This is a genomic window from Lysinibacillus sp. UBA5994 (assembly GCF_002429725.1).
Lineage (GTDB): Bacteria > Bacillota > Bacilli > Bacillales_A > Planococcaceae > Lysinibacillus > Lysinibacillus capsici.
The window spans coordinates 152,003-201,365 of sequence record NZ_DJAU01000022.1 but is presented as its reverse complement, the minus strand read 5'-3'; the positions used below and the strand labels follow the sequence as shown (position 1 = coordinate 201,365).

Sequence of the window (49,363 nt, the reverse complement as noted above, 5' to 3'; positions counted from 1 at the left end):
TCAAGATAATTTCTTGTCACCACTTTAAAACCCACCTATAATTATATACTATGAGAAGTGTATTTACTCCTAACAGTTTAAAATAAAGACACAAATTATAAGGGGGAGAAGCATGCAAGCAGTTGGAATTGTTGTTGAATATAATCCTTTTCACAACGGACATGCTTATCATTTAGAACAGGCTAAAAAAGCAGCACAGGCAGATCTCGTAATCGCTGTTATGAGCGGCACATTTTTACAACGTGGAGAACCTGCCATGGTAGATAAATGGACACGTACTAAAATGGCGCTTTCTGGCGGTGTAGATATTGTTATTGAACTGCCTTATGTCTATAGTACAGCACCTGCTACAGATTTCGCAAAAGGTGCCATTTCCTTATTAAGTGCTGTTGGTTGCAACTCTTTTGCCTTTGGAAGTGAAGACGGCTCTATACAGCCCTTTCTAAACACTTTCGAGCTGATTGACAGCCACCGTGCAAAATATGACCTGTTCATTAAAGACAGCCTTAAAACAGGTGCCAGCTACCCAAAAAGCCTACATTACGCCTATGAACAGCTTTCTCAGATGTATCCTGCTCCATACATCGATCTTGCACAACCAAATAATATATTGGGCTTTCATTATCTTGAAGCAGCAAGGGCACTTAACAGCAACATTAAACCATTAACAATTCCTCGCGTTGCAGCAGGATATCATGATGCATTAAAGAAAGACGCATCGATCGCCAGTGCCACTGGCATACGTAAAGCCCTTGCCTCTACAAATTCTTTACAAAGTGTACAAAATGTTGTTCCTACAGCTACTTTTGATTATTTAACAGACTGGCATACAAAGTATAACCAATTTGCAAGCTGGGAAACATTTTGGCCGTTATTACAGTTCACCATTATAAGACATACCCCTTCAGAACTTACTCGTTATGCAGAAGTAACAGAGGGCATAGAAAACGCAATTGTAAAGGCAGCCAAAAGCAGCTCTACATTTTATAGCTTTATGGAAAAAATAAAATCTAAGCGTTATACTTGGACCCGCCTTCAACGGATGATAACACATATCTATACAGGGTTTACCAAAAAGCAGCTTCAAAGTTTTAACGCGCCCTCTTTTATTCGGCTATTGGGTATGAGTTCGACAGGACAAGCTTATTTAGGTCAGCAAAAAAAGAATATAGAATTACCCTTAATCAGTCGAGTTGCAGCTACAAATGATGCGATGTTAGCTATCGATATACATGCAGCAGAGCTTTATAATTTAAGTATCGAGCAAGGAACAAAGGATTTTACGCTGCCGAAGGATTATCAAACACCACCTATTCGTTGCTAAAGACATCAAAAGGGATGCTAAAGTCCTTTTAGCATCCCTTTATATTATTTTGGTTGAAGTTGCTTTAAATAATTGATAGCATCGTCAACGCTCTTCACTGGAACGATTTTCATTTTTGTTTTAATCTCTTTGGCCGTTTTGACAGCCGTTGCATAATTCGATTCTAGCTCTGGATACTTCGATTTCATTTCTTGAGAGATTTCATCATCTGGTGCAAAAAAGATTTCCATGCCGTCACGATCAGCGGCAATAACCTTATAGTCTATTCCACCAATTCTTCCAACAGATCCATCTATTAGCATTTCACCTGTTCCAGCAATTGCATAGCCTTTTGTTAAATCTTCATCAAGTAATTGGTCTAATATTTCAAGTGTAAACATCAGTCCAGCAGAAGGTCCCCCTATATCCTCTGTTTTCATCGTCACTTTCGGATTAGTTTCAATCGATTTGCTTTCAGTATAAGAAATACCTAAACCCGCTCTATGTTCTTGGGCGTTAGGAATTTCCTGTAGTGTAATAGTCTCCTGGTGTTGTTCTTCATTACGTATAAATTGAATGGTTACCTTATCGCCAAGCTGCTTAGGTTTTAATAGATCCACAAGCATTTGCTGGCTAGTTATTCTTTGTCCATCAACCTCGACAATTTCATCACCAGCTTTTAAAATACCGTCCGAAGCTCCTCCGTCTAAAACGTTTAATATGAATACACCATTAAAAAGAACCTTTGTCTCTAGCCCTGCTCTTTGGAAGGCTACATATTTGGCATTAAATTGTGAATCAGACATTAACTTTAACTGTCGAATATTATATTCCTCATCATCCTCTAAAGGATTTCGTACTTGTTCAATATCCATTAGCTTTTGATATTTTTGAACTTTCGCCCACAAATACGAAAATGGTGTGGCTTGCTGCATAGCAACTGTCATTAAACTTAAAGACCCCTCACTATCTGCCTCTTTACTATCCACAGTAACAAATTTACTGACATCATAGGCACTTCCAGGTTTCATAATATACGCGTCTAGTCGGTATAACATCATAAAACAAATCACGACTATCAACACTGCATAAATACTAATTTTTTTCTTCACTTGAAAACACCTCCTAGGACGCTTGTAAAACCATACGTTCATGTTTTTGCCTTTCTCACATATATTGATTTTAGCATTTGCCTATGTGAATGACAAAAAGTTGAAACGAGATGATAACATGTTTGCTACAATTCAAATAGTGCTCTGCGTAATTCTAATTCTCTTACTCTTGTTATTCCCACAAACCGCTCACAGTGGTACTGATTTAGGCTTAAATCTTTTCATGGAAGCACTTTTTCCGTACTTATTGCCGTATCTTGTGTTAACACAATGGCTTCTGCGTTTAACAGCCCCTATGCGTACCAAAACAAAAAGGGCTTCTTTATACGTACAAGCCTATATTATTAGTGCTCTTGGAGGCTATCCAACTGGCGCAACCACTATTGTTTATTTGAAAAATAGTGGTCAATTACACCCTAAAGAGGCAAATTTCTTGCTAGCTGTTTGTCATGCACCTAGTCCACTTTTTGTATTAGGTTTTGTAAGCCTTGATTTACTACACAGTAATACGTTTGGATGGTTGTTTTTATGTTTACTACATACGTTTAATATTTGTTGCCTAGTAACTGGCTACTTTTTCTTTCGCAAAACTGATTCACCTAATATCTCCGTACACAACACACCACTCTATAGTGCTCCATTTTCGGAAAGTATTAAAGAAACAGCCCCAACCATTCTACTAGTTGGTACAACCATCATCTTTTTCACAACGATTCAAACCATTGTACAACAGGGCTTAGATCAGCTGATACCAAAGCTTCCCTATACGATTGAGCTTTCCATAGCAGCTGTTCTGGAGGTAACGAACGGTCTTAAAATGACAGTTACAGCATTTCCAGATCTCCCCTATATCCATTTACTTGTTGTGATTTTGTTAACGATGCAAAGTATAAGTATTCACTTACAAATTTTTGTTATCGCCAAATCTGCAAAACTTTCTGTACGACCTTATATTAAATTCCGCCTCCTTAGCATAATCATTGTACCAACTATTTATGCTCTATTTTTTCTAAAATAACAATCGGTCTAAATATCAAAAAAGAGGATGTCATCGTTCTTTTGACATCCTCTGCATCCTTATTGTGTAAAACCATATTTTTCTTTTAAAGCCTTTACGACACATGTAGGGACTAGCTCGTTAACATCACTACCGTATTTCGCAACCTCTTTTACTATACTAGAACTTAGGAATGAATATTGATTTTTCGTCATGATGAAAAAAGTTTCGATTGTTTCATCAAGGAAACGGTTCATAGATGTAATTTGCATCTCATATTCAAAATCTGAAACTGCTCGTAAGCCACGAACAATTGCCTTCGCCTTTTTTTCCTTAGCATAATCAATCAATAAGCCTGAAGAACTCTCTATACGAACATTAGGTAAGGTTTTTGTCACTTCAGCCATCAAAGCCATACGTTCCTCTACAGAAAACAAAGGATTCTTTGCTGAATTGTTTAATACTGCTACATATACGATATCAAACACATCAGCCGCACGTTTAATTATATCTAAATGGCCAAATGTTACAGGGTCAAAACTTCCAGGAACTACAGCAATTTTTTCAGACAACTTATTCTCCCTCTTCCTCTGTACAGCGATAAACAGAAATAATTGTTCCGCCATAGGTTTCTTGTCTTGTTAAAACAAACTCCCCAAAATTTTGAGGTAATCCTATCTCTTTTGCATGTTCACATAAAATAATACCATCTTGTTGTATTTTACGGTTATCGACCAAAATCTGTACGAGGTCATAATATTCCTGCTGATGGTAAGGTGGATCTAAAAAAACGAGTTTAAATGTAATATCACGCTTTAATAGCGCTTTCACAGCGCGCTTTGCATCTATACGAAAAAGCTCTGTATATTCTTCATAACGGCATTTTTTTATATTTTCTTGTAGCACCTGGAATGCTTTAGGATCTTTCTCAATAAAAATAGCACGTTCTGCTCCTCTACTTAATGATTCAATCCCCAAGCCACCGCTTCCAGCAAACAGATCTAACGCTAAACCTCCATCAAAAAATGGCCCAATTATATTAAAAATGGACTCCTTTACTTTGTCAGTTGTAGGCCTTGTCGTATTTCCTGCTATTGCTTTAAGCGGCATTCCTTTGCGCTCTCCTGCTACAACTCTCATATCAGCATCTCACCGTACTTTCGTCTATATAAAGTATTTTGCAGCGAAAGGTTGGCCCTCCGCTGCAAAAGTTATTGTTGCTCTTGTTTTAATACTTGAATACGCTCATCCTTTTTTTGTAGTTCAACTAGGAATAATCGCTGTAACCAAGCTTCTTCTACATAATAATGATCAGCAATCTTAATGATTGGTTCAGAGATAGTCGAATACCTACGCTGGTTGAATACATAAAATCCAGGCTCTTTAGGGAAACGGAATGTACGATGCTCACTATTTACATAATAGCCATTCTTTCCTTCCGCAGCTGAGTAGCCGAGGTAAGGCAATAATGTATCTGCCGTATACAATACCTGTCCCTCATAGAGAATAACATGAACATCTTCCTTCAATGTATCATCCACATAGACATCACGTGCATCCTCAAATAAAAGTGGATAGGTTCCATTTTGCTGAGCTGCATTTAATGTAAAATAAGATGTCTTGGCATCTAATACCTGTGATAAGTACTTGTCCATTGTATCTGGTGAAATCGATTCATCTCCAAGCTTTTTCAATGTTTCCTGCCAAGCTTGTTGTTGAGCATCCGTCATGTAATCATTTAATGTCTTGATGATTTTCTTTGTTTTTTCTCCACCAATTGGATCGCTTATTAAATAGGATGCCACAACCTCAGGCAACCATTCTGGGGAATCTACAAAATTATATTGTGATTTGATTTGTGATAAAATTACTTCTTGCTCTACAGCTTGTGCAGTAAGTGTTGGTAAAAATAACAATCTTTCGTCATGAACTGCTACTGGACTTTTTTCTTGAATAATTGCAATATGCTCATCACTTAGAAGCTGTAAATTTTTTAATGACTTTAGAAAATCATTAGGGACTTCTTGCTGGGCATAAATTGATAACACCGGTGTCTGTTCTTGCGCTTTAAGCTCCCCGGCTTGCCAATATAAATCTTGAACAGTACCGTTTCCTCTAAACATTGTGTAATTGACAAGTACAAGTTGTTGTTGACCTACTAGGGGCAAACCCGTAACCCATTGTCCTTTCACCTTACTGTCTGTAGAAATTGAAACAATTGAATACGATGCTTCACCATTTATTAGTGTAGCAAAAACATTTTGAAGGAGCATCTTATTTTTTAAGCCACCCTCAATTGGAATTATGTATGACACAGATTGTGATTTTGTCTCCCCTTTTGCAAAGTAAGAAACTTCATCTGATAAACGATCACAGCTTTTTTCATTTTCAATAAAGCAACTAGCGTTTGTTGCTTTTTCTGGCCATTTAATTTTCACCTTTTGATTTGGTAGGTTTTTAAAATGTTGACGAATATCTAAGCTATTTTCGCGATAGACAATTTCTATTTCCTGAGAATAATGAAAATCCCCTATGCCTGTTTCTAAATCAGATGAATAAGCATGGTATTGGAAAAATACCGTTCCTGTAATGATTAGTGCTAAAATAGAAAAAAAGCTTAATGCAAATTTCATGTGCTTGACCTCCCGCAGCATGATACTATGAATAATGGAAAGGATGTGCAATTATTATGCCACAACAATTTATAGAATTAGGTGAAGGCTATGGTGATGTTTACGAGCTACTCGAAATTATTAAAACCAACCAGGAACGTTTTCATCAAGCCTTTTTACTAACATCTACAAAAGAAGACAAGAAGGTGATTTCTTTAGCTGTCGCCCTTAAACCAGTCGGCGAAAGTAAGTTCATGCCTATTTATATTTGTCGAGAAGGCATCCCATACAATGAAGAACAGCCAACACAGCGACAAAAAATGTTTGAAGCACAAATAGAACAACTCGGTCGAAAAGCAGTAGTTGTAGAAATAAAGCACTCATCTATATTTTCGGAATCAAAACTATTTTATCAATACTTAATAGGTATATTAAGACTAAATAACTATATACCTGCATTAACATAAGTTTATAGACCTACTTTGTAGTCATATTCCTTTGCTTTATCTGGTTTTGCATTTTCATATTCAGTTTTTACAAAAGGACGATAAGACGCCACAACGTCTTTCACAAATGGAAGGCGTTGTAGTTTTGTTGTCATCATGTCAATATCCTCACGATCGCAGTAAAGCACTACGTATTTTTGCCTTCTAGAAATATAAAGAACATGACCATATTTCCGAAGTGACTTCGCATGTTTTAATTGATGGACGTAAACGATTAGCCCTTGTCGTTCGTTCATAGTGGATTCCCTCATTTCTTACATAAAAGAATACCATAGACCAGAAAATGATAGCAACAGAGTTTAGCTGACAGAACGCTCAATTTTCCGTTATAATGGAAAAGCATACGACGTTGAACATCGTGAAGATGAATCAGTTGTTTTAATTAAATTCAATTGTAGCATCATTACAGGAACAGAAGAATGCTGAAAGATGATCATGCCTCAAATGAACCCTTTACAAGACATTTGCACCTCCATAATGATTGTTTTTCAAATAGGATGGCAAAAATCGGCATAAAAAATCATCATTCACTTATATAACTAATTTTAATAGTAGGTCCTGTACTTACTACTATTGATTAAACAATGAATTCACTACTACTTTTTATATGAGGATAATTGTTAAGGAGGACGAATATGGGTAAGAAAACAAAAATTGCGCTTGCAATTGCAGCAGCAAGTGCAGCAGCTTGGGCAGGCAGTAAAGCTATTTCAAAACCACAGCAACGCGAAGGTAAACAAGCATTACAATTCGAACGCCCCATAATTCTTGCACATCGTGGCGGAGCTCTTTTAGCACCAGAACATACAATGGTTGCATTTGAAAAAGCTGCACAGCTAGGTGTCGATGGCTTTGAAATCGACATTCGCCTAACAAAAGATGAGGAAATTATTGTTTTCCATGACGAGACAGTTGAACGTACAACGGATGGCTATGGTCTCATTGCAGATATGACGTTGGCAGAAATCAATGCCTTGAACCACGGCTACCAATTTGAAGATTTAGAGGGAAATTTCCCATATCGAGAGGATAAATTAAAAGTCGTAACTTTACGAGAGTTGCTTGAAGCCTATCCAAATATGTTAATCAACATTGATATCAAAGATGCTCCTGATACGTACGAAGGGAGTCTGATGCCTTCTAAACTTTGGCGCTTAATTGAAGAACTTCAAGCTGAACATCGTGTTGTTGTGACAAGCTTTTATGGTGAGCAAATAGATCGTTTTAATTTATATGCTCAAAATCAAGTAGCACTTGGTGCAGGTGAATCAGATGTCAGAAAAGCATTTGCTTCTTTCTCAAGTCAGTTTGGACATTTATATCACCCTAAAGTGGATGTTTTTCAAATTCCTCCAAAGTCAGGGGTTATTGCATTAGATTCTCCTAAATTTATTCAGTTTTTAAACAACCTCAATATTCCTGTCCACTATTGGACAATCAATGACCTAGATACGATGAAAAAATTACTCAATAATGGAGCAAAGGGCATTATTACAGATCGTCCGGATATTGCAGTTGAGTTATTACAAGTTCAAGAGTCTAAATAAGACTAGGAATGAAAGGGAAGCACACTGAACTGATGTGCTTCCCTTTCATGTAAATGTTAGATCCATTATTACTTCCCATTACAGTAATACTTAAGTTAAATAATCTATGATTGCATCAGTTACTTCTTGTAGTGTGGCAGCTCCACCCAAATCAGGCGTTTTTATACCCTGCGCTAATGTTTGCTCTATAGCATTCAATATCCTTGTTCCCACATCTTGATAACCAAGAAAATCGAGCATCATCTTACCTGTCCAAATTTGTCCAATAGGATTGGCAATTCCTTGACCAGCTATATCTGGTGCAGAACCATGGACAGGTTCAAACATTGATGGATATAGCCCTTCAATGTTTAAATTTGCTGCAGGTGCAATACCAATGCTTCCCATAATGGCACCGCCTAGATCTGTCAAAATATCCCCAAATAAATTCGATGCTACGATAACATCAAAATTTTCTGGCTTCATCACTAAAAATGCCGCTAGTGCATCAATATGATTAGATGCTTGACCTACCTCTTCATATTCTTTTCCTACTTGAGTAAACACTTCATCCCAAAAAGGCATGCTATATGTAATCCCATTTGATTTTGTAGCACTTGTCACATGGCCATTACGTATTTTGGCTAATTCAAATGCATAGCGCATCGCCCGTTCTGTACCCTTTCTTGTAAAAACAGCATTTTGGATTGCCACCTCTTCTTGACCACTATGTATTCTTCCTCCGCTTTCAGCATACTCCCCTTCAGAATTTTCCCTTACAACAATAAAATCGAAATCATTTGGTTGTCGTAAAGGTGATGGTAACCCTTGAAGTAGCTTTGCAGGTCGTACATTAATAGATTGCTGTAGCTCACGTCGAATTTTAATGAGAAGGCCCCATAATGATACATGATCCGGAACCAAGTTAGGCATACCAACTGCACCTAAAAATATTTGGTCATACTGTTTTAACAGCTCTATGCCATTATCAGGCATCATTTTTCCTGTCTCTAAATAGTATTCACAGCCCCATGGAAAAATTGTCCATTCAAATTGAAAGCGTCCATCTAACAAAGCTGCCTGATCAAGAACTTTTATTGCAGCTGGCACAACCTCTTTTCCTATTCCATCCCCAGGTATTACGGCAATTCGATAAGTTTTCATTAATGCTTCCTCCTTGAATTTAATTATAAAAAAGACTGTAAACTAACTCAGTTGCCTTCGAGTTGTCTACAGTCTAGAAGAGATATGTTATATACAAATCCTATTTACGCTGAGCAAGAGCATGAACCGCCCGAGCCACATCCACCTCCGCAAGATGAACCAGATGCAAAGAATGGATTACTAACAGGAACTTTTACCGCTTCAGAGACCGTTTTTCCTATTAATAGGCTAATCTCATCCAGTAAATCCTGAAAATCGTTTTCAGCAATTTTCAAGGCTGAAACTTTCTCATTTAAGTCAAGTGCCCTTTTCTGTTGGCGAATCGACTTCATAATTGTATGATAGTCCGGATGATATTTTCCGAAACGTTGTACATCTTCGTACTGCTCTTTCATGCGATTAAATGCATATATAGCCTCTACAATTTGTGCATCACTATATACAGCTTCATACGCTTGTTGTAGCGCCATCGCAGGTTCTGAGGAAAGAATCATCTCACAAAGCGCTTCCGCCTCATCCAAAATGATTACCCAGTCAGAGGTCATCATCATCTTTAATTCCCCCAATCTCTTTCCCATCATAACAGATTTTATGGTAATTTTACATTAATGATAATTTTAATGAAAGAGGTTTTCCAAATGATGACAACATCTAAGGAGCAGGTTGAACAGTTAGTGGCCGAGATTTTACAAGACAGTACCGAGGAAGATGAAGAAGTTTTATTACATCTTTTAAATGGCCTACGGGAGAAACAGCAAGGCATTCACCGTCGTTATATTAATGCTACTTTACATATGGTAGGTAAATTTGAGCCTGAGGTCAGTGAGGTCCGTATCCCTATTACACCGGTCATTCATAATACGATAAAGGTGCCACACGGAGGTATTGTTGCAACGATTGCCGATGCCGCTATGGGAGGGCTTGCTTCGCGCTCTGTGCCTGAGGGCTATAATGTAGTTACTACGAACATGAATATATCGTATATTGCTACAACTACAAATAAAGAATTGATTGCACGTGGTCGTTTTGTTCATAAGGGACGCCAAACGCTTGTCATGGAATGTGATGTTGAAGATGAGACTGGTCGAAGGCTTGCCATTGCTACAGGATCTTTCTTCGTTATTCAGCGTCGTCCGTAATTAAACTCGCAAAATAGTCTTTAATACATTGTTGATCGGAAAAAGGGAACTTTTGATTTTTAATTTGCTGTGTTTGTTCATGCCCTTTTCCGGCAACAAGGACAATGTCTCCCTTTTCTGCCTTTGCTAATGCTTGATGGATCGCAAGTTTGCGATCTAAATAAATTTCATAATATTGTTGCTCTGTAAATCCAGCAATAATACTTTCATTAATCACAATAGGATCTTCATCACGAGGATTATCTGTTGTTAAATAAATAACATCAGCATATTTACTTGCTACTGCCCCCATTGCAAAGCGTTTCGCCTTGTCTCGATTTCCTCCACAACTGAAGACAAGGTAAATTGTTTTAGAGCGATCAAAGGTTTGCAATACCGCTTGCAATGCTTCTGCTGTATGGGCATAATCTACATAAACATCAATTCCTAATGGATTTTCAATCTTCTCTAGCCTGCCCTCTGGTAGCCTTAACGACCACATATGTCCAACTATATCTTCCATAGGGACACCTAAGCGCCATACAGCCATTAAGGATGCAACAGCATTTTGGACATGGTATTTACCGACAAAAGGAATTTCTACAATATGCTCACTCGCGGAAGTCTGTAAACAAAGTACGGTTTTTCCAACTGATTCACTGACGATTTGAATATGTAAATCATTGTGATTATCAAAACCAAATGAGCAAGATTTTTTCTTATCATAAATACCAACAGAACGGCAAAAATTATCATCTCCATTTAATACTAGCTTTTTTGATAAATCCGCTAAACGTTTCTTGGCACGTTTATAAGCTTCTAAACCTCCATGATCTTCTAAATGATCTTCTGATAAATTTAAAAATACACCACAGTCAATGTCACAATGATCGAGCCTATGCTGCTGCAACCCCATTGAAGAAGCTTCTAATACAACATGGGTCACACCTTTTCGCACACATTGCTTAAGAATGGGGTGTAATTCTTTAGCTTGCAATGTTGTTAATTGCTCATAAGCCGTTTGTTGTTTCTCACCATTGATGAAAAAGCCAACCGTTCCAATAACTGCTGCATGTTTATGTAGTGCATTTAGAAGCTGACTAACAAAATGGCTCACTGTCGTCTTTCCATTTGTACCTGTAATAGCGATAACAGTTAAAGCTTCTGCTGGAAAAGCAGCAAGCTTCGCACTTGCATACGATAAAAATAATGCTGTATTTGGAACCCATACAAAAGGAATTTCTTTATCTATTATTGGCAAAGAGATACTTTCTTCTGAAACGATGGCAGCAGCTCCACGTGCCAATGCCTCTTTGACAAACCGACTTCCCGATGTTTTTTTACCTTTTCGCACAATAAATATATCACCAGGTTGTACCGCCTGTGCATAGTCCTCTACACCAGTAATTTCTGTCCGTATAGATCCTCCCGTCACGCTACATGGCCAGTCTTTTAATAACTCTGCTAATTGCAAACCTCATTCCCCCTTTCAGTTCTCTATCATATGATGGCGTTTGTAACGGTGTGACGAAAAATGTAGAAGCCTAAAAGAAGGAGAAACTCCACATAAAAAATGAAGACAAGCCCGTCTGTTGAAAGCTTGTCTTCATCTGAATATTCTTCTGTTATGGTAAGGTTTGATTTGATTTATCTGTAGATTCTTCGCTATCTTGTTTTTCATTTTTCGTCTCTTCATTATCTTGCTCTTCTCTACCCACTTCTTGTGTAGTAGGTTCAAGATATATTTGCGTATAATAATCTACAAAGGCGCCAGAACCAACGCGTGTATATCGATCATTCAAAAGAACTTTTCTATGTTCAGGAGAATTTGTCCAGCCATGCATGGCTTCAATCGCATCAAAATAAGCAGTTGCCAGGTTTTCGTTCGCTTCACTATACTCGATTTTTTGCGTCTGTAATCGTTTTTTTAGATCACCATAGGTTGGAGATTCATGCGCTAAAAAATTTTGCACCTTCATGTCCTCACTATGCATTCTTGCTGCTTCCTCCAATGATTCATCCATTTCTAAAGGAAGTAAATCATGATGGACTCTTGTTACATTTAGCAAATCGTCTAATTGTTTAGCACTAGCCACATCAATTTCTTGCTGTAAGAAAGAGGAAGGTGGAGCACGTCTAACAAGCTCCCCTTGATAGCTCATTTCATATGGCTGATGAAGGACAAGTGTTTCACTGTCTGTATATCGTATCCCTTGCAACTCACTTGTCTCCCTATCTATGTAAAGCTGTGCATAAAGACCATCAAATTTGATAAGCAGCCTTGTTTGCATATCTTCTTCACTCATTGAGAAAATGAAAATATTTTCGCCTACAGTGGCGGCTACCTCATAATCAATGATCGTCATTCTGTATATTTCATCACGTTTTTGGCCTACTTTAAAAGGAAATGCATCAATTTCTTGTCCTGCTATGTAAATTTGTGTCACAATATTATTATCAATACCAATCATAAAAAAAGTTGAAACGTCTTCATTGTAGACCCACCATTGATAACCGAATGAAGACGGCTCTTTTCTTGCAGGCTCCCCATATTGTTCTAAAACAGTTTGTGTGCCTTTTCCTATCAATGTGGATATACCCGTTTGTGGACGTGTCATTGCTCCTATTGCAGGTTCCTGCTTTAGCTGTGTTTGAGGTATGATATTCGAATTGGTATTTGGGCCTTCTAGTGGCTCATTTTCCTTAGGGGTATTAAAAAACATAAAACCAATTAATGCAACTGCACCACAAACCATTAAAATGCGGAATAAAGCTTTCATACAGGGCTCCTTTTCATCACCATTATTGTAAGTTATTATATCAATTGTAATTGGGTTGACACAATGTTGTCATTGCAACAATGTCGAATATGCTCTATTATAAAAATGAGCGTATACTTTGTACGAGAACCTAAAGGAGGACTATACATGTATTTTGAAAATACTAACCTTGAAAATTTAACAGCTGATCAAGAGCTACTTGTCAGCATTATGAAAAAACATGGTTTAGAATGTGATGGCGGCTGGGATTACGAGCGTATGACATTTGATAAACGATTCGATACTCGTGAAGGTCGTTTTTACCTACGCGTATTCGCATATGCTATTTCTGGTGACGTAGGTGCACACGATGCTATCCTTACATTAATGAAACCAGTCCTTGGTAAATACTATTATCCGCATGGTGTTGAATATGGCGATGACGAGGTTTATCCAGCACACCTTGTAAAAAAATGTGAAGAAATCTTAAAAAAGGTTAAATTAGAGTTAGATCAATTCTCAATCGAGCCTACAAATAAAAATAACTTTGAACCTGTTAACGCACGCTAATCTTTCGTACATTGAAGTGACGGCAAGTAAGCGTAAATAGCTTCATGGTTGTAAAAAGACTGGTGGTCCAGTCTTTTTTTATTTTGAGTAAAAAAAATTTTTTTTCTCATACTACCTATATCTATTACAAGATGTAGGTGAGAAAAATGTTATCATTTTTTAATCGTCCTTTTTTTCGTCATCCCATTATTGTTATTGCAATGGGTATACTGATCCTTTGGTCCATCTCCATATCATTACCAATTTTACTTGCCTACTTAACCGCGTTATTGTTAGAACCAATCATCGTTCGAATGAGCAAACGGTTTAGAAAAAAACGGAAAATCGTTGTCTTCTTCTTTTTTTTGTTTTTTCTAAGTATATCTTTATTATTATGTACACTTATCCTTTATATAAGCTGGAAACAATTTTCTTCCTTTATTATTGATATACCTGATTATCTTAATCAATTGTCTGCCCTATGGATTCAAATGCAATCTAAGCTCAGCAATTACACCTATCATTTACCGGTAGAGCTAGTTTCACAAATTCAATTTATGATTGCAAAAGCTTTAGCATCCATCGAAAAATTTTCTTTATCCTTAACGAACGTCAATGTTTGGTCAACGTTACTAACATATATTCCCACACGTCTTTTTGATATATTTGTTTATTGGATTGTGTTGTATATGTTGCTTTTAGAATTACCAACAATTAATCGTAAATTATTATCGCCCGTTCCTTTTCATTACCATCAAAAAATTATCTTTATTGGCCAACGTGTTAAGCTAGCCTTATTTGGATTTCTGAAAGCTCAATTACTTGTAGGGATAGGGATCTTTGCTATATCATTCGCTGCGTTTTATTTTTTAAAAACACCATTCCCTATATTGTTAGCACTTTTACTTGTTGTTTTAGACTTTATCCCTTTTCTTGATTCATTTATTTTATTAGTCCCATGGGCAATCTATCAGGTCTTTGCTGGCGATTATTTATATGCAGCTGTCTTAATTTTACTAACCATTGGACAATTTCTAGTCCGACGAATGATTGAGCCAAAAATTATTGGCGATAAAATTGGACTTTCTTCCTTGAATACCTTTATTGCCATGTTTATTGGTTTTAAAATCTTTGGATTTATTGGAATATTAATTGGTCCATTACTGGTTGTTGTAGTGCTTTCACTATTCCAACCAACTATAAAAAATCTCCCTCCTGCACAGAAATAAGGAGGGAGATTTTTTTAAAATCCTAAAATGGCTTTAATTACTGATGTTGTTTCACCAGGCTCAAATAAAATATACAATAATAAATAAACTAATACACCAGTTATGGCAACAAAGAACCAAATAATACTTGTAATTGGCCCAATTCGTCTGTGTAATTTAATGTTCATTTTCAAACCTGAAATAATACTAACGATACCAAACACAGCTCCAGATGTCGCTAAAATAATATGGAAAATCAAGAAGAACGTATAGTATGGTTTTAAATCTTCTCCACCGCCAAAAGCCGTATTTCCAATAAAGATTGTACGGGACGCATAGATGATAAAGAAAATAAGTGCTGCAACACCTGCAGCAAGCATCACTTTCTTATGTCCCTCTACATTTCTTTTTATAATTAAGCCCCACCCTATCGCTACTAGTACAGCACTAATAACGATAAACGATGTACTAATAGTAGGCAAAATTTGCAATTCCATTGTCAAAACCCCTTACACAAAGTAAATTTCTATTCTTCAATTAATGTTGCTGTTGACTTTCCCACTTCTTTTGGTGGGCAGCTAAAGCGTCAGCAGTGATTTTATCTGGATCTTTTTGCTCAGATCGATACCATCTTGTGAAGATCGTACCAATTAGTACACCAAAAATAAGCTCTTGTAGGATTTTCATTAACACGCCACCTAATTGCTGATCTGCAACTGGTTTCATGTCTGTAAATAGCTCTGGTCCAGATAAAGATAATCCTGACAATGTAGAGGCTGGTACACAAAGCTCCATTGCCTTTAACCATGCATCACCGTTTGTATATGTCTCATACATTGCATTTGGCGCAAAGATGATTAATCCACAAGCAGGTGTAATTAAAACAGCATTAGCAATAATATACGCCAATTTATGCAAAGGCTTCATTTGATTACTATTTGGCAAATTTTGAATTAAAGGCCAGTACATAAACACTGCAGATAGAAATAATACAAATGTATAGGTACCATGTAATGTTTCATTTAATTTAATGTAATCCAATATGGACGGTAAATGATAGAAAGAAAATAGACCGATAAATACAAAGACAGCAACAACTGGTAATGTTAGCACTTTAAACAAAGTTCTAACTACAGGTGCCTCAATAGCCACCTTCCAAACCCACCAGGGAATCCCTTTAATTAAGAAAATAGGGACCAGCAATAACAGAATAGCCATTTGCACCATGTGCATGGTAAACATAATATGAGCCATTAAATCAATCGGAGATCCTTTGATAATATAGATGGTAATCATAGCTAAAACAAAGTAAATAGCTTCACTTTTTTTCAAAGGTTCACTTACTTTAAAATCTTTACGCCACTTTGTTGTGACTAAAAAATAGATGATTGTTATAAAAACAAGAACCCCTATTAAATACGGGCTCCACAATGCTTGGAAACCAAATATACTAAGTGGCATATGGAACGCACTCCTTTAAACTTCAGTACTCCTATTATAAAACGCTTACAGCTATACTGCAATGAACGAAAGGTGAACAAATGTTAAGTTTCAACAGTGTTGCCTCTTTGGATACCTAAATAACCTCAAAACATAAGAAAAGCACGTTCGTACAAAATAACGAACGTGCTTTTTTGGTGATTACCACCAAATGATTGTTAAAAATGCTAAGAAGAATGTAAATGCGATTAAAATTCCCATCCACATGAAGAAACCAATAACACCACCAAAGTGAGTTTTTTTATCTTCTAAGTGCATGAAAGAATAAAGTTGAAGTACAACTTGAACGCCAGCCAATAATAATACGAATGGCATAATTAAGTATTTAGAAAAATCAGCTGCAACTACTGCGAATGCGATAAAAGTGAAGAAAATCATAATCGCAAAGTTGATTACTTGTTTACGCATATGAACGGCATTATGATGACGATCATACTCATACTGTGCCTGTGACTTAGCAACTATAGGTGTATCGTGTGAAGACATTATCCGATCACTCCCATCAAGTATACTACTGTAAAGATAAATACCCAAACTACGTCGATAAAGTGCCAATATAAAGCAGCAACGAAGAATTTAGGTGCATTGTACAGGTTTAATCCACGTTTAGCATTACGGATCATTAAAGTACCAATCCATACAAGACCTAAAGTTACGTGGAAACCGTGTGTACCAACTAACGAATAAAACGCTGTTGCGAATGCAGATTGATTAAATGTAAAACCAAGGTGCACATAGTGGTTGAACTCATAGATTTCAAGTGCTAAGAATCCAAGACCTAAAGCTAATGTAATCGCTAACCAAGTTTGCATACCTTTAAAGTTAAAGTTACGCATATGGTAAATTGCATAAACAGATGTTAGTGATGATGTTAATAATAACATCGTCATAGCAAATGCTAATGGTAATTCAAATAAACCTTGAGTTGTGAACTCCATGCCAGCTGGCCCTTTGTTCTTAAGCGCTAAGTAAGTAGCGAATAAACTTGCGAAAAGTACAACTTCACAGGCAAGGAAAATCCAGAAACCAACGACTTTATTTTTACCTTCCATCGTAGCTTGTTCAGGATGATCTGGCCAAGTATGAGGAGTAAATTTAGTATTGAAATCCATTATTTATTTCCTCCTTTGCCGTAAAGATGTTCTTCAATTTCAAGAATTTCTTCTTTGTGTAAATGGAAACCATGATCGTCTTTAACAGAACGAGCAATCATCGCACCAAATGTAATTGCTAAACCAATGATTAATACATAAATAGACCATGGCTTATCTGCATCTGGATTGTAAAGTGCACCAAATGCTGCAATAAACATACCTAATGAAATAACGAATGGAATCGCTGAGTTATTTGGCATATGGATATCACCTAGTGGCTCAGCAAATGTTACTTCTTTATTACCTTCTTGTTTTTCAATCCACCATGGATCTAAACCACGAACAAGTGGAGTTTGACGGAAATTATAGAATGGAATTGGTTGTGGAATTGACCATTCTAAAGTACGTCCATCGCCCCATGGGTCGCGTCCTGCTGGTTTGCCCTTAATAGACATTAAGCAGTTGATTACCATTAAGATAACCCCTACACCCATCATTAATGCACCGATTGTAGAGATATAGTTGAATTGATCCCAACCTTGACCTTCCATGTAAGTGAATACACGACGTGGCATACCCATCAAACCTAAGAAATGTTGAAGGAAGAATGTTAAATGGAATCCGATAAAGAATACCCAGAAAGTAATTTTACCAAGCGTTTCGTTTAACATACGGTTGAAGAAAATTGGCCAGTAGAAGTGCGCTGAACCGAATAATGCTGTAACGATACCACCAACGATTACGTAGTGGAAGTGAGCAACGATAAAGTAAGAATCATGTAATTGATAGTCAAGAGGTGCAGATGCTTGCATGACCCCTGTAACACCACCCGCAACGAATGACGGGATAAATCCAAGTGCATAAAGCATTGGTGTTGTAACTTTAATAGATCCACCCCAAATAGTTAGGATCCAGTTGAATACTTTCATACCTGTTGGAACCGCAATTGCCATTGTTGCAACAGCGAAGATTGCGTTTGCTGTTGGCCCAAGACCAACTGTAAACATATGGTGAGCCCAAACCATGAACCCTAAGAAACCAATTAAAATTGTAGCGAATACCATTGAAGAGTATCCGAACAGACGTTTACGAGAGAACGCTGGAATAATCTCAGAGAATAAACCGAATGCTGGTAATACTAAGATATAAACCTCTGGGTGTCCGAAGATCCAGAATAAGTGTTCCCAAATAACTGTGTTACCACCCATTGTATGGTCAAAGAAGTTACCACCGAACATACGGTCAAATAACATCATTAATAAACCAATTGTTAATGGAGGGAATGCGAATAAGATTAAGGCACTTGATACAAGAGCAGTCCAAGTGAATAATGGCATACGCATAAATGTCATACCTGGAGCACGCATTGTAATAATCGTAACGATAAAGTTAAGACCTGAAATTAATGTACCTGCCCCTGAAATTTGTAAACCAAGAACATAGAAATCAATACCATGTCCTGGAGAGTATAAAGATAATGATGCATAAGAAGTCCAGCCCGCATCAGGAGCGCCACCCATAAAGAATGACAGGTGAAGGAATACTGCACCTAGGAAGAATAACCAGAACCCTAATGAGTTAAGGAACGGGAATGCAACGTCACGCGCACCAATTTGTAATGGTACAAGCATGTTCATAAATGCGAATAGTAGTGGCGTAGCAGCTAGGAATAACATTGTTGTTCCATGCATTGTTAATAATTCATTGAAAAAACCAGCTGATACGAAATCATTATTTGGTTTCATTAATTGAATACGCATTAATAATGCTTCAAAACCAGCGATAGCGAAGAACAATGTACCGGCTAATAAATACATCACTGCTAACTTTTTATGGTCAACAGTAGTGATGTAATCCCAGACAGCTGCTCCAAAGCCCTTTTTCTGTGTGTATGAGCTCACAACTTTTACCTCCCTCAAAATTTGTTACATAGAACGAAAATTATTTTTCTACTGATAAGCCCATGATGTAAGTTGCAAGAGCTTCAATTTCTTCATCAGATAAATTACCGTAGATAGGCGCAGTGCCTTCAGCATTCATCATTAAGTTACCTGGTTTAAATTCCTCAGGGTTTTTAATCCAAGCTTTTAAGCTTTCTTCATTATGCTCTAAGAAACCAGCAACACGGTTACGGTCACCAAACGTAGTTAAGTTTGGACCTGGTGTACCGCCTGCTCCTGAACCAGAGATAGCATGACAGCCTAAGCAGCTATTAGCAAAAGTCGCTTCACCAAGATCTGTTGAAGCTTTGTCAGCAGTTTGTCCTTCAGTTGCTTTCATTGCATCAACCCATGCATCAAATGCATCAGGGCTTAATGTTTTTACTTTAAAGTCCATTAATGCATGTGAAGGTCCACATAATTCAGCACATTTTCCATAAAATACGCCATCTTTAAGATCTTTTGATTCTTTATCGAATACTAAGTAGAATTTGTTTAAGTTTTCCACGTTTGTATCCATTTTACCGCCTACAGCAGGAATCCAGAATGAGTGCTTAACATCGGCAGCTTTTAAATTAAAGTAAACTTTTTCACCTGTTGGTACCACTAGCTCTTGAGCCGTTACGATACCTTGGTTAGGATATTCGAATTCCCACCAGTATAATTTTGCCGTTACATTGATCGTTAGGGCTGTTTTGTTCCCTTCTTCATCTACCTCATCCATTGCAGCAACATCTGCAAATTTATAAGTAGTTGTAACAACTGGTACAGCGATAATTAATAATAAAATAATCGGAATAACTGTCCAAATCACTTCTAACGTATGACTACCCTCTACTTGCTTAGGGATAACATTTTCACCTACGCGTGCACGACGGTATTTTAGGAATGCAAGTAAATAGATAACAGATACTATTACTACTACTAGCGTCATAATTACAGTAGTTAACAGTAATAAATTTAATTGTTGTTTACCTACTTCTCCAGATGGTTTTAGTGTAGAAAGATAATCTTCACCACAACCTGAAAGGAAAACCATCATCACTGCTAGAAGTGAAAAAAGACGCCATTTTTTAAGCCCTTTCATCATAGCTTAATTAAACCCCTCTTTCTTTGTTGTATTTTCATGTGTACCTAGGACATCAGTTCTGTCTATATGAATTCTTATAAAAAGAAAGAATCCCTAACTTTAGCTAAACACCGCAAATATTATGATGGCTACAAATAGTATGGTCATATGATTCAACGAATAAATAAACATTTTATTTGCCCATTTCATATCATCTTTTGTTGTAAAGCCTTTCAGAGCTAGTATTAACCAACCCAAGTTCAATGCAGTAGCAAGAGTTAAAAAGCCAATTCCAAGCTCTGTTAAAAGGAAAGGTAACGGTAATAATAAAAGAATCCAGAATAACATTGAGTACTTTGTACGTTTAAATCCCTTTACAACAGGTAGCATTGGTATTTTAGCTGCACGATATTCCTCAGTCCGTTTCATTGCAAGCGCATAGAAATGTGGCGGTTGCCATGCAAACATGATAAGGAATAAGGCTAGTGCTCCTGGACCTAAGGCAGGCTCAATCGCTGCGAATCCAATAATAGGAGGAATAGCCCCCGAAATACTACCTACAACCGTGTTACTAACATGCTTCCTCTTTGACCACATTGAATACAGAACGACATAAGCAAATATTCCTACTAGTCCCCACATGCCGGCTGCAAACGATGCCGCAAATAACAAAATTTCACCTACAATTAAAAATGAGAGGGCAATGGTCAACACAAAGTTTGGCTTAAATCTGCCTGTCACTGTCGGTCTTGCCTTAGTTCTTTTCATGATGGGATCTATATCCTGATCAATGAAGTTATTCATTGCACCTGAGCCACCAATGATTAATGCCGCACCCAGCATGGTGTAAAATATGACATCAAGCTCTTGCAAGAAATGTCTACTAGTAAACTGAAAAGCCAGCCACATCCCTGTAAACGTTGTGACAAGATTCGAGTTAACGATTCCAATTTTTATTAGTGCTAAGAAATCTTTTACAACAGATGTTGTTTCTGGACCAGGATTTCTAGTAGCCGCCAGTGTACGACCGTTTGACATAATACCTCTCCTTTCATTTTTGTAAGCATATTCCGCTAACAATAACTATAGCGAAATTTGCGATTGATTTCTAGACATTAAGTGAAATTTAGATGAAGTTGTAAAAATTAGTTTTGTCTAGAAATATAATTAAAAACAACATATCTATAGTAAAACATTTTCTAAAATGAATTGTGAAGGTTAAAGCACGAAATTATGAACAATTTGTGAAATGGAATCGACATCTAGTAGTCCCTTCTCTTTACAAGTTGTTTTTTATACGTATTTTCGATATTATCTAGTAGCAGAAACATTACGTTCTTGTAATGTTGATAGATAAAGTAGGTGACTCATTTTATGCAACACAACAGGTATTTGAAGTGGTTTGCTGTTGCCGCTACAGTAGGGATGCTCCTTATATTACTAGGTGGGGCTCTCGTTACCAAAACAGATAGTGGCCTAGGCTGTGGTCGAAACTGGCCTGATTGTAATGGATCTCTTATTCCAAAGGAGATTACACCGGAAGTCCTTATTGAATTCTCACATCGTCTCGTAACAGGAGTTGTATCTATCTCAATTCTTGTGTTAACCGTTTGGACATGGCGTAAGCTCGGACATATTCGCGAAGTAAAACTATTAGGTTTCCTAGCAATGTTTTTCTTAATTGCGCAAGCTCTTATTGGAGCAGCTCAAGTATTATGGGGGCAAGGTGATTTCATCTTAGCACTTCATTTTGGGATATCTCTGATTTCCTTTGCCGCTGTTCTTCTTCTCTCTATGATTGTATTTGAAGTCGATCGGAAATTTGATGCCGATAACGTATTTATCGGTAAAAAGTTACGTTGGCATACAATTGCTGTCACAATTTATTCTTATTTAGTCGTTTATACTGGGGCGCTAGTTCGACATACAGATTCGAGCTTAATTTGTCCCGATTGGCCATTTTGCTATAATGAAACACCTTTGGCACCCCCGAATAATATGTATGAATGGGTGCAAATGGGACATCGATTAGCTGTTCTTATTATTTTCATTTGGATAGCATACATAACTTGGCACGCTGTAAAGGAATATAAACATCAACGTGTTATCTACTATGGATGGATAATTGCCTTTACTATAGTAGTTTTACAAGTTATTGCAGGTATGTTAGTAGTTCTTACTAAACTGAATTTAACGGTAGCTTTACTGCATTCATTATTTATTTCCCTTTTATTCGGTTTATTATGCTATATGATCATGCTAGTTGCTCGAAGTAATTATAATGAGAAAAAGAAATAGCCCAGAAATAGCCCATTAAAAAAGATTCGCCACCAAAGATGTGTCGAATCTTTTTTCTATGACTATTTTTGTTTCTTCATAGCTTCAGTCCCTATAATTCCAACAATTAAAATAATCATGGATACCAGTGCATAATCTTTAAAAAATGTTGTAAAAGGAATGTCGAAATATCGACAAATTAGCGTTACGAGACGGCCTCCTAATAAAATTAAACCAATGACTAACATCCAGTTAAATAGCGCTCTAAGCATTTTTTGGCCCCTCTACTTTCATTGCTGTCCATATAATATTTGTTACTTCGAGACTGTAATCCTCTGCCGCAATCGCAAGCGGTCCCCCTATAAGCATATATTCACCAATCGCTCCTTGAATTACTTTTGCCATTACATTGACAGAGCGAACACTAAAAGTCCCCTGTTTTTTACCATCTTCCAAAATATTACATAATGCCGTCAATAGTGGGTCTTCCTCTTCATCTGGCAGTTTATAGTAAGGGATGTCATGTGCAGTCCGAGCGTTGAAGACAATTTCTAATAATGCTGCATTTTCTTTTGGGTGTGTCGCTTGATAAGCAATGCTTGCCTCTATGAAGTTTGCTAATTGTGTGACAGGGTCACTGGCAGTATATGTTTTTGTCAAAATGAAAGTTGTGGATTGCTCAATTAGTGCTTGCAGACTTTGGTTGATTAAATCTTGTCGATCTACAAAGTGATAAGAAATTAATGCTGTGCTAATAGAAGCACGTTTAGCGATTTGTGCTAAACTTGCCTTTACATAGCCTATATCATCAAGTGTCGCTATCGTAGCTTCAATAATTTGCTGCTTTCTTGCTTCCTGAATAAAGGTATTTTTATTGTTATCCATAGAATTCTCCTGATTGATTGAATAAACATTTTCCTGATTAAGTAATCAAATTTTATATGATTTATCGCTTAAACACAATAAAAAAGGTTATGTAGATACTAATAAAAGCATCTAATAACCTTTTTTTCATGACTATTTATTCAATTTCAATTAATAGATCCCCTGTTGAAATGGCATCTCCTGCACTTGCATATACCTCTTTTACAATGCCGTCTTTAGGTGCTTGGACAGTTGTTTCCATTTTCATGGCTTCTGTAATTAACAGGTGATCACCACGTTTAACAGGACTACCTTTAGAAACAACAACTTTCAACACAGTACCTGGCATTGTAGCACCGATTTGGTTTGGATTGCTTGGATCTGCTTTTAATGCTAAATTGCCATCAACCTCAACAGTCATATCTTGAATCACCAATTCACGCGATTGACCATTAAGCTCAAAGTAAAGGACACGTGTTCCATTGTGTTGTGGTTCCCCGATTGAAACGAGTTTAATAATCAATGTTTTCCCTTTTTCAATTTCAACCTCAATAATTTCACCAAGCTTTAAGCCATATAAGAATGTCGGTGTGTCAAGAACTGAAATATTGCCAAAGGATTCTGCTGTTTTCGCATATTCCTCAAAGACTTTTGGATAAAGTGCATAAGCCAGTACATCTTTTTTCGTAACTGGGCGATTTAACTTTTCCTCTAGCACAGCCTCTAATTGATCAAATTGAATAGGCTCTAATAATTCTCCTGGACGAACTGTAATTGCTTCTCGATCTTTTAACACTACTTGTTGTAATGCCTCTGGGAACCCGCCATGTGGCTGCCCAAGATAACCTTGGAAGAATTCAATCACAGAATCTGGGAAGTCAATCGTTTTCCCTCTTGTTAAGACTGTATTTTCGTCTAGATCATTTTGCACCATAAATAAAGCCATATCACCTACCACCTTGGAGGATGGTGTAACTTTAACAATATCACCAAATAGTAGATTTACACGGGAATACATGCGTTTCACTTCTTCCCATCGATCACCAAGCCCTACAGCTTTTGCTTGTTGCTGTAAGTTACTATACTGACCACCAGGCATCTCATGTACGTAAATCTCAGAATGCGGGCTGATCATGCCACTTTCAAAATCTTTATAGTATTTACGAACATCTTCCCAGTAGTACGATAATTTTTCTAATGCATCGATATCCGCTCGTACCTCACGTTTGCCGCCCTTCATTGCATAGTACAAGGAGTTTGCACTTGGTTGAGATGTTAGGCCTGCCATAGATCCAAGCGCTGTATCAATAATATCAACACCTGCTTCTATCGCTTTAGCATATAAGTAAATTCCATTGCCACTAGTATCATGTGTATGCAAGTGGATTGGCAGACTTGTCGTCTCTTTTAACTCGGAAATTAAACGGTACGCCGCTTCCGGTTTCAATAAACCAGCCATATCTTTAATCGCTAAAATATGGGCACCAGCTGCTTCAAGCTCTTTCGCCATATCCTTATAGTATTGCACTGAATATTTCGCACGACTGTCATCGAGGATATCCCCCGTATAACAGATGGCTGCTTCAGCAATTTTTCCTGATTGACGCACAGCATCTATCGCTACTTCCATGCCTTTAATCCAATTTAAGCTATCGAAAATACGGAATACATCAATTCCTGATGAAGCCGATTCAGCGATAAATTCTCGGATTAGATTGTCAGGATAGTTTGTATAACCAACAGCATTAGCTCCACGCAGTAACATCTGGAATAACACATTCGGCACTTGCTCACGCAGTTTCGCTAGCCGCTCCCATGGATCTTCTTTTAAGAAGCGATATGCTACATCGAATGTTGCACCGCCCCACATTTCCAGCGAGAATAACTGATGCATCATGCGAGCTGTTGCATCTGCAATTTGATACATATCCTGTGAACGAACACGTGTTGCAAGCAGGGATTGGTGAGCATCGCGGAATGTAGTATCTGTTAGTAGTACGTCTTCCTGTGCTAAAATCCACTGCACTAAGCCATCTACTCCCTGTGTATCTAAAATCTGCTTTGTACCTGCTGGTGGTACAATTAAAGGATCAATTTTAGGTTGGTTTGGCTGGACAAAGATAGGTTTTGACTTCTTCTCTACACCAGGGAAGCCATTTAAGGTCACATTCCCAATATAGCTTAACAGCTTTGTTCCACGGTCTTTACGCACAGGGAACTCGAAAAGCTCTGGTGTTGTATCAATAAAGCTAGTATCAAAGGCCCCTGATAAAAACTTTTCATGAGTCACCACATTATTTAAAAACGGAATATTCGTTTTAACGCCACGAATACGGAATTCTTTTAAATTACGATCCATTTTCGCAGCAGCTTCTTTAAAGTTCATACCCGAAGTAGAAATTTTCACCAACAAAGAGTCATAGTATGGTGTAACGACAGCACCCTGGAAGCCATTCCCAGCATCTAATCGCACGCCAAAACCACCACTTGAACGGTAAACCATTAACTTTCCTGTATCTGGCATAAAGTCATTTGCAGGGTCTTCTGTTGTCACACGTGCTTGAATGGCATAGCCAATCATTGGCATATCTTCTTGCTTTGGCATATGAATTTCTTCACTGTGAAGTCCATAGCCTGCCGCTACCTTAATTTGGGCATGGACGATATCAACACCTGTAATCATTTCTGTAATTGTATGTTCTACTTGAATGCGAGGGTTTACCTCGATGAAATAAAAATCGTCTCCTGCGACTAAAAATTCCACTGTCCCTGCATTTATGTACGAGACATTCTTCATTAATTTCACAGCAGCATCGCAAATACGATTTCTTAACTCTTGTGAAATCGAATGAGATGGCGCAATTTCTACCACTTTTTGATGTCGACGCTGAATTGAGCAATCACGCTCATATAAATGCACAATATTGCCATGCTTATCGCCAATAATTTGTACTTCAATGTGTTTTGGTTTTATGATTGCTTTTTCTACATATACTTCATCGGAACCAAAAGCAGCCTTTGCCTCAGATTTTGCTCTTTCATAGGAGGAAGCAAGATCCTCTGGCGTATGGACTAGACGCATCCCTCGACCACCACCGCCAAGTGCTGCCTTAATCATAACTGGATAGCCATAATTGCTAGCAAACGTCTCTACCTCTGCTAGATCGGCTACTGGGCCATCTGTACCAGGAATAACAGGAATCTCAGCCGCAATGGCTTGAGAACGTGCTTTGACCTTATCTCCAAACATATCTAAATGCTGAGAAGTTGGTCCGATAAAGACAATGCCCTCTTCCTCACAGCGACGTGCAAATTCCACGTTTTCTGATAAAAAACCATACCCTGGATGAATCGCATCAACATCTGCATCTTTTGCGATGGCAATAATACCTTCAATATCTAAATAAGCATCGATTGGTTTCTTGCCAGCTCCCACTAAATAAGCTTCATCTGCTTTAAAGCGATGAAAAGCACCACTATCTTCTCTTGAATAGATGGCAACAGTTTGGATATTCAGCTCCGTACAAGCACGGAAAATACGAATTGCAATTTCTCCTCGATTGGCTACGAGAATTTTGTTGATTGATTCCATAGGTATCCCCCTTTATGATTCTGTTTTTTTCCTCTCTACCTTTTCAAACATAGAAACATTGATCAATATTCCCATCGCTAAAGATAGAATGATTATAGATGTACCGCCATAGCTTATAAAAGGTAACGTTACACCGGTTAACGGGATTAACCCGGTTACACCCCCAAGATTAATAAATGATTGCCAGCCTATCCAGCTCGCAATACCAGCCGCAATCATGCGTGCCAATGGATCTTTTGTCCGCAATGCAATAGAAAAACCTTTATATACAATAAATCCCAAGCCACATAAGACAATCAAAACGCCCCATATCCCTAACTCTTCCATTATGATTGCCATAATAAAATCTGTTTGTGGTTCAGGCAAATATCCTAATTTTTGAATGGATTGACCAAGGCCCCGCCCTTCTAAGCCGCCTCCGCCAATGGCATAATAACTATTCACCACTTGGTGACCACTACCATCCTCATACTCAAATGGATTTAAGTAAGACAATATCCGTCCTTTTCGATTTCCTGTTAGTAGCTCTCCCTTAAATATCCATAGAATACCAAGAATAGCTGTACCAAACGCACCTAATACACCGAAAAATTTCCAAAATGTTTTAAACGGAATGCCACTTGAAGCTACAACTGAAACGGCAATACCACATAGAATAATGACTGCTCCTAAGTCTGTTTCAAAGGCTACCCCAGCAACCACTAAAATCCATAGAAAAATTGGGTAAAAAATTTCAGTAGGTTGTAGCTTTTCAAATGTATATTTTTGCGCTTTTCGATAAAAAGCAGCTGCAAAATATAAAATTATAAATAGTTTCGCATACTCTGAAGGCTGAAAATTCCCTAATCCTGGAATAGCAATCCAACTTTGAGAGCCTACTTCATCTGCCCCATGACCAAACAATTTTAACCACGTGAATAACACCGCCAACACGACCGTTAGCAATAACATAATGTTCTTATTCGCATAATGTTTATATGGAAAAAAGGCCGCCACTATAAAACCGAGAAAAGCCACCATTAAATTGATCACTTGCTTTTGATAAAAATAATCAGGTGCTTGTTTTTTCTGTGCAATAGCAACCATCATACTTGAACTGTAAATCATTATTAACCCAAATAAACTTAATAATAGTACCGTGAAAAATAAGGGATAATCAAAATTTTGTGCATAGCGTTTTAAGTATTGTCTCATTGGAAAACCTCGTTCTAGTAAAAAAACTCAAAGCGCAAAGAAGCGTTTGAGTTTTTCTTTTTATTTGTCTGTATACGCGTCGTGTAGTACAGAAAGTTCCTTCTCGAGTGAATCGAGAATTTCTTTGCCTTTTTCACGTTCAATCAATCCAAGCTTCACAGCAAAGTCAATTTCACGTGATAGACCGAACATTTGTGTATCTAATACTTCCTCATATAAAGGGCATTGTGGCATTGTTAAATGATCCATTTGTACTCGAATAAGGCGAGCAATCTTATCTGCATCAGCAACTAATAGCTCCAAAGCCTTCTCTTGAAAAGAAGTTTGTGATTTCGTATCCATGAGGACGCCCCCATTATCTGATATTTCTTCGATTCTATCTTAATAAAGTTTATCTTTTAGTCGATAAAAATGCAAGTGTCTTCATTGGAAAATAGAGAATTCGAATTATATTTCTTTATTATCTCTAGGCATTAGCGTTATACTATGTCATGGATATACAAGATTTGAGGAGGATTTCTATTATGGAAACAATAATTCCTATCACAGGTGCAGTCACATACCAACTAACATTAGATCCTACTGTGTGGATTTTCGATGATCGTAAATTAGATTTAAACACTTACTTCACTACTCAAAATGTTGAGGAAGATGCTGACGTCAAATATATGCGTGAAGTAGGAGCACACTGGTCACGTGAAATTATGGAAGGAGCAACATTCCCACCTACATTAAAATCAGAAAGGAAATTTGACCGTAAAGGAATGGAGACAGGTACATTTGGTATCGAATTAAGTCACTTCTTGAAGAATGCTGAAATTAAACCAGAAGCGACAAAAATCGTCTTAACTTGCAAAGATGGCGAAGAATATCCTTTCACAATTGAAGAAGCTTATACACTTATTTTAAAATATAGCCAAGACGGTAAGCCTCTTTTAGAAGACGGTCCCATCCATGTATTACTAAGAGACGGTTCAAATATTGACAATCCTATTAAAAACGTATCAGCCATTCGCGCTGAATAGGAGGGAATGCAATGCGCGTTAAATGCGTTATTTGCGATACGATTCATAATTTAGATGATAATTTACCTTTAGCAAAAAAATTGCGTAATCGACCAATTCATACTTATATGTGCGATATTTGTCATGATCGCATTTCGGAAAATACTGTAGCACGAATGGAAACAGGCAATTTCCGTTTTTATCGTACTTCACCCCAAATGGATAAAGAATTTTAACTAAAGAACAGATTAAAAAGAGGTGCCTCTATTTTGAGACACCTCTTTTTTATACTATCCATTATTTTTAATAATCGTTTTTTCAACTAATTCTACAACTTGATACATAATGGTAGCAAAAAAGGCAATGATCAGAAGTGACATAAGGACAAGGTTAAAATTAAATACTTGGAAGCCATAGATAATTAAATAACCAAGTCCTTTTGAAGCTACTAAAAATTCCCCTACAATAACCCCTACCCATGATAAGCCAACATTCACTTTCAAGGTCGAAATGATTGTAGGAAATGAGGCTGGCAAAATGACCTCACGAAAGATTTGCCATCTTGTCGCTCCAAAGGTTTGTAAAACCTTACTATAATTCGGATCGACACCTTTAAATGCCGTATATACAACAATCGTTGTTATAATGATGGATATTAATGCACCCATAGCTATGATAGAAAAATAACCTGGGCCGAGTGCAACAATCAAAATCGGACCAAGTGCTACTTTTGGCATCGCGTTTAAAATTACTAGATAGGGATCGAGTACTTTTGATAGTAACGGGGACCACCACAAGACAACAGCTATCAATGTTCCTAATAAAGTCCCCGCTAAAAAGCCAATTACGGTCTCCATTAATGTAACACTCACATGCAATGTTAAAGAACCGTCAATGACTTTCTCAATAAATGTATGCCATACATGAGTTGGCGAGCTAAAAATTAACCGATCAATCCATTCTAATCTTGAAAGCAGCTCCCATCCACCAAAGAATAGCAGTAAAATAATAAGCTGATATATTCGAACATAGCGTTTTTCTTTTTTTAACAATTGCTGATATTGCTTAAATAATGTATTATCCAAGGCTCTCCAGCTCCTTCCAAATAGTTTGGAAAATATCTGCATAGGCTGGATGCTGTCTTACATCAAAAGGTGATAGTTCATTAAGGGCTTCAGGTATTTCAAACACTTTGTGAACTGCCCCTGGGTTTGCAGAAAATAGAACTACGCGCTCACTCATTGCGATTGCTTCACCAATATCATGTGTCACAAGAATAGCAGTCTTTTTATAAGTTTTTAATGTTTCCACCACTAAATCCTCAAGCTTTAATTTCGACTGATAATCTAACGCTGAAAATGGTTCATCTAATAATAAAATTTTAGGATTTACAGCTAAGGTACGAGCAAGGGCCACACGTTGCCGCATACCTCCTGATAATTCTCGAGGGTAATTGTTCCCCACATGCGGTAATCCTACTTCCTGTAATAACGCATTGGCCGTTACTTTATGTGTTTTATGACTTTTTTCCATTATTTTCAATCCTATTGTGACGTTTTCTTCAATGGTCTTCCAAGGAAATAAATAGTCCTGCTGAAGCATATAGCCAATGCTTGATTGATTACTTGCTGATAGCTTTTCACCATCTATATAAACATTGCCTTCAGTGGCAGGGAATAATCCTGCAATAATTGATAATAATGTGGTTTTACCGCAGCCACTCGGCCCAATAAACGAAACAAACTCTCCTTCATGAATGGCTAAACTGATATCACGTAATACTTCCTTTGCCTGTGTACTTGAAAAATAACTATGGTGAATATTCTCCAGCTGTAAAAATTCCATATTACTCAGCAGCCTTTTTGGCAAAAGTAGTGTTCACAAGTTTTTCATACTCCACTCGTTGAGGAAGTTCACCTGCTTCCTCCATAATTGTTTGCAAGTTATCCCACTCTCCTTCATCAAGGATTGGGTCAGTAGCATAAGAGCCTTGTGCTTTATATCGCTCAATTACCGTTTCAATTATCTCTATATCTACATTTTCAAAATACGGTTGAATAATCTTTGCTACTTCAGCAGCACTTTCATTTTGCACAAAATCCTGTGCTCGTTTCAATGCATTTGTAAAGGCTTGAACAGTTGAAGCTTCATCCTTTAAATAACTACTTTTAGCCATAAAGGACGTGTAAGGAAGATTACCAGACTCCGTTCCAAACGAAGCTACAATATAACCTTTTCCTTCTTTCTCAAAGACACTCGCAGTAGGTTCAAATAATTGAACATAGTCACCAGTACCTGATGCAAAAGCAGTAGCAATGTTGGCAAAATCAATATTTTGAATGAGCGTTAAATCATTTACAGGGTCGATGCCATGTTTTTTCAGCACGAATTCACCTGCCATTTGTGGCATTCCACCTTTACGTTGCCCCAAAAACGTTGAGCCCTTCAATTGATCCCACGAAAAATTATCTATCTTATCTCTTGCCACTAAAAAGGTACCATCCGTTTGTGTTAACTGTGCAAAATTCTGAATGGGATCATTTGCACCTTGTAAAGTGACATAAATAGACGTCTCCGACCCAACTAAAGCTATATCAATTCCATCTGACAGTAACGCCGTCATCGTTTTATCGCCACCTGCAATCGTTTGTAGCTCAACAGAAAGACCCTCCTCCTCGAAGAAACCTTTCTCAAGTGCTACATATTGAGGCGCATAGAAAATCGAACGAGTTACTTCTCCTACTTTGACTTTTTCTAGCTCTGCTTTATTACATGCCGTCAAAGAAAGGAGTAACAAAGCAATGACACCTAATAATAAACCTCTTGTAAGCCAACGCATTCCCTTTCCTCCTTGATGTGTTGAAAATAAGCCTATCGACATTAACTTATTCACATAAGAAGATTTCGGTGCCTATCATTTTTTAATTTGTGTAGAGTGCGGGTGTTTCTTCAGCTTGACTACAGGGGAAACATACAAAAAAACAGCCTTAGCATTAAAACCGCTAAGACTGTTTATAACAGATAAAAAGTTCTTATTATAAAGTACGTAATTGTTATTGATTGGTAGCTTGTTGCTCTTCTCTTTTTTCACGCCATAGCCTTGTTTTATAGACAATTAGAATTAAGGCCGCTACAATCAGACCTTCAATCATTGGTAAGAATAGGGCGAAGAATGTAAGCATGATACAACCTAAAAATAGGAACGCATAAATAATAATATTTTGAGATAACTTTAATTTCTTGGCAAAGCCTAGTTTATAGACAATGGCAGAAAGTACAAATACAAGAAGAAATACAACATAACCTGCTATTTCATAGCTTGGTAAATTTTCATATAAAAATCTAGTGATACCAGCCATTCTCCCATAAACTCGTGTTGTTTCATCTGTACCTGTCTGTGCAGCAACTTGAATAACATTTAGTTCACCCAATAAAGCGGACTTCAGATCCAAGACTCCTCTTCCTTTCGTGGAAGCAAAAAATTATTGTTCAGCGTTTTTTAGTTTTTTCGCTATTCTTTCACGTTCATTTTTATCTAGAATTTGTTTACGAAGGCGAATAGATTCTGGAGTGATTTCTAAATACTCATCATCATTTAAGAACTCTAATGCTTCTTCTAGTGTTAATAGACGCGGCTTTTTAATAACGTTTGTTGCATCTTTTGTCGCAGAACGAACATTCGTTTTTTGCTTCATTTTTGTTATGTTTACAGTGATATCATTATCACGTGTATTTTCACCAACAATCATACCTTCATAAATTTCAGTACCTGGCTCAACAAATAGTGTACCACGGTCCTCTACTTGCATCATACCATAAGTTGTCGATTTACCAGTTTCCATGGATACAAGAACACCTTGGTGACGTCCACCAATACGGCCTGGAATATATGGTTGGTAACAATCGAATGTATGGTTAATGATACCAAAACCTTTCGTCATAGACATGAATTCTGTTGTATATCCAATTAAACCACGGGCAGGAACAAGGAATGTTAAACGTACTTGGCCATTGCCATTGTTCACCATATCCAACATTTCACCTTTACGCGTACCAATCGATTCAATAACCGAACCTACATTTTCTTCTGGAACATCAATTTGTACACGTTCAAATGGTTCACATTTTACACCATCAATTTCACGAATGATAACTTGAGGTTTTGATACTTGTAGTTCAAAGCCTTCACGGCGCATATTTTCAATAAGAATTGATAAATGTAGCTCACCACGTCCAGAAACCGTCCATGCATCTGGTGAATCTGTATCTTCTACACGTAGAGATACGTCCGTTTGAAGTTGTGAACGTAAACGCTCTTCTACTTTACGAGCAGTTACCCATTTCCCTTCACGACCTGCAAACGGTGAATTATTCACTAAGAAAGTCATTTGTAATGTTGGCTCGTCTATACGTAATGGTGTTAAAGCTTCTTGATGTTCCACCGGACATACTGTTTCCCCAACGTTGATGTCTTCCATACCTGAAACAGCAATTAAGTCACCAGCTTTTGCTGATTGGATTTCTTCACGTTTTAAACCAAAGAAACCAAATAGTTTTGTTACACGGAATTGTTTCACAGTCCCATCTAACTTCATTAAAGCAACTTGTTGCCCTACTTCAATTGTTCCGCGGAATACGCGTCCAATCCCAATACGACCAACATAATCATTGTAGTCAAGTAATGCCACTTGGAATTGTAATGGATCTGCTGAGTTGTCTACTGGTGCAGGAATTGCTTCAATTACCTTTTCAAATAGACATTGCATATTTTCTTCTTGTTTTGCTGGATCAGCATCAAGAGAAGCTGTACCGTTTACACCTGATGCATACACAACAGGGAAATCTAATTGATCATCATCAGCGCCTAGCTCGATGAATAATTCTAATACTTCATCTACTACTTCTAAAGGACGAGCTGAATCTTTATCAACTTTGTTTACAACTACAATCGGTGTTAACTTTTGTTCCAACGCTTTTTTCAGTACAAAGCGTGTTTGCGGCATACAACCCTCATACGCATCGACAACTAGTAAAACGCCATCTACCATTTTTAAAATACGTTCTACCTCACCACCGAAGTCGGCGTGTCCAGGCGTATCAAGGATGTTAATACGAGTTCCGTTATAGTTTACTGCAGTATTTTTTGCTAAAATTGTAATACCACGTTCGCGTTCAATATCATTAGAGTCCATTGCACGTTCTTCAACATGTTCGTTTGAACGGAATGTACCTGATTGTTTTAATAATTGGTCGACTAAAGTAGTTTTACCATGGTCAACGTGGGCGATAATTGCGATATTGCGAAGATCTTGACGTAAGTTTGTCATTATTCCACTCCATATTCTTTTTTCGAATGTTTAACTGTGATATTATAGCACAAGAAGGATAGAAATGTCCTTATTAGAATTTCCATCATTCTAAAAAATATATTTGATCGACAAATTTTTTATATAGGAGGCTAGGCTATGAATCGTGCAAAAATCGTAATGGCCATCTATGCATTGGCAGCTGTATTAGCAATGTGTTCTATCGGCTACTCTGTTGCAGCTAGTAATGTATTTGGTGTAATAGCTGGTATTGTGGCTACTTGTGTCATTTTCATGACAGCCTTTAAAATGAAGCGTAAACTACGTGCGCAAGGATTACTTTAAAGAACATAAAAAGGAGCTGTCTAATAAATAGACGGCTCCTTTTTATTCATATGGCACTATATATTTTTCTAATAATTCTTTATGAATAGCGGGATTAGCAATAATAAATGTATCCTGATGAAGGAAATCAAAGCCTTCACCATGTAGATTTGTAGCAACTGCTCCAACTTCCTGAGCAATGATGGTCCCTCCTGCAATATCCCATGGTGCTAAACGCATAGAGACATAGGCATCTAATTTGCCACTTACAACAAATGCAATTTCCATTGCTGCGGAGCCATAGGACCGTGTACCGCGAACTTTACGAACCATATCTATCACCTTTTCATGGTGAATATGTCGATTAGGTGCGACCCAATGTGCATTTATGCCAATGACAGACTCCTCCATTGTAACAGACTGTAGTTTACGCAATGGTGAATCATTATACCATGCCCCTTGCCCCTTGATGGCACTAAATAAATCCTCCCGCATGACATCAAATATGTAACCTAACTTTCCTACGCCATTGACAAAAATACCGATTGAAATCATAAAATGGCGATGCTGTTTAACAAAATTCATCGTTCCATCAATTGGATCAATAATCCAAACTACACCATCTAGTGATTTAACCTGTTCGCCCATTCCTTCTTCCCCTAGAATTTTGTGGGTTGGATCAAAGGCTTTAATTTGCTCAATAAAGAATAACTCCGTCTCTCGATCAATATTGGTAACGAGGTCATTTGCACCTGATTTTGTCTCAATTACTAGATTATACGAAAAAGCCTCTCGAATACGTCGCCCAGCTTCAAAAATAATATCTTTTGCAAATTTATCAATTTGTTGTAAATCCACTCATAACCCACCCTTCGAATATAAGAAAAGGCCTTCTATATTAATCGCTCTCGTATGTTTATGATACCTTTTCCCACTACTTCACAACTTTTGCTATATAAAACCTAGTACTACCTTATGATATAATTTCTATTTTACCCTTTGTCACAATAAAAATCACCTGCTGTCGGAATATTCAGCAAGTGATTTTTTAAATGGGTATTAGATTTTGATTACGCATAGGCGTGCAAACTTTCAAGTTCCATCTGAATTTCTGCCAGACGTTTTTTACTTTTTTCAATTTCCATGTCATTTTTTTCATTCATTGCTGCAAAAAGTGAAGCTAATTCATAATCTAATTCTAATTGTAAAATGTGTTCATATTGCTTTTCAATGTCAACTTTACGTATAATTTTTACGAATGGTTTCATAAAAAACACTTCCTTTTTTTAATTTTTTTACAAAAACTTTACTCATTTGATAAAGTTCTTGTTATAAGATTTTTTCCCAAATTCAGCGTAAAATAAACCTTATAAAACGAAAGGAGTAAAATAAAATTGCCAAAAATAAAGTGGACAAACAAAGACTTTAAGGTTTTTACAATAGACGGTTTAGAACAAAGAATGGATGCTTTAAATTTACATGTACGTCCAAAATTCAATCAGCTAGGTGAAGATTTTTCTGCATTTTTCTCTAGCCAATTAGGTGAAGAATTCTTCCCGCATGTGGCTAAACATGCTCGAAGAACTGTTAACCCTCCAAAAGATAGTTGGGTTGCCTTCGCCCCTTATAAAAGAGGTTATAAATCATTGCCTCACTTTCAGATTGGTCTATGGCACACACATTTATTCATCGTCTTAGCTATTATTTATGAAGCGCCTCAAAAAAATGTTATGGCTGAGCGTTTACTAGCTCATAAATCTTTAATTGAGCAGCTTCCAGATGATTTTATCGTGTCAGGAGATCATATGTCCCCTGAGGCCGTTTCTCTCGAAGTGGCAAAAGAAGACAAGCTTGAAGAAATGCTTATTCGCCTACGAGATGTCAAAAAGGGTGAGTTTTTAATTGGCCGTCATATTCCAAAAGAACAAGCAACCAAACTAACAGCAAGCGAATTACATCAATTAACAGAAGACACATTTAACAGCTTACTTCCTCTTTACAACATTATTGTTGGAAAATAAGCTAACCTTATAAAGTTTTTTATTGATGTAGTTTATGCAATATGTCGTTTTTTAACACAAAAAAATAAAGAGTGGATGTGAGTTGATTTCACATCCACTTTTTTTAATGGCCATTTCTTGGGGTAACTTTTATAATCATCCCATCTTCGGCTTCCTTTGTTTGTTTTACAACTGGATAGCTAATGTAGCCACTCGCCTCTTCAAATTCGCGAAAAATTGATTTTTCCTCTGCTTGGGAAGGAACAATCTCTTTAAAGCGTCGATATTTAGCTAGCATAACTTCACGCTTGATGCCTTTTTCATAAGCTTTCTCAATTCCCTCAAAGAATTGAACAACATCCACAATCTCCTCTGTGGACCAATCAGTTGAAAACGGATAAGAGTATTCCATTCGACAAAACCACCTTTACGTTATTGCCCCCATTTTAACCGTATACTTTCAGCTTCTGCAACCATTCGCTTAATAAGGTCATCAACGGTTGGGATATCGTGAATCATTCCAGTCACTTGTCCAGCCCAGCCAAAACCCTGTTCCTTATCACCATCATAAATAAAGCGTTTATTTGCTGAACCACTTATATATTCTTTCAACGCCTCATATGTTGGTGTTTTTTCCTCAATTTCCAAAATCTTTGTAGTAAAGTCATTGCGTAATGCACGAGCCGGCGCACCAATTGAGCGCTTAATAATGGTTGTATCTGCCTCAGTACTTGCAACTAGTGCCTCTTTATAAGCCTCAGAAGCATCAACACACTCTCGTGTTGCTATAAAACGAGTGCCCATTTCAATGCCTTCAGCTCCCAATGCTTGAGCAGCCATCCAGCCGCGTCCATCACCAATTCCACCTGAAGCAATGACAGGAATACTAACACTATCAACCACCTGGGGAACAAGAACCATTGTACCGACATCATCACGCCCAAGATGACCGCCACCCTCTTGACCCACAACCATTACAGCATCTGCTCCAAGCTGTTCAGCCTTTTGAGCTTGTCTACGAGCAGCTACAAGGACTAATTTTTTTATAGCTGTGCCTGCCAGTAAATTAAATATAGGCGCTGGATTTCCCCCTGTCATTGTAACAACTGGAACTTCTTCTTCGATTGCAACGCGCACCATATCCTCATAGCCTTTACCATGCATGCCAATCGCAAAATTTACGCCAAATGGTTTATCTGTTAATGTTCGTACCTTATGGATTTCTGCTCGTAATAATTCAGGATCTCGTAAACTCATAGCCGTTATTTGCCCTAAACCACCAGCATTCGACACAGCTGCGGCTAAATCAGCATATGCTAAATAGGCTAATCCCCCTTGAATAATTGGATATTTAACCTGTAAAAGATCCGTCACACGTGTATTCCAATTCATAGTACCTCCCCTTTCGTTCAATACTATTTTCTCGGTATCCTGAAAAAAATCCTTTTATTTTTTAGGAAAAGCCTATTTTTTCGTGTCGTTAGGTGCTATAATTCATTTGTTTTCTTAGATATTATAAAGTGAGGTGGTACCTGCGTTGTCACAATTAGAGACTCCATTGTTCGACGTATTATTAAAACATCGGAACAGACATCCCATTCAGTTCCATATTCCAGGCCATAAGAAAGGGCAAGGAATGGATCCTGCTTTCCGAGAATTCGTCGGCGACAACGTTTTATCAATTGATTTAATTAATATTGCTCCACTAGACGATTTACATTCACCAAAGGGTGCTATAAAAGAAGCGCAAAACTTAGCAGCTGAAGCCTTTGGTGCTGATCATACATTCTTTTCCGTTCAAGGTACTAGTGGCGCCATCATGACGATGATTCTGACCGTCGTCGGTCCAGGTGATAAAATTCTAGTGCCACGGAATGTTCATAAATCTATTATGTCGGCGATTGTATTCGCTGGTGCCATTCCAATTTTTATTCATCCTGAAGTTGACAGCGAATATGGGATTTCTCATGGCATATCCCCTGAAGCTGTTGAAAAAGCATTAAATGCTTACCCAGATACAAAGGCAGTACTTGTTATTAATCCAACATATTTTGGCTTTACAGCTGATTTAAAGCGTATTGTGGAGATTGCTCATGACCGTAATATTCCGGTAGTAGTAGATGAAGCGCATGGTGTACACATAAAATTCCATGATGACCTTCCATATTCAGCTATGGAAGCAGGTGCTGACATGGCAGCAACAAGCGTTCATAAGCTTGGTGGCTCCATGACACAAACGTCTATTTTAAATGTACGTGAGGGTCTTGTTTCTGCAAAACGTGTACAAGCTGTATTTTCTATGTTAACAACTACATCGACATCCTATCCATTACTTGCTTCACTTGACACAGCTCGACGTCAGTTAGCCATTCATGGATACGATTTAATTGACGATGCATTACGTTTAGCAAAGGATGCTCGTAAACGCATCAATCAAATACCACATTTAAAGTGTGCAGGTAAGGAAAAGTTACATTCTTCTGCAACTTATGATATGGATCCATTAAAACTTCTGATTAGTGTGAAAGATTTAGGTATTTCTGGTCATCGAGCTGAGGAATGGTTGCGTTATAATGCCAATATTGAAGTCGAATTGTCTGACCTTTATAATATCTTATGTTTAGTGACTTTAGGAGATACAAAAAAGGAAATTAATCTTTTAATAAATGCGTTAACTCGTATGTCAAAAGCATTTGATTCTGAAGCAGCTATAACAGAGGCTTTGGTAAATGTGCCAGAAATCCCAGCTCTTGCCATGTCTCCACGTGATGCTTTTTATGCAGATACAGAAGTCGTTCCCCTTGCAGAAGCAGATAACTGTATTTGTGCAGAATTTATTATGGTGTATCCTCCCGGGATTCCTATTTTTATTCCCGGGGAAATAATTACTCAAGAAAATATTCATTATATTCAAATGAATATTGAAGCAGGTTTACCCGTTCAAGGACCAGAGGATACAACATTAAAAACAATTCGTGTTATCAAAGAACGTAAGCCAATTTTCTAAAAAATAAAAGCTAGCTCTTCAATATGAAGGGTTAGCTTTTATATTTATAAATACAGATGTGAGTATATTCTTCTTGTTGAACACAACCAGAAAACATTCTCATCATTACAAAATAGTTATAATAGAATATTATCTGAAGTTTTTTTCATTTCATTTTCACAATGAATAATTGCTTCTAGAAATAATGATTTATTTAAAACAAAAGGGTTGTTTCCTATCTTTTTTGAGACAGCTCCTTTTTCTATAAAGCACCATTCTATTATAAAAATAAATACACAAATAAAGGGCAGAAGAAGGCTCCGATAATAGCCGTTAAGCCCATTGATAAGGAACCAACTGATAATTCCTGTTCCCCATATTCTCTTAATTTCACAAGACCTACCCCATGTGAGGCACTTCCTACTGCCACTCCCCTACTCACGGCAGAGTCAATTTTGCCATACTTAATGACTAATGGTCCGATAATGGCCCCTACAAACCCTGCAATCATGACGAAAACAGCCGTTAAAGGAGGAATGCCCCCAATCGTTTCGCTCACCTGCATTCCAACAGGCGTTGTTAACGATTTAGGTAAGGCTGTCAGCATCCAGCTAGGTTCTACACCGATCCATTTTAGTAACACAAAAATTGTCACTAAGCCTGTTATCATGCCGATTAGAAGTCCTGATAAAATAGAATACTTATATTTCATAATAATAGCTCGTTGATTATAGAGAGGATATGCAAGTGCCACAACAGCAGGCCCAAGCATTTTCTGAAGCCATTCCCCACCTTGCATATAAGTTGAATAAGGAATATCAAATACAAGTAAAATCATTGCACTGACAATCGTAGTCGTGACCAAGGGAATCATGATAGGATGAGGAAATCGTTGATAGAGCTTTGTAAATAAAATAAACATGATGATGGTGCTAAGGACAACCGTTACTTCAATCAACAGTTAATTCCCCCTTTCCTTCTTCCACATTAGGCTTTGAGCTTTCTTTTTTGGCCAGTTCTCTTTTTTCAATGAGTTGTGTCAGCAATCCTGTTACATAAATAGAGATTAATGTACTAGCAATAACTGCTAAAATGATGAGCAGACCAGTGAATGTCATGAGCTCTGGATAATCAATAACACCTACAGTTGCTGGAATGAAAAACAACGTTAAGATGCCAATTAAAAAACCTGCTCCATCTTGTATATATTCGACCTTAATAATTTTAAAATTGAGTGAAAGTGCTAATAAAAGTAAGCCAATAACGCTTCCTGGAAGAGGTATGTGCAGATAAGAAACAAAACCAACCCCCATGTAATAGAAAATAGTAAGTATACCGATTTGCACAATAATCCGAACAGCTCGTAACAACAACGTAGCAAAATTTTCGTTCAACATTTCGCCACTTTTCACCCCCTATATCGTTCATTCTACATCTGTAGGAATTTTCTGTCTATTGTAATTTTAGAAAAATAATAATCAAATACAGAAATATCCAAGCAATTCTATGAAACAGTATTAAAAGTCCTATTCTACAAGAACTTCATGATTTTACTTTTTATCATTATGACTTATCAACTTTTTTATATTGTGCCTATCCACTTCAAATCACTTTTTTAATGATCATCTAGCAAATTTCGAAATTTTTTTATATAATCGAAAATTACAAAAGATTACTAGTATTATCAATGACTAAAATTTCTAGAATAAACACAAAGGTGGGATTCACTATTTTCTTTAAAACATTAACACTCCAAGCCCGCTTTGCCTATTACAGCAGTTTTTTAATTTTTATTATTGTTATTTTAGCAGGCATCCTCTTTTATATGACCATATCTGATGCATTGCAAACACAAATTGGAAACCGGGCACTATATTTGGCGGAAACAACGGCTAGCAGGGGTGATGTAATTGAAGCGTTTCATACAAATAACCCTTCCGAAAGTCTGCAAAAAATTAGCAAAGAGATTATGCTTGCTGCAAAAGCTACTTATGTTGTAATAGGAGATAAAAATGGTATACGCTACACCCATCCTATCGCTGACCGTATTGGTAAATCGATGGTCGGAGATGATAATGACCGAGCATTAATCAACGGTGAGTCTTATATTTCCATTGCAAATGGTTCAATGGGACAATCCATTCGTGGGAAAGCACCTATCTTAGACTCAAATGGATCGATTATTGGTGTTGTTTCAATTGGTTACTTAACAAGTGAATTAGATCGCTTATATTTTTTATACCTTGATAATATTTTTTATACGATGGTTATTGCACTAGGCATTGGTATTATCGGCTCTATTTTTTTATCCCGAAACATTAAAAAGCAAATTTTTAATCTGGAGCCAAGTGAAATTGCCAGTCTATTAACAGAAAAAAATACTTTAATTGAATCAGTTCGTGAAGCTATTATTACGGTAAATCAGAAAGGTGAAATTACGACCCTAAACAATGCTGCCGCGAAAATCTTACATTTAACGGATTCAGCTTCTATCATGGGCGATAATATCGAACAGCATATACCAAACACACATCTGCTTAACGTATTAATGAAGGGTGAAAAACAACTTGATAAATTGATGATTGTTAATGGTCATGAAATTATTGTTAACCGTGTACCTATGAAGGTGAATGGTAAAGTTGTCGGCGCAGTTGCAAGTTTCCGATTACAATCAGAAATAGAACAAATGGCTATCGAATTATCACAAGTAAAGCAATATACGGAAGCTTTACGTGCTCAAACACATGAGTTTAATAATGTCCTTTACACAATATCAGGCCTTATTCAATTAAATGCATCTGATGAAGCACTATCTATTATTCATAAAGAGGTACAAGGACATTCTTCTCTAACCCAATTTATAACAAAGCGTGTAAAGGACCCATTTTTAAATGGTTTAATTATCGGATTTTTTAATCGTGCACGTGAATTAAAAATCAAGTTGATTTTTGATGAGGATAGTTATTTAGAAACATTCCCTGAAAGCATCGAAAAAAGCTTAATTATTTCTATTATTGGAAATTTATTAACCAATGCTTTTGAAGAGGTTGAAAAAAACAAAGAGCGACAGCCAATTATTAGACTTTTTATATTTGATAATGGAGAGGAAATCATCTTTGAGGTTGAGGACTCGGGACAAGGTTTTGCACAAGAAAAACTAGACGTGCTATTTTCAGAAAATATTTCTACGAAAGATAGTAAGCATCGAGGCTATGGATTAAGGAAAGTCATTTCCAGTATCCAAGATTTAAACGGTACTCTTGCTCTTGAAGAAGGAGATTTAGGAGGTGCCCTATTTATCGTATCTATTAGCAAAAGGGGGACTATGATCCATGAACAATATTGAAGTGCTAGTAATTGAAGATGATGTACGTGTAGCAGATGTACATTGTCGTTTTTTAGAAAAAATTGAAGGCTTTACAGTAATTGCACGGGCAAGTACGGGAGAAGAAGCTTTAGATTGGCTTCAATCATTTTCACCACACCTTATATTGCTCGATGTCTTTTTGCCAGATATACTGGGAGTAGATTTAATTGATAAAATCCAAGAAGTGAGCCCAACAAGTAGTATTATTTTGATTACCGCAGCTACAGAGGCACATATAGTACAGAAAGCTTATCAGAAAAATGTTACTGATTACATTTTAAAGCCATTTACATTCGAACAGCTAAAAGAGAGTATAGAAAAATTCCGTTACAAGTATCTATTGCTGAAAAATAATGAGAAATTTACACATGAAAAAATTCAATACCTTTGGCCAAAAGCAGGTTCATCCCCCCTTCAAGAAACACCGTTATTATTACCAAAAGGGATAGATCCAACAACAATGAATCATGTTATCAACCATTTAAGTATAATGGAGAATGGTAGTACAGCTGAGCTGTTGGGAAAGAATATAGGTGTCAGCCGTTCCACCGCTCGTCGTTATTTAGAATTTTTAGTTACACAAAAGCAGGTCTATACCGAACTGACTTATGGTACAGTTGGGCGTCCTGAACGACGATACTTTATTTCCACATAAACTTTATGAACAAAATGATGTTAATCCACATTATTATCACAATATTTCCAAAATTGAGAAGTAAGTTATAGTATGGGTAGCGCTAAATTGATAGCGCTACCATTTTATTTTTAAGGGGGATTTTTATGTGGAGGAACATTTCTAAAATAATGGTAGCTGGCTTACTATTTACTAGTTTGGTTGGCTGTTCAGCATCAAATGGAGAAAAAACAGAGGGAAAGAATGCCAGTGATTATCCAAAAAGTAATATTACCATTGTTGCTCCATCAGGTGCTGGTGGTGGCTGGGATTTAACGGCTCGTGCAGTAGCAAAAACAATGAGTGATACTGGGTTGATTGATAAGGCGATTCAAGTTGAGAATAAGCCAGGTGGTGGTGGTGCTGCCTTCATGGCAACATTTGCTACAAAGGAAGCCAATAATGATTATATGTTAATGGTTAAATCACCACCGATCCTTATAAATCATGAAAAGGCTGAAGGAAATAGTAAATTTGGCTATAAGGATACTACACCTTTAGCACAATTAACACGGGACTATGGCGCAATCGTTGTTAGAAAGGATTCTCCTTTCCAAACGCTTGCAGATGTTTTAAATGCCATGAAAACTTCACCAAAAGATGTCACATTAGCAGGTGGGTCTGCACCAGGTTCGATGGATCATCTAGTAGGAATTATCCCGGCTTATAAAGCGGGGATTGACTTAAAAACAATTAAATATGTTTCTTATGATGGTGGCGGTGAGGCGGTTACAGCATTATTAGGTGGCAATGCGGATGTAATTGCAACAGATGCCTCCACAATTGCTACTTATGTTAAATCCGGAGATGTTCGTGTATTAGCTGTCAGTTCCTCTGAACGCTTAGAAGGTGAGCTAGCAGAGGTTCCTACTTTTAAAGAAGCCGGTATTGATGAGGAGTTTACAATTTGGCGTGGTATCTTTGGTCCAAAAAATATGAGTGAAGATGCGATTGCCTATTGGTCTGAAAAATTACAGGCAATGTCTGAATCAAAAGAATGGCAAGCTGAGGTGACCCGTAATGGCTGGCAAGCAGAATACCGTAATGCGGAAGAATTTACAGCTTATCTAGACAGTCAAAATAAAATAATCATTGAACTACTAACAGCTCTTGGTATGCAAAAATAACGAATCGTTTTTTTTAAAAAGCACAAGTATTTCCATTAAATATAGAACTACTTGTGTAACTTTATCTATTTTCAATGGAGGTGTAAAACGATTGAGCTATACATTTGATAAAACATTTAGCATTACCCTCTTAGCACTTAGTATTTTGTTTATTTTTCAAGCAACACAGATTTCTGATAGTGCTTATGGGTCTACAGTTGGTCCCAAAATTTTTCCATTAGGTTTAGGTATTATTTTAGGTTTATTAAGTCTTCAATTATTTTATGAATCATGGAAAAAAGCTGTGAGAGAGCGAGTCACAGGCGGACCAACTACTTCTTCTAAAATATCTTCAACAGAGCTCAAAAAGTTCTTAATTATTTTAGGTAGCGTTCTTGCGTATGTATTTTTCCTTGAAAAAATTGGCTATATGATAACAACATTTTTATTTTTGTGTATTAGTTTCCAAACAATGGAACGTACTAAACTTATTTATTCAATTATTATTGCAGCTGGATTTTCATTGGGCGTCTATTATTTATTTACAAGTTTACTAGGAGGGTCATTGCCTAGTTTCCCAATTTTTTAGTACAGGAGTGAACATATGTCGACATTGCAATTTTTAGCTGATGGATTTGCAGTTGCCCTTCAATGGCAAAACCTTTTATTCGCTCTTGTTGGTGTCATAATTGGTACAGCAGTTGGTGTACTTCCAGGTATAGGTCCAATGAGTGGAGTTGCATTATTAATCCCCGTTACAGCAACCATTACAGCTGGACTACCTACTGAGGCTGCCGCTACCAGCTCAATTATTTTACTTGCAGGGGTATACTATGGGGCCATGTATGGTGGATCAACAACTTCCATTCTATTAAACACGCCTGGTGAATCCTCATCAGTTGTGACAACATTGGATGGCTATCAAATGGCTAAACAAGGTCGTGCTGGAAGTGCTCTTTCTATCGCGGCCATTGGCTCATTTTGTGCAGGCGTTGTAGCACTACTAGGTCTGATATTATTAGCTAATCCATTGTCAAAATTAGCACTTAAATTTGGACCCGCAGAATACTTTTCTTTGATGTTATTAGGACTTGCAGCAGTAAGTGGCCTAGCAGGACGTTCTATTACCAAAGCTTTAATTATGACTGTTTTAGGGCTTATGCTCGGAACAGTTGGTATTGATGCCGTATCAGGTATAGAACGTTTTACATTTGGTCAGCCAATGCTGTTCTCTGGCATTGAATTTTTAACCATCGCTGTTGGTTTATTTGCATTAGGCGAAGTATTTAAAACCATTCTTGAAAAAGAAGAAGATGATGGTCAATTAGCCAAAATTAATCGTGTATTACCAACAAAGCAAGATTTAAAGGATAGTGCTGTTCCTATTGCTCGCGGCTCCTTATTAGGCTTTTTCATCGGCGTATTACCCGGCGCAGGCGCAACACTTGCCTCATTCTTTTCTTATATTACCGAGAAAAAATTCAGTAAAACACCCGAGCAATTTGGAAAAGGTCATATTGCGGGTGTAGCTGGACCTGAATCAGCGAACAATGCTGCATCAGGCGGTGCAATGATCCCATTACTAACTTTAGGAATTCCCGGCTCAGGTACTACTGCTATTTTAATGGGTGCACTTATTATGTATAATATTCAGCCAGGTCCATTATTATTTGATGAACATCCACAAGTTGCTTGGGGATTAATTGCCAGTATGTTTATTGGAAATTTAATGTTATTAGCATTAAATATGCCTTTGGTCCGCATTTTTGCTAACATCATCGAAACACCTAAAAAATATTTATTGCCTATTATTATTGCAATTTCAATTTTTGGAGTTTATGCCGTACAATTCGCCACGTTTGATTTATTTTTATTAGTAGCTTGTGGTGTACTTGGTTATCTATTTGCTAAAAATGATTACCCAGTAGCTCCATTAGTACTTGCATTAGTACTAGGGCCGATGATTGAAAATAATATGCGCCGTGCATTAACCATTTCGAATGGAGACTTTTCTATTTTTATAACAAAGCCTTTATCATTACTATTTTTAGTGGTTGCCATTTCTTGGTTACTTATACCACTGATTATGAAAATACGTGGTAAAAATGTACTTATTAATGAAGAAGGATAAATATTCTTAAAAATCCACTATACTTCTATTAGTATAGTGGATTTTTACTATTCTATAATGCGTGACCAGAGCCACCATCAATATTAACAGCTGTACCTGTAACATAGCTCGCCGCATCAGATACTAAAAAAGTGATAACGTTTGCTGCTTCTTGCGTATCACCTACACGACCCAGCGGAATTGCTTGCCCCACTTTACGAGAATATTCTTCCCACGATAAATTTGGTTCTTCCTTTTTCCATTTCTTTTCGATTTGATCACTACGTATAAGCCCTATACATACAGAATTTACTCGAATATTATCCTTCCCTAAATCCTTGCTCATCGCTTTTGTCAAGGCAAGCCCCGCAGCACGGCTTACAGTAGTTGGAAGTGAACTTGCAGGTGGAGTTTTAGCCATCACGGCAGTCACATTAACGATTGCACCGCCCCCAGCCTTTCGCATATATGGAGCAGCATATTTTGAACAATGAATAGCTCCAAATACCTTTAAATCTAAATCTGCCTGCCACAGCTCACTACTCACCGTTTCAAAGGAATTCGCTGAAGCTGTACCAGCATTATTAATAAGAATATCCACACGTCCAAAATGCTCTACAGTACGCTCAATGAGATACTTACAATCTTTTTCTTTTGTAATGTCAGTTGGAACAATTAATACATCTACGCCTGTTTCATTTTTTATGCATCCTGCAGCCACTTGCAGTTGTTTTTCACCACGAGCGCAAAGTACAACCTGTGCACCCTCTTTAACAAGCTGCATGGCTGTATAATAGCCAATTCCTTTACTCGATCCTGTTATAATTGCTACTTTCCCCGTTAAATTAAGCTCCATTATTAAATCCTCCCTTACTTTCTACAATGCTATCATTATAGCATTTATCGATTATTCAGAATAATCAAAGGAGCTTGTAAAAGGTAGAAATACGATTTAAAAGCTATAATAATTGAATATTTTCCATGAGGAGCTACTTATTACTTATCATTATCATTCAAGCCTGTTACGGGAAAAAGCTAATAGAAAAATTAATTGTTCATATAAAACATTGGCTAAAAAAAAGAGTGTAGATAAGCGAATGTCTCGCTTTATCTACACTCCTTTATTCAAATTATTTTTTCGCTACAATGTGGATTGGGTTGCCAAGTAATACTTCAGCAGTTTCCATTGTAATTTCACCTAATGTTGGGTGAGCGTGAATTGTTAATGCGATATCCTCAGCAGTCATGCCGCCTTCAATTGCTAAGCCCATTTCAGCGATCATATCAGATGCACCAGCACCTACGATTTGAGCACCAATTAATAAGCCGTCCTCTTTACGAGCAACAAGTTTCACGAAACCTTCTGATTGGTTTAATGCAAGAGCACGACCATTTGCTGCGAATGGGAATTTCGCTGCAGTGTATTCAATGCCTTCAGCTTTTGCTTGTTCTTCGTTGTAACCAACTGTCGCCATTTCTGGATCTGTGAAACATACAGCCGGCACAGCAAGATAATCAACTACTGATTTTTCTCCCGCAATTGCTTCAGCAGCAACTTTACCTTCGTAAGATGCTTTATGTGCAAGTTGTGGACCTGCTACGATATCACCGATTGCATAGATGTTTGGAATATTTGTACGACATTGTTTGTCAACATTGATTAGACCACGTTCACCGAATTCAACTCCGATTTCAGCAAGGCCCATTTCATCTGTATTTGGACGACGTCCTACAGTAACTAATACGTAATCAGCTTCAACTTTTTTCTCTTCTCCGCCTACTTCATAAGTTACTACTACGCCGTTTTCAGTTTCTTCTACGCCTTTTGCAGATGCGTTAACTTCAATTTCAACGCCTTTCTTTTTAAGGCCTTTTTTCACGATTTGCGTCATTTGTTTTTCGAAGCCAGCTAAAATATCTTTTCCGCCTTCAATAATTGTTACTTGAGAGCCAAGGTTCGCATAAGCTGATCCAAGCTCAGTACCAATATAACCGCCACCGATAACAACTAATTTACCAGGTACTTCTTGTAGAGAAAGTGCACCAGTAGAATTTAATACACGATCAGTGAATTTGAATGTTGGAATTTCAACTGGACGAGAA

Annotated in this window: 52 protein-coding genes; 18 read left to right on the top strand and 34 right to left on the bottom strand. The window is 37.3% G+C overall.

Features of this window, described 5'->3' with window-relative positions; genetic code table 11:
* Positions 1-112 precede the first annotated feature (112 nt).
* Positions 113-1,324 (top strand): nucleotidyltransferase, encoded by a 1,212-nt coding sequence (locus B3D98_RS06800; RefSeq protein WP_054549855.1) that lies wholly within the window; start codon positions 113-115, stop codon positions 1,322-1,324.
* Positions 1,325-1,368: 44 nt separating this feature from the next.
* Here the strand turns inward: B3D98_RS06800 and B3D98_RS06795 are convergent, their stop codons facing one another.
* On the bottom strand, positions 1,369-2,415 hold the full coding sequence (locus tag B3D98_RS06795; protein WP_288581959.1) for a SepM family pheromone-processing serine protease: 1,047 nt from the start codon (positions 2,413-2,415) through the stop codon (positions 1,369-1,371).
* A 118-nt stretch (positions 2,416-2,533) separates the two neighbouring features.
* Between B3D98_RS06795 and B3D98_RS06790 the strand changes: the two genes are divergently transcribed.
* Complete coding sequence (locus B3D98_RS06790; RefSeq protein WP_231595723.1) at positions 2,534-3,433, top strand: hypothetical protein; 900 nt, start codon at positions 2,534-2,536, stop codon at positions 3,431-3,433.
* Positions 3,434-3,492: 59 nt separating this feature from the next.
* Here B3D98_RS06790 and coaD read toward each other — a convergent pair whose 3' ends face one another.
* The 3 genes from coaD to B3D98_RS06775 all read right to left on the bottom strand — a co-directional run bounded on the left by coaD (position 3,493) and on the right by B3D98_RS06775 (position 6,045).
* Positions 3,493-3,984 (bottom strand): pantetheine-phosphate adenylyltransferase, encoded by a 492-nt coding sequence (gene coaD, locus B3D98_RS06785; protein WP_004224812.1) that lies wholly within the window; start codon positions 3,982-3,984, stop codon positions 3,493-3,495.
* Between the two features lies 1 nt (position 3,985).
* Positions 3,986-4,552 carry a 16S rRNA (guanine(966)-N(2))-methyltransferase RsmD gene (gene rsmD / locus B3D98_RS06780; protein ID WP_048394681.1) on the bottom strand — a complete coding sequence of 189 codons (567 nt, stop codon included), beginning with the start codon at positions 4,550-4,552 and terminating at the stop codon, positions 3,986-3,988.
* A 71-nt stretch (positions 4,553-4,623) separates the two neighbouring features.
* A complete protein-coding gene (locus B3D98_RS06775; protein ID WP_048394682.1) occupies positions 4,624-6,045 on the bottom strand; it encodes a hypothetical protein in 1,422 nt (473 codons plus the stop codon).
* A gap of 56 nt (positions 6,046-6,101) precedes the next feature.
* Here B3D98_RS06775 and B3D98_RS06770 point away from each other — a divergent pair, with 56 nt between their 5' ends.
* On the top strand, positions 6,102-6,491 hold the full coding sequence (locus B3D98_RS06770) for a DUF7147 family protein (RefSeq protein WP_036077099.1): 390 nt from the start codon (positions 6,102-6,104) through the stop codon (positions 6,489-6,491).
* A gap of 2 nt (positions 6,492-6,493) precedes the next feature.
* Here the strand turns inward: B3D98_RS06770 and B3D98_RS06765 are convergent, their stop codons facing one another.
* Positions 6,494-6,766 carry a YlbG family protein gene (locus B3D98_RS06765; RefSeq protein ID WP_004224806.1) on the bottom strand — a complete coding sequence of 91 codons (273 nt, stop codon included), beginning with the start codon at positions 6,764-6,766 and terminating at the stop codon, positions 6,494-6,496.
* Positions 6,767-7,165: 399 nt separating this feature from the next.
* On the opposite strand from B3D98_RS06765, the gene B3D98_RS06760 reads away from it, so the two are divergent.
* On the top strand, positions 7,166-8,077 hold the full coding sequence (locus B3D98_RS06760) for a glycerophosphodiester phosphodiesterase (protein WP_048394685.1): 912 nt from the start codon (positions 7,166-7,168) through the stop codon (positions 8,075-8,077).
* A 90-nt stretch (positions 8,078-8,167) separates the two neighbouring features.
* On the opposite strand, the gene B3D98_RS06755 is transcribed toward B3D98_RS06760, so the two are convergent.
* Entirely contained in the window at positions 8,168-9,220 is a 1,053-nt protein-coding gene (locus tag B3D98_RS06755; protein WP_054549853.1) for a tartrate dehydrogenase, read from the bottom strand.
* Between the two features lie 104 nt (positions 9,221-9,324).
* A complete protein-coding gene (locus tag B3D98_RS06750) occupies positions 9,325-9,771 on the bottom strand; it encodes a YlbF family regulator (RefSeq protein ID WP_004224800.1) in 447 nt (148 codons plus the stop codon).
* A gap of 87 nt (positions 9,772-9,858) precedes the next feature.
* Here B3D98_RS06750 and B3D98_RS06745 point away from each other — a divergent pair, with 87 nt between their 5' ends.
* The gene (locus B3D98_RS06745) at positions 9,859-10,359 is read left to right on the top strand and encodes a PaaI family thioesterase (protein ID WP_066037197.1); all 501 of its coding nucleotides are present in this window, start codon (positions 9,859-9,861) and stop codon (positions 10,357-10,359) included.
* Here B3D98_RS06745 and B3D98_RS06740 read toward each other — a convergent pair.
* A complete protein-coding gene (locus B3D98_RS06740) occupies positions 10,340-11,812 on the bottom strand; it encodes a UDP-N-acetylmuramoyl-L-alanyl-D-glutamate--2,6-diaminopimelate ligase (protein ID WP_048394690.1) in 1,473 nt (490 codons plus the stop codon). The genes B3D98_RS06745 and B3D98_RS06740 overlap by 20 nt on opposite strands.
* A 151-nt stretch (positions 11,813-11,963) precedes the next feature.
* Complete coding sequence (locus B3D98_RS06735) at positions 11,964-13,118, bottom strand: CAP domain-containing protein (protein ID WP_048394693.1); 1,155 nt, start codon at positions 13,116-13,118, stop codon at positions 11,964-11,966.
* A gap of 147 nt (positions 13,119-13,265) precedes the next feature.
* Between B3D98_RS06735 and B3D98_RS06730 the strand changes: the two genes are divergently transcribed.
* A complete protein-coding gene (locus tag B3D98_RS06730; RefSeq protein WP_103117537.1) occupies positions 13,266-13,667 on the top strand; it encodes a YugN family protein in 402 nt (133 codons plus the stop codon).
* Positions 13,668-13,813: 146 nt separating this feature from the next.
* Entirely contained in the window at positions 13,814-14,875 is a 1,062-nt protein-coding gene (ytvI, locus tag B3D98_RS06725) for a sporulation integral membrane protein YtvI (RefSeq protein ID WP_103117536.1), read from the top strand.
* Between the two features lie 14 nt (positions 14,876-14,889).
* Here the strand turns inward: ytvI and B3D98_RS06720 are convergent, their stop codons facing one another.
* The 7 genes from B3D98_RS06720 to cyoE all read right to left on the bottom strand — a co-directional run bounded on the left by B3D98_RS06720 (position 14,890) and on the right by cyoE (position 21,495).
* The gene (locus B3D98_RS06720; RefSeq protein WP_016992774.1) at positions 14,890-15,351 is read right to left on the bottom strand and encodes a DUF420 domain-containing protein; all 462 of its coding nucleotides are present in this window, start codon (positions 15,349-15,351) and stop codon (positions 14,890-14,892) included.
* A gap of 40 nt (positions 15,352-15,391) precedes the next feature.
* Positions 15,392-16,315 (bottom strand): cytochrome c oxidase assembly factor CtaG, encoded by a 924-nt coding sequence (gene ctaG, locus B3D98_RS06715; RefSeq protein WP_054549850.1) that lies wholly within the window; start codon positions 16,313-16,315, stop codon positions 15,392-15,394.
* A gap of 180 nt (positions 16,316-16,495) precedes the next feature.
* Positions 16,496-16,840, bottom strand: coding sequence for a cytochrome C oxidase subunit IV family protein (locus B3D98_RS06710; protein WP_004224789.1), 345 nt, complete (start codon positions 16,838-16,840; stop codon positions 16,496-16,498).
* Positions 16,840-17,466: a cytochrome c oxidase subunit 3 gene (locus B3D98_RS06705; protein WP_004224788.1), complete on the bottom strand. Its 627-nt coding sequence runs from the start codon at positions 17,464-17,466 to the stop codon at positions 16,840-16,842. Before B3D98_RS06705 ends, B3D98_RS06710 begins: the two co-directional genes overlap by 1 nt.
* Positions 17,466-19,349 carry a cytochrome c oxidase subunit I gene (ctaD, locus tag B3D98_RS06700; RefSeq protein WP_004224787.1) on the bottom strand — a complete coding sequence of 628 codons (1,884 nt, stop codon included), beginning with the start codon at positions 19,347-19,349 and terminating at the stop codon, positions 17,466-17,468. Before ctaD ends, B3D98_RS06705 begins: the two co-directional genes overlap by 1 nt.
* 40 nt (positions 19,350-19,389) lie before the next feature.
* Entirely contained in the window at positions 19,390-20,478 is a 1,089-nt protein-coding gene (gene coxB / locus B3D98_RS06695) for a cytochrome c oxidase subunit II (RefSeq protein WP_016992772.1), read from the bottom strand.
* Between the two features lie 99 nt (positions 20,479-20,577).
* Positions 20,578-21,495 carry a heme o synthase gene (gene cyoE / locus B3D98_RS06690; RefSeq protein ID WP_288581936.1) on the bottom strand — a complete coding sequence of 306 codons (918 nt, stop codon included), beginning with the start codon at positions 21,493-21,495 and terminating at the stop codon, positions 20,578-20,580.
* A 336-nt stretch (positions 21,496-21,831) separates the two neighbouring features.
* Between cyoE and B3D98_RS06685 the strand changes: the two genes are divergently transcribed.
* On the top strand, positions 21,832-22,755 hold the full coding sequence (locus B3D98_RS06685) for a COX15/CtaA family protein (RefSeq protein ID WP_048394700.1): 924 nt from the start codon (positions 21,832-21,834) through the stop codon (positions 22,753-22,755).
* Between the two features lie 62 nt (positions 22,756-22,817).
* Here the strand turns inward: B3D98_RS06685 and B3D98_RS06680 are convergent, their stop codons facing one another.
* From B3D98_RS06680 to B3D98_RS06660, 5 genes are all read right to left on the bottom strand, one after another.
* Positions 22,818-23,006 (bottom strand): hypothetical protein, encoded by a 189-nt coding sequence (locus B3D98_RS06680; protein WP_004224783.1) that lies wholly within the window; start codon positions 23,004-23,006, stop codon positions 22,818-22,820.
* Positions 22,999-23,619, bottom strand: a complete 621-nt coding sequence (locus tag B3D98_RS06675; protein WP_115673800.1) for a TetR/AcrR family transcriptional regulator — start codon at positions 23,617-23,619, stop codon at positions 22,999-23,001. Before B3D98_RS06675 ends, B3D98_RS06680 begins: the two co-directional genes overlap by 8 nt.
* A 136-nt stretch (positions 23,620-23,755) precedes the next feature.
* Complete coding sequence (pyc, locus tag B3D98_RS06670; protein WP_288581932.1) at positions 23,756-27,190, bottom strand: pyruvate carboxylase; 3,435 nt, start codon at positions 27,188-27,190, stop codon at positions 23,756-23,758.
* A gap of 12 nt (positions 27,191-27,202) precedes the next feature.
* A complete protein-coding gene (locus B3D98_RS06665; protein WP_288581930.1) occupies positions 27,203-28,384 on the bottom strand; it encodes an FtsW/RodA/SpoVE family cell cycle protein in 1,182 nt (393 codons plus the stop codon).
* A gap of 60 nt (positions 28,385-28,444) precedes the next feature.
* On the bottom strand, positions 28,445-28,726 hold the full coding sequence (locus tag B3D98_RS06660) for a YlaN family protein (RefSeq protein ID WP_004224778.1): 282 nt from the start codon (positions 28,724-28,726) through the stop codon (positions 28,445-28,447).
* A gap of 182 nt (positions 28,727-28,908) precedes the next feature.
* Here B3D98_RS06660 and B3D98_RS06655 point away from each other — a divergent pair, with 182 nt between their 5' ends.
* Together B3D98_RS06655 and B3D98_RS06650 are read left to right on the top strand one after the other, a co-directional pair.
* Entirely contained in the window at positions 28,909-29,409 is a 501-nt protein-coding gene (locus B3D98_RS06655; RefSeq protein ID WP_048394710.1) for a hypothetical protein, read from the top strand.
* An 11-nt stretch (positions 29,410-29,420) separates the two neighbouring features.
* On the top strand, positions 29,421-29,624 hold the full coding sequence (locus B3D98_RS06650; RefSeq protein ID WP_048394712.1) for a YlaI family protein: 204 nt from the start codon (positions 29,421-29,423) through the stop codon (positions 29,622-29,624).
* A gap of 54 nt (positions 29,625-29,678) precedes the next feature.
* Here the strand turns inward: B3D98_RS06650 and B3D98_RS06645 are convergent, their stop codons facing one another.
* The 5 genes from B3D98_RS06645 to typA form a co-directional block, all read right to left on the bottom strand.
* Positions 29,679-30,473, bottom strand: coding sequence for an ABC transporter permease (locus B3D98_RS06645; protein WP_081010995.1), 795 nt, complete (start codon positions 30,471-30,473; stop codon positions 29,679-29,681).
* Positions 30,466-31,233, bottom strand: a complete 768-nt coding sequence (locus tag B3D98_RS06640; RefSeq protein ID WP_279494079.1) for an ABC transporter ATP-binding protein — start codon at positions 31,231-31,233, stop codon at positions 30,466-30,468. Before B3D98_RS06640 ends, B3D98_RS06645 begins: the two co-directional genes overlap by 8 nt.
* Position 31,234: 1 nt before the next feature.
* A complete protein-coding gene (locus B3D98_RS06635; RefSeq protein WP_048394717.1) occupies positions 31,235-32,227 on the bottom strand; it encodes an ABC transporter substrate-binding protein in 993 nt (330 codons plus the stop codon).
* Between the two features lie 214 nt (positions 32,228-32,441).
* On the bottom strand, positions 32,442-32,840 hold the full coding sequence (locus tag B3D98_RS06630; RefSeq protein ID WP_004224772.1) for a YlaH-like family protein: 399 nt from the start codon (positions 32,838-32,840) through the stop codon (positions 32,442-32,444).
* 30 nt (positions 32,841-32,870) lie between these two features.
* Positions 32,871-34,715, bottom strand: a complete 1,845-nt coding sequence (gene typA / locus B3D98_RS06625) for a translational GTPase TypA (RefSeq protein ID WP_054549845.1) — start codon at positions 34,713-34,715, stop codon at positions 32,871-32,873.
* Positions 34,716-34,853: 138 nt separating this feature from the next.
* Between typA and B3D98_RS06620 the strand changes: the two genes are divergently transcribed.
* The gene (locus B3D98_RS06620) at positions 34,854-35,039 is read left to right on the top strand and encodes a DUF5325 family protein (protein WP_004224770.1); all 186 of its coding nucleotides are present in this window, start codon (positions 34,854-34,856) and stop codon (positions 35,037-35,039) included.
* A gap of 42 nt (positions 35,040-35,081) precedes the next feature.
* On the opposite strand, the gene B3D98_RS06615 is transcribed toward B3D98_RS06620, so the two are convergent.
* Positions 35,082-35,876 (bottom strand): inositol monophosphatase family protein, encoded by a 795-nt coding sequence (locus tag B3D98_RS06615; protein ID WP_054549844.1) that lies wholly within the window; start codon positions 35,874-35,876, stop codon positions 35,082-35,084.
* Positions 35,877-36,088: 212 nt separating this feature from the next.
* Positions 36,089-36,286 (bottom strand): hypothetical protein, encoded by a 198-nt coding sequence (locus tag B3D98_RS06610; RefSeq protein ID WP_004224768.1) that lies wholly within the window; start codon positions 36,284-36,286, stop codon positions 36,089-36,091.
* Between the two features lie 126 nt (positions 36,287-36,412).
* Between B3D98_RS06610 and B3D98_RS06605 the strand changes: the two genes are divergently transcribed.
* Positions 36,413-37,039 (top strand): YktB family protein, encoded by a 627-nt coding sequence (locus tag B3D98_RS06605; RefSeq protein ID WP_048394721.1) that lies wholly within the window; start codon positions 36,413-36,415, stop codon positions 37,037-37,039.
* 103 nt (positions 37,040-37,142) lie between these two features.
* On the opposite strand, the gene B3D98_RS06600 is transcribed toward B3D98_RS06605, so the two are convergent.
* Both B3D98_RS06600 and B3D98_RS06595 read right to left on the bottom strand, forming a co-directional pair.
* Positions 37,143-37,430, bottom strand: coding sequence for a UPF0223 family protein (locus B3D98_RS06600; protein WP_054549842.1), 288 nt, complete (start codon positions 37,428-37,430; stop codon positions 37,143-37,145).
* 20 nt (positions 37,431-37,450) lie between these two features.
* The gene (locus B3D98_RS06595; protein ID WP_054549841.1) at positions 37,451-38,410 is read right to left on the bottom strand and encodes an NAD(P)H-dependent flavin oxidoreductase; all 960 of its coding nucleotides are present in this window, start codon (positions 38,408-38,410) and stop codon (positions 37,451-37,453) included.
* Positions 38,411-38,555: 145 nt separating this feature from the next.
* Here B3D98_RS06595 and B3D98_RS06590 point away from each other — a divergent pair, with 145 nt between their 5' ends.
* Positions 38,556-40,025: an aminotransferase class I/II-fold pyridoxal phosphate-dependent enzyme gene (locus B3D98_RS06590; protein ID WP_004224764.1), complete on the top strand. Its 1,470-nt coding sequence runs from the start codon at positions 38,556-38,558 to the stop codon at positions 40,023-40,025.
* A gap of 259 nt (positions 40,026-40,284) precedes the next feature.
* On the opposite strand, the gene B3D98_RS06585 is transcribed toward B3D98_RS06590, so the two are convergent.
* Positions 40,285-40,962 (bottom strand): LrgB family protein, encoded by a 678-nt coding sequence (locus tag B3D98_RS06585; RefSeq protein WP_115673804.1) that lies wholly within the window; start codon positions 40,960-40,962, stop codon positions 40,285-40,287.
* Complete coding sequence (locus B3D98_RS06580; RefSeq protein ID WP_279494075.1) at positions 40,955-41,401, bottom strand: CidA/LrgA family protein; 447 nt, start codon at positions 41,399-41,401, stop codon at positions 40,955-40,957. Before B3D98_RS06580 ends, B3D98_RS06585 begins: the two co-directional genes overlap by 8 nt.
* A 290-nt stretch (positions 41,402-41,691) precedes the next feature.
* On the opposite strand from B3D98_RS06580, the gene B3D98_RS06575 reads away from it, so the two are divergent.
* The 5 genes from B3D98_RS06575 (at position 41,692) to B3D98_RS06555 (ending at position 47,281) form a co-directional block, all read left to right on the top strand.
* Entirely contained in the window at positions 41,692-43,350 is a 1,659-nt protein-coding gene (locus B3D98_RS06575) for an ATP-binding protein (protein ID WP_241489996.1), read from the top strand.
* Positions 43,337-44,026 carry a response regulator gene (locus tag B3D98_RS06570; protein WP_048391939.1) on the top strand — a complete coding sequence of 230 codons (690 nt, stop codon included), beginning with the start codon at positions 43,337-43,339 and terminating at the stop codon, positions 44,024-44,026. Before B3D98_RS06575 ends, B3D98_RS06570 begins: the two co-directional genes overlap by 14 nt.
* 125 nt (positions 44,027-44,151) lie before the next feature.
* Complete coding sequence (locus tag B3D98_RS06565; protein ID WP_048391940.1) at positions 44,152-45,171, top strand: tripartite tricarboxylate transporter substrate binding protein; 1,020 nt, start codon at positions 44,152-44,154, stop codon at positions 45,169-45,171.
* A 91-nt stretch (positions 45,172-45,262) separates the two neighbouring features.
* A complete protein-coding gene (locus B3D98_RS06560; protein ID WP_288581897.1) occupies positions 45,263-45,739 on the top strand; it encodes a tripartite tricarboxylate transporter TctB family protein in 477 nt (158 codons plus the stop codon).
* Between the two features lie 15 nt (positions 45,740-45,754).
* A complete protein-coding gene (locus tag B3D98_RS06555; RefSeq protein ID WP_288581894.1) occupies positions 45,755-47,281 on the top strand; it encodes a tripartite tricarboxylate transporter permease in 1,527 nt (508 codons plus the stop codon).
* Positions 47,282-47,333: 52 nt separating this feature from the next.
* Here the strand turns inward: B3D98_RS06555 and B3D98_RS06550 are convergent, their stop codons facing one another.
* Together B3D98_RS06550 and B3D98_RS06545 are read right to left on the bottom strand one after the other, a co-directional pair.
* On the bottom strand, positions 47,334-48,116 hold the full coding sequence (locus tag B3D98_RS06550; RefSeq protein WP_048391943.1) for an SDR family NAD(P)-dependent oxidoreductase: 783 nt from the start codon (positions 48,114-48,116) through the stop codon (positions 47,334-47,336).
* 274 nt (positions 48,117-48,390) lie between these two features.
* Positions 48,391-49,363, bottom strand: a 973-nt coding sequence (locus tag B3D98_RS06545) for an FAD-dependent oxidoreductase (RefSeq protein ID WP_288581885.1), incomplete at its 5' end; no start/stop codon positions are given.

Excerpts from the sequence above, each read along its gene's own strand:
- B3D98_RS06800 (WP_054549855.1), top strand. The coding sequence starts at position 113 with ATGCAAGCAGTTGGAATTGTTGTTGAATATAATCCTTTTCACAACGGA.
- B3D98_RS06790 (WP_231595723.1), top strand. The coding sequence starts at position 2,534 with ATGTTTGCTACAATTCAAATAGTGCTCTGCGTAATTCTAATTCTCTTA.
- rsmD (WP_048394681.1), bottom strand. The coding sequence starts at position 4,552 with ATGAGAGTTGTAGCAGGAGAGCGCAAAGGAATGCCGCTTAAAGCAATA.
- B3D98_RS06775 (WP_048394682.1), bottom strand. The coding sequence starts at position 6,045 with ATGAAATTTGCATTAAGCTTTTTTTCTATTTTAGCACTAATCATTACA.
- B3D98_RS06770 (WP_036077099.1), top strand. The coding sequence starts at position 6,102 with ATGCCACAACAATTTATAGAATTAGGTGAAGGCTATGGTGATGTTTAC.
- B3D98_RS06765 (WP_004224806.1), bottom strand. The coding sequence starts at position 6,766 with ATGAACGAACGACAAGGGCTAATCGTTTACGTCCATCAATTAAAACAT.
- B3D98_RS06760 (WP_048394685.1), top strand. The coding sequence starts at position 7,166 with ATGGGTAAGAAAACAAAAATTGCGCTTGCAATTGCAGCAGCAAGTGCA.
- B3D98_RS06755 (WP_054549853.1), bottom strand. The coding sequence starts at position 9,220 with ATGAAAACTTATCGAATTGCCGTAATACCTGGGGATGGAATAGGAAAA.
- B3D98_RS06750 (WP_004224800.1), bottom strand. The coding sequence starts at position 9,771 with ATGATGATGACCTCTGACTGGGTAATCATTTTGGATGAGGCGGAAGCG.
- B3D98_RS06745 (WP_066037197.1), top strand. The coding sequence starts at position 9,859 with ATGATGACAACATCTAAGGAGCAGGTTGAACAGTTAGTGGCCGAGATT.
- B3D98_RS06735 (WP_048394693.1), bottom strand. The coding sequence starts at position 13,118 with ATGAAAGCTTTATTCCGCATTTTAATGGTTTGTGGTGCAGTTGCATTA.
- B3D98_RS06730 (WP_103117537.1), top strand. The coding sequence starts at position 13,266 with ATGTATTTTGAAAATACTAACCTTGAAAATTTAACAGCTGATCAAGAG.
- ytvI (WP_103117536.1), top strand. The coding sequence starts at position 13,814 with ATGTTATCATTTTTTAATCGTCCTTTTTTTCGTCATCCCATTATTGTT.
- B3D98_RS06720 (WP_016992774.1), bottom strand. The coding sequence starts at position 15,351 with ATGGAATTGCAAATTTTGCCTACTATTAGTACATCGTTTATCGTTATT.
- ctaG (WP_054549850.1), bottom strand. The coding sequence starts at position 16,315 with ATGCCACTTAGTATATTTGGTTTCCAAGCATTGTGGAGCCCGTATTTA.
- B3D98_RS06710 (WP_004224789.1), bottom strand. The coding sequence starts at position 16,840 with ATGTCTTCACACGATACACCTATAGTTGCTAAGTCACAGGCACAGTAT.
- B3D98_RS06705 (WP_004224788.1), bottom strand. The coding sequence starts at position 17,466 with ATGGATTTCAATACTAAATTTACTCCTCATACTTGGCCAGATCATCCT.
- coxB (WP_016992772.1), bottom strand. The coding sequence starts at position 20,478 with ATGATGAAAGGGCTTAAAAAATGGCGTCTTTTTTCACTTCTAGCAGTG.
- cyoE (WP_288581936.1), bottom strand. The coding sequence starts at position 21,495 with ATGTCAAACGGTCGTACACTGGCGGCTACTAGAAATCCTGGTCCAGAA.
- B3D98_RS06685 (WP_048394700.1), top strand. The coding sequence starts at position 21,832 with ATGCAACACAACAGGTATTTGAAGTGGTTTGCTGTTGCCGCTACAGTA.
- B3D98_RS06680 (WP_004224783.1), bottom strand. The coding sequence starts at position 23,006 with ATGCTTAGAGCGCTATTTAACTGGATGTTAGTCATTGGTTTAATTTTA.
- B3D98_RS06675 (WP_115673800.1), bottom strand. The coding sequence starts at position 23,619 with ATGGATAACAATAAAAATACCTTTATTCAGGAAGCAAGAAAGCAGCAA.
- pyc (WP_288581932.1), bottom strand. The coding sequence starts at position 27,190 with ATGGAATCAATCAACAAAATTCTCGTAGCCAATCGAGGAGAAATTGCA.
- B3D98_RS06665 (WP_288581930.1), bottom strand. The coding sequence starts at position 28,384 with ATGAGACAATACTTAAAACGCTATGCACAAAATTTTGATTATCCCTTA.
- B3D98_RS06660 (WP_004224778.1), bottom strand. The coding sequence starts at position 28,726 with ATGGATACGAAATCACAAACTTCTTTTCAAGAGAAGGCTTTGGAGCTA.
- B3D98_RS06655 (WP_048394710.1), top strand. The coding sequence starts at position 28,909 with ATGGAAACAATAATTCCTATCACAGGTGCAGTCACATACCAACTAACA.
- B3D98_RS06650 (WP_048394712.1), top strand. The coding sequence starts at position 29,421 with ATGCGCGTTAAATGCGTTATTTGCGATACGATTCATAATTTAGATGAT.
- B3D98_RS06640 (WP_279494079.1), bottom strand. The coding sequence starts at position 31,233 with ATGGAATTTTTACAGCTGGAGAATATTCACCATAGTTATTTTTCAAGT.
- B3D98_RS06635 (WP_048394717.1), bottom strand. The coding sequence starts at position 32,227 with ATGCGTTGGCTTACAAGAGGTTTATTATTAGGTGTCATTGCTTTGTTA.
- typA (WP_054549845.1), bottom strand. The coding sequence starts at position 34,715 with ATGACAAACTTACGTCAAGATCTTCGCAATATCGCAATTATCGCCCAC.
- B3D98_RS06620 (WP_004224770.1), top strand. The coding sequence starts at position 34,854 with ATGAATCGTGCAAAAATCGTAATGGCCATCTATGCATTGGCAGCTGTA.
- B3D98_RS06610 (WP_004224768.1), bottom strand. The coding sequence starts at position 36,286 with ATGAAACCATTCGTAAAAATTATACGTAAAGTTGACATTGAAAAGCAA.
- B3D98_RS06600 (WP_054549842.1), bottom strand. The coding sequence starts at position 37,430 with ATGGAATACTCTTATCCGTTTTCAACTGATTGGTCCACAGAGGAGATT.
- B3D98_RS06595 (WP_054549841.1), bottom strand. The coding sequence starts at position 38,410 with ATGAATTGGAATACACGTGTGACGGATCTTTTACAGGTTAAATATCCA.
- B3D98_RS06580 (WP_279494075.1), bottom strand. The coding sequence starts at position 41,401 with ATGTTGAACGAAAATTTTGCTACGTTGTTGTTACGAGCTGTTCGGATT.
- B3D98_RS06575 (WP_241489996.1), top strand. The coding sequence starts at position 41,692 with ATGACTAAAATTTCTAGAATAAACACAAAGGTGGGATTCACTATTTTC.
- B3D98_RS06570 (WP_048391939.1), top strand. The coding sequence starts at position 43,337 with ATGAACAATATTGAAGTGCTAGTAATTGAAGATGATGTACGTGTAGCA.
- B3D98_RS06565 (WP_048391940.1), top strand. The coding sequence starts at position 44,152 with ATGTGGAGGAACATTTCTAAAATAATGGTAGCTGGCTTACTATTTACT.
- B3D98_RS06555 (WP_288581894.1), top strand. The coding sequence starts at position 45,755 with ATGTCGACATTGCAATTTTTAGCTGATGGATTTGCAGTTGCCCTTCAA.
- B3D98_RS06550 (WP_048391943.1), bottom strand. The coding sequence starts at position 48,116 with ATGGAGCTTAATTTAACGGGGAAAGTAGCAATTATAACAGGATCGAGT.